Source organism: Nonomuraea turcica, from assembly GCF_030718205.1.
Classification (GTDB): domain Bacteria; phylum Actinomycetota; class Actinomycetes; order Streptosporangiales; family Streptosporangiaceae; genus Nonomuraea.
The window spans coordinates 57,672-114,400 of record NZ_JAUZQF010000016.1 but is presented as its reverse complement, the minus strand read 5'-3'; the positions used below and the strand labels follow the sequence as shown (position 1 = coordinate 114,400).

Genomic DNA, 56,729 nt, shown 5'->3' with positions numbered 1-56,729 from the left:
CGACCGAAAATCTACGTGACGTCACTAAATGATGCCTGGCTTGGGGCTTGCCATTCGGACGGACGTGTTGCACTGTCAAGCAAAGGACCTTTATCCGCGGAGGTGCCCATGTCCTTGAACCACTCACCGGAGATGCAGACGAAGCTCATCGCCAGAGTCCCGACCATCACGGGACGCGAACTCCCAGAGTGGTTTCAAGCACTTGACAACGGCCCGAGCTTCCTACGGTGCGACGAGCGGGCCAACTGGCTCGCCGACGAGCACGGGCTGACCCACGGCTACGCCGCCGCGATCGTCCTCGAACACGAGCGGCAGCGCCGTAACCGCATGGGCTTCATCTAAGCCCATCCATCCCCGCGCCCGCGTCCCAAGCGCGGGCGCGTCATCATGAGGGGATGGATCTCGACAAGGCTCTCGCCTTTCTTCGCGCCAACCACAACGCCGTCCTGCTCACCCGGCATCACGATGGGCGCCCGCAGATGTCGCCGGTGACGGCCGGGGTTGAAGACGGCCGCATCGTCATCAGCACCAGGGAGACGGCGGTCAAGGTCCGCAACGCCCGCCGCGACCCGCACGTGTCGCTGTGCGTCTTCACGAACGCCTTCTACGGCGACTGGATCCAAGTGGACGGCACGGCCGACATCATCCCGCTCCCCGAGGCCATGGACCACCTGGTTTCCTACTATCGCAACATCTCCGGCGAGCACCCGGACTGGGACGACTACCGCGCCGCCATGATCCGTGACCGCCGGGTCATCCTCCGCGTCACCCCGATCCACGCCGGCCCGGACCACCACGGGTAACGCGCCTTCCCGGTGGGCGCCGACACGCCGGCGCCCACCGATGCCGGACCCGGGCCGCGCCCTGCCGGACCCGGGCCGCGCCCTGCCGGACGCGGGCCGCGCCCCCGGTGCCGGAGGCCCGCTGCCGGGGGCGCGCGCAACCTAAGAGAGACGCTCGAGGAGCATCGCCATCCCCTGGCCGCCACCGACGCACATCGTCTCGAGCCCGATGCTCTTGTCGTGGTGCTGGAGGCTGTTGACCAGTGTGGACGTGATGCGCGCCCCGGTCATCCCGAACGGATGCCCCACGGCGATCGCCCCTCCGTTCACATTGAGCCGATCCAGGTCGATCCCCAGCTCCCGATACGACGGGATCACCTGAGCGGCGAAGGCCTCGTTGATCTCGACCAGGTCGACGTCCTCGATGGCCATCCCCGCCCGCGACAGCGCCTGCCGGCTGGCCTCCACCGGTCCCAGTCCCATGATCTCGGGCGACAGCGCGGACACCCCGGTGGACACGATCCGGGCGAGCGGCGTGATCCCCAGCTCGGCGGCCTTGACGTCGCTCATCACGATCACGGCGGCCGCCCCGTCGTTGAGCGGGCAGCAGTTGCCGGCCGTGACGGTGCCGTCAGGCCGGAAGACCGGCTGCAGGGTGGCGACCTTCTCGTAGGTGGTGCCGGCCCGCGGCCCGTCGTCCTTGCTCACCACGGTCCCGTCGGGCATGGTCGCGGGTGTGATGTCCTTGGCCCAGAACCCGTCGGCCAGCGCCTTCTCGGCCAGGTTCTGGGACCGTACCCCGAACTCGTCCTGCTCCTGACGGCTGACGCCCTTGAGCTGCGCGAGGTTCTCGGCGGTCTGCCCCATCGCTATGTAGATATCCGGGATGGTCCCGTCCTCGCGCGGGTCATGCCAGGTCTGCCCGCCTTCGCCGAACTTCTTGGTACGGGCCAGCGCGTCCAGGAAGATCGGGTTGTGGGTGTCGGGCAGCGAGTCGGAATTGCCCTTGGTGAAGCGCGAGACGGTCTCCACCCCGGCGGACACGAACACGTCGCCCTCGCCCGCCTTGATCGCGTGGAAGGCCATCCGCGTGGTCTGCAGCGACGAGGAGCAGTAGCGCGTCACGGTGGTGCCGGGCACGTCGTCCAGGCCGAGCATGACGGACACCACCCGCGCCATGTTGAAGCCCTGTTCGCCGCCCGGCAGGCCGCACCCCAGCATGATGTCGTCGATCGTGTGGGGGTCGAGCTGGGGCACCTTGGCCAGCGCCGCCTTGATCATCTGCACGGTCAGATCGTCGGGCCTGATCTCCTTCAGCGATCCCTTGAAGGCTCGTCCGATGGGGGAACGCGCGGTTGCGACGATGACTGCCTCGGGCATGGCCCCTCCTTTGTCGGCGCTAATAGTAGAACTATATTCCAGTCCTACGGAAAAGCACTGTCAGGTGGTCAGCCGTACATGCCCGGCGCGGGCGCCGTCTGGTCGTTCACGGCATGCAGTGCCCCCTTCTCGTCCCGCCACAGCCGCCACCCGTCCTGACTGCCGGTGAACCACGGCGGCGGCGCGCTCGCGGGGGAGATCCGCTTGCCGGTGCCGAGGTCGTACTCGCAGATGGCCGCGGTCGAGTAGAAGCCCGGAGGCTGACCGCGCAGCGCCAGCGGCTTGGGGTCGGTGACGCAGAAGGACCAGCCGTGCTCCTTCTCGGCTGGCACGGCCTTGCCGGAGACCAGGTCGAAGGCCGTCCCCTTGGTGTTGTGCTGGAGGAAGCCCAGCTTGTCCATCCGGTCGGGGAAGGCCAGCCACCAGCCCGAGCCCGGCACGTCGGAGGCCGTGATCTGCCCGAGCACCCGGCCGGACCCGGAGTCGAGGCGGGCGAAGCCGCCGTAGGCGCCCTGCTGGTCGACGGGGCGCACGACCGGGGCGTAGCCGGGGTTGCCGCTGGGATAGACGCGGACGACCGAGGGCCGGATCCAGTTGATCGCCCCGTCGGCGATCTTGACGGAGAACAACCCGAAAGTGGAGATCTTCTTTGTCTGCGGGTTGGTGTAGGGGGCGACGTAGCCGACCAGGTTGTCACCCGCCGCGCCGAACGCCCAGCCTCCCGACAGGTCGACGCCGGGCCCGAGGGCCTGCTCGATCGGCTGCTGCCACCGCAGCTTGCCGGTCTTGAGCTCGTACGACTCGATCACGGGGTTGGCGGACAGCCTGAGCAGCAGCACCCGGGCCGGGTCGGACCATTCGACCTCGGAGATCCCGGGCAGCTTCCACAGCTGTTTCCCCGTGGCCGGGTCGAGCACCACCATGCGGGCCTTGGCCAGGGCCGTGTGCTCGGACAGGCAGATGTAGGGGCCGCAGCGCTGCGGCCCGAACGTCGAATGCACCGGCCTGGTCCACTTCTGCACCCCGGAGTGAGCGTCGCGGGCGATGAGGGTGGCGTTCCAAGGGGACTTCTTGCCTGGGTCGAGCGCGACGATCACGCCCTCGTCCGCGGCCGTCTCCACGATGGCGGGGGCGGAGACGCCCATGCCGGGCAGGCGGCCCGCCATCGTGGCCGGGTAGGCCCACAGACGTCTGCCGTCGCGCAGGCCGATCGCGACGGTCTCCAGTGTGCCGTCGGACTTTATGGAGGTCGTGGCGACGACCCCGCCGGCCACCGCCATGCGGCTGACCGCGTTGACTTGGGTGTTGTGCCAGGTCGGGAACGTGTCGGTGGTGGCCGCGTCGCTGCCGGAGCAGGCGGCGGCGGCCAGGGTTCCGGCGAGGGCGATGGACGGTTTCCAGAGGGGCCGGAGCACGGGCAATTCCCTCCAAAGGGACGTATAGCGACGACCCGGGCGCGGAGGGTGACCGTGGCCGGGCGTCGTCGACCGCTCGCCAAGCCTGAGCCGAGGTCGGGCCCGCCGAATCCTCTTGGGGGTCAGGACTCGTTGAGCCGCTCGCCTGGCCGTCGGCGGAACAACGACGCCCACTTCCCGTGCAGGCCCGTCGTCCGCCCGTCGACCTGGGTCGCGATGACCTCGGTGCCGGGCTCCTCCGCGGCCGTAGCCGCCGCAAGGTAGATCGGTTGCAGTGCCTCGCCGCGCGCGGGGCGCGGCTCAGGCCACAGCCCCAACGCAGCGCACACTGAAGGTAGCACCGCGTAAGCGGCCTGCGCGTAACCTCGGGCAGATGGATGGAAACGATCCGGTCCGAACATTTCTGTCGGATTTGTCGCGAACTCCGGGCCCAGGACGTCGGCGAACGCCACCGTACGCCCGCCCGCGTCCACCACCGCCACCGTCTGCGCCGCCGCCAGCTGGCGGCTCCAGCGCCGCGCCACCCAACGCAGCGGCTGCGAGATCGGCCGTACCGTCCCGAGGTCCGGGCAGGTGCCCACGACCACCTCGACCCCCGCGTCCCGAAGCCGCCGCACGGCCTTGGTCAGATGTCGTACGGCGATCGCGGGCGGCGTCTGCGTGATGATGTCGTTGGCCCCCACGAAGATCACCGCCACGTCGGGCTCCATGGCCAGGGCCTGGTCCACCTGATCGCCCAGCTCGGCCGACGGCGTGCCCGACTTGGCGGCGACGAGCAGGCGCACCGGGCGCTCGGAGACCTCGGCCAGGCCGCCCGCGAGCAACACGCCGGGGGTGTCGGCCGGGTCGGTCATGCCGAGGCCGACGGCCGTGGAGTCGCCGAGCATGGCCAGCTTGAGCGGCTCTCCGGGAAAGTCGCCGTACTCGCCGTCCGACGGCGGGCCGTCCAGCCCGTGCGGCTGACCGATGGCCTTGCGTGCGAGCAATCCTTCGGCGATCAGCAGCGCGTACGCCGTGGCGCCGAGCGCCGTCAGCCCGCCTCCTCCGAGCGCCGCCGCAGTAGCGATCTTGCGTGCCGCGCGAGCCATCCCAGCTGGCCAGACCACCTGCGTGCCCTCCCCGGTCGAACTCAGCGGTAGCGTTTGCTTGAAAACTAGCCGAGGGCCTGCCACCCCCACTGGATCTCGGCCACAGGCAAGCTGATCAAGCTTTGGCAAAGAAGGTGAACACCTCGGTGCGCGTTTACGATTCCCTGGTCGATCTCATGGGCAACACCCCGCTGGTTCGGCTGCACAAGGTTTCCGCGGGACTGCCCGCCCAGGTGCTCGCTAAGGTCGAGTACTTCAATCCGGGGGGCTCGGTCAAGGACCGCATCGCCCTCCGCATGATCGAGGCCGCCGAGAAGTCGGGCGAGCTGCGCCCCGGCGGCGTCATCGTCGAGCCGACGTCCGGCAACACCGGCGTGGGCCTGGCCATCGTGGCCCAGCAGAGGGGTTACCGGTGCCTGTTCGTGGTGCCGGACAAGGTGGCCCAGGACAAGATCGCGGTGCTGCGTGCGTACGGGGCGGAGGTCGTGGTGTGCCCGACCGCCGTCTCGCCCGACCACCCTGACTCCTACTACTCGGTCTCCGACCGGCTGGCCCGCGAGGTGCCCAACGCCTGGAAGCCCAACCAATACACCAATGTCAACAACCCCGATTCCCACTACCACTCGACGGGTCCCGAGGTCTGGCAGGACACCGAGGGCCGGGTCACGCACTTCGTGGCGGGCATCGGCACCGGCGGCACGATCAGCGGCGCGGGCCGTTACCTCAAGGACGTCTCCGACGGCCGGGTGAAGATCATCGGCGCGGACCCCGTGGGCTCGGTCTACTCCGGCGGCTCGGGGCGGCCCTACCTGGTCGAGGGCGTCGGCGAGGACATCTGGCCGGACACATACGACACCACGATCTGCGACGAGATCATCGCGGTGTCCGACAAGGACTCCTTCAACATGACCCGCCGGCTCGCCCGCGAGGAGGGGCTGCTGGTCGGCGGCTCGTGCGGGATGGCGGTCGTGGCGGCGCTGCAGGTGGCGGCCAAGGCGGGCAAGGACGACGTGGTCGTCGTGCTGCTGCCGGACGGCGGCCGCGGCTACCTGTCGAAGATCTTCAACGACGACTGGATGGCCGACTACGGCTTCCTGATCGAATCCTCCGAGGAGGGTCTGGTCGGTGACGTGCTGGCGCGTAAGGGGCGGACGATGCCCGAGTTCGTGCACGCGCACCCACACGAGTCGGTGAGCACGGCCATCGCGATCATGCGTGAATACTCCGTGTCCCAGCTGCCGGTGATGAAGGAGGAGCCGCCGGTCATGGCGGCCGAGGTCGTCGGCTCCATCGTCGAGCGCGACCTGCTCGAGGCGCTCTACCACGGCAGGCTCTCCTCCGACGACCCGATCGCCGATCACATGTCCGCACCGCTCCCCACGATCGGCAGCGGCGAGCCTGTGTCCCGTGCGGTCGAAGCGCTGGAGAAGGCCGATGCGGCCGTCGTGCTGGAAGAGGGCAAGCCCGCTGGCCTGATCACCAGGCAGGACCTGCTCGCCTTCCTGGCCAATCACTAGGGTTTGGGCTGCGAGGGCCCGGCTTGGGGGAGTGGGAACTCGGCGACCACCTCCCAAGCGCCCTCCGAGGACGGGCCGGCGTAGAGCCGGCCGCCCAGCGCCTCCACGCGCTCGGCCATGCCGACGAGACCGAACCCGCCACCAAGGCGGGCAACCCGGGGATCTGACGCGGAGGACCCGAAGTTCCGCACCCGCAGCACCACGACCTTCTCATGCCTCCGTAAATCCGCCTCCACCCAGGCGGAGCGAGAGGCGTGCTTGCGGACGTTCGTGAGCGACTCCTGCAGCACCCGGTGCAGGGTGGTCATGACCTCGGGCGGCAGCGTGCGATCGTCCAGTCCCTGCCCGATCTCGAAGGCCACCTTGGGCCCGTCGGCCGAGAACCGGTCGGTCAGGAGACGTAGATCGGCCAGCGTGGTGCCGGGCTTGCGGGCCGCGTCGTCCTCGGTACGCAGCACCGCCACCATGCGCCGCATCGAGGTCAGCGCCTCGGACCCGGCCGTGGCGATCGCGTCGAGCGCGGGCGCCACCGCGTCCGGCCGGGTCTCGGCCACCGTACGCGCGGCCTGGGCCTGGACCACGATGCCGGTGATGTAGTGGGCGACCAGGTCGTGCAGCTCCCTGGCCAGTTCCAGCCGCTCCGCCCGCCGTACCGAATGCACCGCCTCCATGCGGCGCTCCTGCTGGAAGCGGAGGTAGCCGCCGATGCCCGCGGCCATCGACCACCCCGCGAACAACACGAACGACAGCGCCAGCCCCGCGCTCTGGTAGTCGCGCGCGATCCCCTCGGTCATCAGGACGACCAGCCCGACGCAGGCCAGCACGGCCGCCCGCCGTACCGGCTCCACGTGCCGCAGCACGCCGATGGTCAGGACGAGCAGCGACCCGGTCTCCGCCATGCCGGGCGAGCCGTCGAAGCCGCCGCCGCCGATCGTGAGGGAGACGCCGAACGACAGCGCCAGCATGATGCCGAACCCGTTCAGGCGATGCTTGCGCCGAAGCACCACCGCCGCGATGCCGCACGCGCCGCAGATCGGGACGAGCCACTGGAAGCCCCCGATGACGGCGGCCAGCACGAGATCGAGCATGAGCATCATGCCCAGCCAGCCGAGCATCGCGATCTCGCTCAGCCTCCGGATCCAGTAAACGAGCCGCTTGGAATCACCCACGGCCCGAGCCTAGGCCGCAAGTCGGACACGTCGAATCAACCGTTCGGCCGAGTCGGCCGTCCGCAGACCCACCCTTCAGCGGAGGCGGTGGCCAGGGAGATCGCGGATGCTAGATATGTCGGAAAGGGGACAGAGATGGTTGCCATGGGGTTAGCACTGCTGGGAGTCGGACTGGTCGTCGGGGTGCTGCTCGCGCTGGCCGACCCGGTGCTGCTCTCCCGCATCAACGGGGAGCCCGCGGAGGGCGGCCGCGGTCGGTTCGTCAAGGCCGATCCATATGAGTCGCTCGTACGGCTGGCGCCCAGGTCGAGCGGGGAAGAGCGGCACGAGCCCAAGGCCGCCTGAGGATCCGGCTCGCGCGGGCATGGTGCGCGAGCCTCGCGGGCGGCCGTTGGGGGACGGCGCCCGCATCGGCGGCCCGTGGTCCGTTGGGGAGCGGACCGCGGGCCGTACGGTGGGGACCGGAGCCCGGGTGGTCTTCCGTTAACGTTGCCTCTATGAGCAACGGTTTTGAGACCCTGGCCATCCACGCAGGTCAAGAGCCCGACCCGCTGACCGGTGCGGTCGTGCCGCCGATCTACGCCACGTCCACCTACAAGCAGGACGGCGTGGGCGGCCTGCGTTCGGGATATGAGTACAGTCGCTCGGCCAACCCCACCAGGACCGCGCTCGAGCAGGCGCTGGCCGCTGTGGAGGGGGGAGCGCGCGGGCTCGCGTTCGCCTCGGGGCTGGCCGCCGAGGACACCTTCCTGCGTACGGTGTGCAAGCCGCAGGACCACGTGATCATCCCGAACGACGCGTACGGCGGGACGTACCGGCTGTTCGCCAAGGTCCACGAGCGGTGGGACCTCCACTACGACCCGGTCCCGCTGCACAACCTCGACGCCGTGGCCACGGCCATGACGCAGAAGACCAAGGTGGTCTGGGTCGAGACCCCCACCAACCCGCTGCTCGGCATCGCCGACATCGCGGCGCTCGCCCAGATGGCCCACGACAACGGGGCGTTGCTGGTGGTGGACAACACGTTCGCCTCGCCGTATCTGCAGCAGCCCCTCGCGTTGGGGGCGGACGTCGTGGTGCACTCCACGACCAAATACGTGGGCGGGCACTCCGACGTGGTCGGCGGTGCGCTGATCGCGGCCGACGCCGGGCTCGGCGAGGAGCTGGCCTACCACCAGAACGCGATGGGCGCGGTGGCCGGGCCGTTCGACGCCTGGCTGACGCTGCGCGGGCTCAAGACCCTGGGCGTGCGCATGGACCGCCACTGCGACAACGCCGAACGCGTCGTCGACCTGCTGCTGGCGCACCCGCGCGTGATCGAGGTGCTCTATCCGGGGCTGGCCGAGCACCCGGGGCACGAGGTGGCGGCCAAGCAGATGAAGCGGTTCGGGGGCATGGTGTCGTTCCGCGTCGCCGGTGGTGAGGCGGCGGCCGTGGAGGTGTGCAACCGGGCGAAGCTGTTCACGCTGGGCGAGTCGCTCGGCGGTGTCGAGTCGCTCATCGAGCACCCCGGCAGGATGACCCACGCGTCGGCGGCGGGGTCGCCGCTGGAGGTGCCGGCCGACCTGGTGCGGCTGTCGGTCGGCATCGAGACCGTCGACGACCTGCTCGCCGACCTCACCCAGGCGCTGGCCTGAGGACGCTGGTCGCCGGCCCCGTCATCCGGTGGGGCCGGGCACCAGCATCAGGAACAGGATCACCAGCCAGATCACGGACAGCAGTCCGCTGATGGCGGCGATCCGCCCGTTCTGGACCTTGGCGTCGTCAGCGGTGTCCTCGCTGCCCAGCACCCGTACGGCGGTGCGCAGGTCGCGGTCGATGATGACGAGCATCACGGCGGCCACGATGAACAACGTCATCGAGGCCGTCATGTACCACCGGCCCAGGACTCCGTTGCCGAGGACCGCGCCGAGCGCCAGCCCGAACACGAACACGCCGATCGAGCCGAGGCTGTAAACCCTCGTCATGCGCTGGATGGTCTGCAGCGCGGGCACGTTCTTGTTGCGGATGACGCGGGGCGCGGCCATCGTCGCGGCGGTCACCGGGCCGATGGTGAAGATGGCGAAGGCGATGTGGAGCCACAGAAGCAGGGACGACATGCCGGAGAGACTAGTCCCCGACGATCTCGGCCGGGGGCTCGACACTCTCTTTACGCTCGGCGGAGCACAGCATGCAGAGCTCCGTGGCCGCCACCGCGACGACCATCAGCACGATGAGGAGAATCGTGGCAATCATGGGCTCCCCTCCTTCCCCGTGCCGGACGTAAATATCGTCCTGAATGACTAGACGCCTGTGCAACGGAATAAGTTCGGTGCCGGTATGGTTGGTCACCGTCTCGTTTTTCTTACTGTTAGGGCACAAGGGGGTGCCGTCCGTGGCCATCAGGCACGTCGAGCCATATACCGACGAGTGGCTGCAGCAGCCGATCAGCTACGTGCGCCAGGTCGTCGACCAGCTCGGAGCCGAGGTCGCGGACTGGTGGGAAGGCCCCTGCGACCCGCGTCACGCCACGCTCAAGCTGGCTGACGGGAGCGCGCTGGTGTGGGACGAGGAGAGCGGCTGGCGCCTGGGCGGATTCGTCTCGGGCGGCCGCGGCGACCACACCGAGCTGACCGGCGTCCGCTACCTGGGCCATGGCCTGCTCCCGAAACCGGAGCGCGTACCGTCGGCGCTGACGGACGCCCGCGCCGGGATCGGCGCCAGCTCGGCCTGGCGTCCCTGCTACCGCTCCCACCGCAACTGCCGCGACGGCTTCGACGTGGCCCTCACCTTCTACACCCGCCTCATCGGCGCCTAACCTGGAGCGCTCACCGCTCTGCGGCGTGCGGCCACACCCGATGACAGTCGCAACAATCCGCTCTCTCACCTCAGCAACGTCTTCGGGAATCGGTTGCGACTCGGGCGGGTCGCCAACGTACTGCTCGGCCAGCAGCCCTTGACGGTGCAGCCGCTGCACAACAGCGGCCTTGACCAACCGACGCGCGAGATGTCCGGGCACGGCGAACGACGCGTCCGGTCCACGGCGCCACGGTTCGTCGCAGGCCAACCTCGTCGCTGGTGAGCCAGTCCTCTGGCATATCACTAACTATGAGGGTGGGTTGATAGTTGCTGCTATGGAGTGGGCTCGTGCAGGACGAGCAGGATGTGTTCGTCCTCGCCGTGCAAGACCGTTCCGGAGCGTTCGAAGCCGTGCCGCTCCAGGAGCCGGACCGACGCGGTGTTGCCGTGGAAGGGGTCGGCGTAGAGGGGGCGGGTCTTCTCGGCGTGGAGGAAGAGGCCCAGGGCTCGGGTGCCGATGCCGCGGCCCCAGAACTCACGCCCCATCCAGTAGCCGATGAAGCGCCGCTCCTCTTCCCACCAGGCCACGAGGTTGCCGGCCACCTCGTCGCCCACCAGGATCGTCTGCACGAAGTTGGTGGGGTCGCCGAGGACCCGGGTCCGCCAGTGGGTCAGGAACCGCTCCCGCGGGCGCGCCGGGAACCTCGATCTCCGGACGGCTTCCGGGTCGTGCTCCTGCGCCAGGAACACCTCCAGGTCCGTCTCGACCACGTCTCGCAACCGTACGTCCTCGTCGCTCATGCCGAGTGAGTCTGGCAGGTCCCACCGACAATTCAGCGGGCGCGGCGCAGCCGGAGGAAGTCGCTGACGACGTACTCGCCCAGGCGTTCGGCGCTCGGGGAGAACACGCGGCCGCCGTTCCTGCGGGCCACCTCGTCCACGAACTCCTTCAGCCGGTCGTCCGCCGCCAGCATGAAGACGTTGATCGTGGCGCGCCGCCGGGTCATCTTGTCCACCTCGGCCAGCGTCAGCTCCAGCGTCTCGTGCGACGGCGGCCACTCGAACGCCGACCGGCCGCTGCGCATGAGGTGGGCGGTGGGCTCGCCGTCCGTGACCACCAGCACCACCGGCTCGAAGTCGGGGTGGCGGTCCAGGTGGCGGCCGGCGATCAGGAGGGCGTGGTGCAGGTTGGTGCCCTGGACCATGTCCCAGTCGAGGCCGGCCAGCTCGTCCGGCTGCAGGACTCTGGCGTAGTTGGAGAAGCCGATGATCTGCACCGCGTCCTGCGGGAACTTGGAGGCCACCAGGGCCTGCAGGGCCAGGGCCGTCTGCTTGGCGGCGGCCCAGGTGCCGCGCAAAGCCATCGAGTACGACAGGTCGACCAGCAGGCAGACGGCCGCGGCGCTGCGGCGCTCGGTCTCGGCGACCTCGAAGTCGTCGACGGAGAGTCGCACGGCCGCTCCGTTTCCGGTGCGCTGTCCGGTCTGGGTGCCGCCTCCAGGCCGCACGCCGCCCCGGCGCACGCCGTTGACCAGGGTGCGGACCACGTCGATCGGCTGCTCGTCGCCGAAGCGCCATGCCCGCGACGAGCCGGTGAGCTCGCCGGCCGCACCGGCGTCGTGCTGGTCGTGGTCGCCGCGCCGGCCCGCGTCCAGGGAGGAGAACACCCGGCGCAACGCCGTCTCGCCGAGGCGCCGCACCGCCTTGGGGGTCAGCTCCAGCTTGCCGCGGCGGCGCAGCAGGTAGCCCTGCTCCTCCAGCTCCCGCTCGATGCGCTTGAGCGCCTCCAGGTCGTCGACCGCGGAGCGGCCGAGCGCGCGGCGTACGGCGGCCTCGTCGACGTCGTCCAGCCTGGCGCCCGGGTAGTCCTGGCGGAGGGCGGTCTCCAGCTGGGTGAGGTCGGCCAGCTCCTCCAGGGCGGTGACCGCGTCGCCCATGCCCAGGGGTTCCTCGCCGGTGAGGCGTTCGGGGGCGTTCCAGGCCAGGTCGGGGCGGCGGGCGTAGAGCGCCTCGCCGAGTCTGCGCATCTGGTCGGAGAGCCCCGCCTGGTCGAGGGTCTGGTTGATGAGGTTGCTGAGCTCCTCGCGCTGGCGTGGGGTCATCGAGGCCAGCATGCGCTGCGTGGCGGCGGCGCGGCGGGCCAGGATGTCGACGAGCTCCTCCAGGTTGCGCGGCTTCTCGGGAAACAGGTCGCCGTATTTCTCCATGAAGGCGTCGAAGTCCGCCTGAGTGTGCTGGCCGCGGGCGTCCTTGTCCAGCATGTCGTTCAAATCCGACATCATCTGGCGGACGCGTTCCATGGCCTCTGGGTCGGGGTTCGCGAGCGCGTCGCGCAGGCCCCTGAACTGGCTGTCGAGGACCTCCCGGCGCAGCAGGTCGCGTAGCTCTTCGAAGGTCTGGCGGGCCGCGGCCGAGCGCCAGTCGTACGAGCTCAGCTCCTGGATGGCGCTGGCGGTGTCGTCGGGGAGCGCGTCGAGCGTGGTCTCCCGGAACCTCGCGTCGTCGGAGGGGTCGGGGAACAGCTCCGCCCGTTCCTGGCCGATGGCCTTGTCGAGCAGCGCCCGGGCCTTCTCCAGCGTGCCGTCGAGCCGGCCGCGTTCGCGCAGGTCACGGCGGCGCCGGCGGACCTCCCTGAGCATGTCGTCGAGGCCGCGGCGATCCTGAGCGCCGGGGAGACCGCGCTTGAGGAGGTCGCGCAGGGCGTGGACCGGCGTCGAGCCCGACAGGATCGCATCGCCCATCTCGTCCAGCGCCGCCCGTACGTCGTAGGGCGGGGCCAGGGGGTCGGGGCCGTCGTGGTACTCGCCATAGCGGAAGGCCATCACGAGACCACGCTAACCCGGAATGTCCCCATGCGCGCCCCAGGCGAAGAGCTCAGGGCTCGACCAGCCGTTCCGCCTGACCGAGGCAGGCGTTCGGCCGCGCTAGGCGTCCCCGTAGATCTCCCAGACCTCATCGATGCCGCCAACCTCGGGCGAGTAGCGCAGCTGCACCAGCACGGGGTGCTTCTGGGACTTCAGCACCCTGGTCAGGTCCGCGGTGCTGCAGGACTTCTTGCCGAGGCCGTTCCTGTCGGCGTTGACCGGATTGCCGGTCAGCCACCCGTCCCGGCAGCGGGCCGTGACCCGGTATAAGGCCGTGCTGTACGAGTAACCCAGCTTGAGGGTCCTTCCGCCGGTCGCGAACAGGACAGTGCTGTCGTTGACCCGCTTGATCGTCCCACGGCCGGTCCGAGCGTTCGGCCAGTCGCTGACCAGGAACTCATTGATCTTGACGGCCTTGCCGCTCCGATACTCGATCCGCAGCGGCTTGACCCCACGCTGCAATTCGGCGGCCAGATGCCCGGGCTTGCAGGCCGTCCGCCCCAGCCCTTTCCCGTCCACGGCGATCCGCCCCTCGGTCTCCTTGAGATCGCACGCGACCGTGACCCGCCCGAACGGCGCCTTGGTGTAGTCGATCCGCACCTCTTTGGCGCCGGAGACGGATGTGAGCCGGTAGCCCACGAAGCCGCCCTGTCCCTTCACGTACGTGGCCGACTTGGGCACGGTCCGCAGGAGGCCCTTGCCGTCGGCCCACGCGTAGCCGTACACGACCTTGGTAGCGGTGGCCTCCGCGGGCAGGGCCACAGAGCCTAGGGCAAGAATGACGGCACCGGCCAGCAGGCGCATGGATGGTCTCCCCCATCAAAGTGATCGGCTAATCACTATGACGCGGAAGGAAACCCCAGAGTTCACGTGCGGTAGACGGTCACTCCGTCAAGGTCTTCCTTGGACAGGCGCCGCATGAGGTAAAGCCCCTCCAGCGCGAACTCCAAGGCCGCCGCGGCGTGGCCGGGCGACTCCTCGCCCGCGCCCATGCCCAGCCTGGACATGATCTTCGCCAGGCCGGGCACGGGACCCATCCGATGCAGCAGCTCCCCGGCCGGGATCAGCTCGCCGGACTCCACCTGGTTGCCCTCGGCGAACTTGTCGGTCACCGCGGACAGGTCCATGCCGCCCAACCGGTTCCTGAACGTCTCCGCCGTGGCCCGGCGCAGCAGGTGGGCCAGGATCTCGGTCTCCCTGCCCTCCTCGCTGACCTCGAACTCCACCTTGCCCCGCAGGCTGTGCACCACGGAGGCCAGGTCCACGACCCGCGTGACCGCCTGCTCCTCGCCCGCGAGGGCGGCCCGCCGCACGGCGGAGGCCGAGGCGGTCTCGGCGGCCGCGATCGAGAACCGGGCGGACACGCCGGACCGGGCGTCCACGGCGGTGGACTCGCGGACCAGCCGGGTGAACCGGGCGATCACCTCGACCAGGTGCTCGGGGAGGTCGGCGCCGATGTCCGGCATGGACTCCTGGCGGATGAGCGTGAGCTCGTCCTCGACCGTCTGCGGGTAGTGGGTGCGGATCTCGGCGCCGAAGCGGTCCTTCAGCGGCGTGATGATCCTGCCTCTGTTGGTGTAGTCCTCGGGGTTGGCGCTGGCGATGAGCAGGATGTCGAGGGGCAGGCGCAGGTTGTAGCCCCGCACCTGGATGTCGCGCTCCTCCAGGACGTTGAGCAGGGACACCTGGATGCGCTCGGCCAGGTCGGGCAGCTCGTTGACGGAGAAGACGCCCCGGTTGGTGCGCGGCACCAGCCCGTAGTGGACGGTCTCGGGGTCGCCGAGCGTGCGCCCCTCCGCGATCTTGATCGGGTCGACGTCGCCGATCAGGTCTCCGACGGAGGTGTCGGGCGTGGCGAGCTTCTCGCCGTAGCGCTCGTCGCGGTGCTTCCACGCGACCGGGAGCTCGTCGCCCAGCTCGCGCGCCAGCGCCTGGCAGCGCGTGCAGGCCGGCGCGTACGGATGGTCGTTGATCTCGCAGCCCTCGACCACCGGCGTCCACTCGTCCAGCAACCCGGTGACGGTGCGGATGAGCCGGGTCTTGCCCTGGCCGCGCTCGCCGAGGAGGACCAGGTCATGCCCGGCGAGGAGAGCCCGCTCCAGATGCGGCAGGACCGTGTCGTCGAACCCGACGATGCCGGGGAATCTCGGCTCTCCCGCCCGCAACTTGGCCAGCAGGTTTTCCCTGACCTCGGCCTTGACGGTGCGGTGGACGTGGCCGCTGTCTCGCAGCTCGCGGAGAATTCGTGGCTGTGGCTGATGCACGGGATCGAGACTACGTCCCCTGCGTGGAATGTGGCAGAGAGTTTCGCATCTGGCGGAGATTTCGGATCTTGACTATTGCGTGATGGTTCGTGCGCGTGCTTGTCCCTTTAGTGGGGAGAATCGGGCCTAGGGACGTTCGACATGTCGAGGGGAGGCGAGACGCGTGGCCTTGATGACAAGCCGCTTCGCCGACGGCCTCGCCGTGGGTTCCGACCTGGTGGAGGCCGCGCGGAACGCCGTGGGCCAGGCCCTGTCGAGGCTCAGCGGCCAAGCCGACCTGGTCTGCTTCTTCATCTGCGGTGACGATCCCGACGACGTCGCGAGGGCCGGGCAGGCCGCGATGGAGCTCGCGCCCGGAGCACACGTGATCGGATGCAGCGCCACAGGGGTGATCGGCGACGGGCAGGGTGTGGAGCTGACGCCCGCCGTGAGCGCCTGGGCGGGCACGTTGGACGGGGCGAGGCTGACCACGTTCGCGCTGGAGACGCTCGCGGCCGAGGACAAGTTCGTCGTGGTCGGACTGCCGGAGCGCAGCCAGGACGACCATGTGGCGATCCTGCTCGCGGACCCGTACACCTTCCCGACCGACGCCTTCGTCGAGCGCTCGGTCGATGTGCTCGGCGAGCTGCCGCTGATCGGCGGGCTGGCCAACGGGCTGCAGGGACGGGGTTCTGTACGGCTCTTCGCCGACGGCCGGATCTATAACGAGGGCGCGATCGGCGTGCTGCTCAGCGGTCCGCTGCAGGTCAGCACCGTGGTCAGCCAGGGTTGCCGGCCGATCGGCCCGAGCATGGTGGTGACGGCGTCGGAGGACAATCTGCTGCTGGAGCTGGCCGGCCAACCGGCGCTGGCCAGGCTGGAGGACATCGTCAGCGAGCTGGACGAGGATGACCGCGAGCTGGTCGCCGCCGGGCTGCAGATTGGCGTGGCCATGGACGAGTACGCCGAGCGCCACGAACGCGGCGACTTCCTCATCCGCGGCGTCATCGGCATCGACCCCGAACGCGAGGCCGTCGCCATCGGGGACATCGTGGAGATCGGCAGGACCGTGCGCTTCCAGGTGCGTGACGCGGCCACCGCCGACGAGGACCTGTACGACCTGCTCGACGCCCACCGCGAGCAGTTCGGGAAGGTGGACGGGGCGCTGCTGTTCTCGTGCAACGGACGGGGCTCGGCCATGTTCGGCACGGCGGACCACGACCCGATCGCGTTGCGCGACACGCTGGGGCCGATCGGCGTGGCGGGCTTCTTCGCCGCCGGCGAGGTCGGTCCCGTGGCCGGGCACAATCACGTGCACGGCTTCACCGCTTCCGTGCTCGTTTTCTCCAGCGCGGCAAGTGCTCCATGAGGCGCCCGTGATCCTCGCGATCGACGTCGGCGGCACCAAGATGGCCGCCGGCCTGGTGGCCGGTGACGGGACGGTGACGCTGTCCGCGCGGGTGCCCACGCCGCAGGGCGCGGACGCCTCGACCCTGTGGAAGACGCTTGCCGAGCTGATCGAGCCCTTCTCGGCGGGCGTCGAGGGCGTCGGGGTGGGCTGCGGCGGGCCCATGACCTGGCCGGACGGGGAGGTCTCGCCGCTGAACATGCCAGGATGGCGCGGCTTTCCCCTGCGTGCCCGGCTGGCCGAGCGTTTCCCCGGTCTACCGGTACGCCTCCACAACGACGCCATCTGCCTGGCCGTGGCCGAGCACTGGAAGGGCGCGGGGCAGGGCAGCGCGGACATGCTGGGCATGGTGGTGTCCACAGGCGTGGGCGGCGGGCTGATCCTGAACGGGCACCTGATCAACGGCGGCACCGGCAACGCCGGGCACATCGGGCACGTGGTGGTCGAGCCGGAGGGCGGGCCCCGGTGCGGCTGCGGCGGGCACGGCTGCCTGGAGGCCGTCGCCCGTGGCCCGGCCCTGACCGCCTGGGCTCAGGAGCAGGGCTGGGCGCCGCGGAGCCCCGAATCCGGGGCGTACGACGAGGACCGGGCGGTCACGGCGCGGGCGCTGGCCGCCGACGCGCGGGTCGGCGACCCGGTCGCGGTGCGGGCCATGCGCAGGGCCGGGCGGGCGCTCGGCATCGCGATCGCCTCCGCCACGCACCTGTGCGACCTGGACCTGGTCACGATCGGCGGTGGGTTGTCGCAGGCGGGGGAGCCGCTGTTCGGGCCGCTGGAGGAGGCGCTGCGTGAGCATGCCAGGGTGGAGTTCGCCCGCCGGGTCAAGGTCATGCCCGCCTCCCTGGGCCAGGAGGCCGGCCTGATCGGCGCCGCCGCCCTGCTCCTGGCGGGCGACAGTTACTGGGTGGAACGACGGTAAGGCCCGGCGGCCCCGCTGCTCGGGAGGGCCGCCGGGCCTGGCTCGGACGGGGTGCTATTCGGTTTCCTGGTTCAGGGCGGGACCTGCGTCCTTCCCCCCGGTCTCGACGTCGATGCCGGGCCCGCCATCGTTCTTCGTGTCCACCTTGACGCCGCCTTCGCCCTCGGCGCCGGCGGGCGGGACGGGCATCGAGGTCGGCTCGCAGTCCGAGACGGCGCCCTTCACCACGGTCAGCGACATGCCCATCGGCGGCTTGTCGTCGCCGTCCTCGCTCTTGGACACCGCCAGGACAAGTGTCTCGCCCGCGGGCACCTTCCCCTTCTCGATCTTGAAGGAGACCCCGGCGCCGTCGGAGCCCATGCTCACCGAGAACGGCCCGCTGACGCTGCCCTGCTGCCCGCGGGGCTCCTTACAGGTCTGTCCCGCGGGCAGGTAGTCGACAACCGACTTGACGCCGGCCTCGGCCAGCTCGGCCTCCAGCCCCTCGGGGTCGGTCAACGAGCTGATGTGCACGTCGACAGAGCCGTCCGTGCCCTTGGTGACCGCGTACGCCGGGCTGCTTGCGATTCCCGTCATGACCACCACCGCGGTGGTGGCCGCAGCGACCCCCGCCACCGCGGCGGCCAGCCCCGCGAAGCGCCGCCGCGAGCCGCGCTGAACCGGTGTCACCGTCGTCGTCATCCTGTCCTCCGCCGTTCTCGTCGTGATCTCTTCCTTGAGTGCACTGAGAAGGCGCTCTTCGAAATTGCTCATGCCTGTCCCTCCACGTACACAGGTGCTGGCGAAGCGACGTGTTCCAGGGCTTTCCTGGCCCGGTGTAACCGGACTCGCACGGTCACCTGCCTGATGCCCAGGGCATTGGCGACCTCGGCGACGGTGAGCTGATCGACCGCCACGAGCTCCAGCACGGCACGCTCACCCTCCGGCAGCTTGGCCATGGCCTCCAGAGCGCTGCGCATCTGGCGCTCGGCGTCGATCCGTTCCTCCATCCTGACGAGATCGTCGTCGTCCATCAGCCGGCGACCCGCGACCCGGCCGGTGGCCCGTGCCTCCCTGGCCGCTTGGCGATGCTGGGCCGACACGACGTTGCGCGCGACGCCGTACAGCCATGCGATCTCGCTGCCCCGGCCGGGCACGTAGCTGTGAGCCGAGTCCAGGGCCGCCAGGAAGATGTCCGCCGTCAGGTCCGCGGCGAGATGAGGATCACTCACCCTCCGGGCCACGAACCTCAGCACGGCATCCACGTGACGGCGATAAAAGGCCTCAAAGGCCGCAGGGTCTTCGTTGAGGCGCATCGCCTGAAATCCCTTTCGTCGTTCGCCTTACATCCGGTACTTGGACCGAGCGACGAAAAGCGTTTCGGGGGTCAGGCGGGTCGGCGTGGCTGGAAGAGCCAGGCGTCGAAGAGGGGGCTGAGCTCCTTGCCCGACATCTGCTCCGCGAGCCCGATGAACTGGTCCGTCGTGACAGAACCGTAGCGGTGGTCGGCGGCCCACCTCTTCAGCAGCGCGAAGAACGTCTGGTCGCCGACGGCCCTGCGCAGGGCGTGCAGCGTCATCGCGCCCCGTGAATAGACCGCCTGGTTGAACAGGTCGTCGGGCCTGGCCCGCCCCGGCGGGTATTTCCAGATCGGATCGCCGGCCCGGCGGCGGTGGAACTCCGTGAACGTGGCCTCAGCGGTCTTGGTGCCCTTGTGCTCGGCCCACAGCCATTCCGCGTAGGTGGCGAAGCCCTCGTTGAGCCAGAGGTCCCTCCACCGCTTGATGCTCACGCTGTTGCCGAACCACTGGTGCGCCAGCTCGTGCGCGATGATGGTCTCGTCCGGGTGGAAGCCGCCGTAGAGCGGCTTGGTCTGGCTTTCCAGCGCGTAGCCGGCGGCATAGTCGTCGACCACGCCACCGGTCGAGCCGAACGGGTAGGGCCCGAAGACCGTGGCCCAGTAGTCGGTGATCGTGGCGGAGGTCGTGTAGAGGCGGTCGATCGAGGTCGTGAACCTCGGGTCAGCGGCCGCCAGGTTGGGGATGCCGCCGGGCGTGCTGCCCTGGCGCAGCTCGAACTTGCCGAGCGTGGCCGTGGCGAGGTAGGTCACCATCGGGTGCCGCTCCCGCCAGCGGTAGGTGGTCCTGCCGCCCGCGGTCGTGGGTTGCCCGACCATCTCGCCGTTGGCCAGGGCCGTCACCCCGGCCGGCACGGTGATCGAGAAGTCGAAGGGGGCCTTGTCGGCGGGGTGGTCGTTGGCGGGGAACCAGGTCTTGGCGCCGTTGGGCTCGGCGGCCACGAACGCGCCGTCCGGCGTCGGCATGAAGCCGTACGTGCCCAGGTTGGAGCCGTCCCCGGCCGGCTTTGGGACCCCCGCGTAGGACACCTTCACGGTGAACGTGGCGTGGTTGTCGATCGGGCGGCCCGGCCGCACGGTCAGCTCGTCACCCTGGCGGCTGAAGGTGGCCGGTGCGTCGTTCACGGTGACACTTCGCACGGTGAACCCGCTCAAGTCCAGGTTGAAGCTGGACAGGCCGTGCGTCGCGCCGGCCGTGATGGTGGTCACGCCGACCAGCTGCTTGCTCGCGGGTGTGTAGTCGATGGCGATGGCGTAGTGGGTGACGTCGTAGCCGCCGTTGCCGTCCTTGGGAAAGTCCGTGTCGCCGATGCCGGGCGCGCCCGGCAGGTGGTCGTTCGCCGATGAGGGCTCGTCGGCGGGAGCACAGGCCAGCGCGCTGACCAGCGCCGCCACCACTGCCATCCCGCGCCGGTTGACATGCATAGACGAACGAGCCCCCTTCGTCACGTGACGTGAATGTTACTCTGCGTCAGGCATTGACGACGACCGTCCTGGCGGCCTTGTCGTGCAGCGCCTGCTTGCGGGGGTCGAAGAGGATCCAGGAGAGGTCGACCAGGAGGCCGACGCAGCACAACCATTCGAGCGCCGTCATCACGCCCTGCCTGACCGCCACCTGTCCCACGCCCAGCTTGCCGCCGGTGTCCGGGACCACTCTGATGGCGAACACCCTCTTGCCCAGCGTCTGGCCGTGCCAGAACGAATGCAGCAGCCAGAAGTACAGGAAGGCGACGAGCCCGGCCAGGAAGGTGTGTTCCACGGGATAGCGATCCCAGACGCCTCTCGCGCCGTCCCAGACGTAGCTCCAGCTGGTCCAGCTGAAAGGGGCCGAGATGATGTTGACGATGAGCCAGTCGAGGACGCCGGCGAACAACCGTCGCCAGCGTCCCGCCAGCCCCGGTGGCGATCCCATGATGTCCTGATCGCCCCCACTAAGTCGGGACAAACTAAAGGTTGCCCCTGCGTTCCTGTTCGCGCTCAATGGCCTCGAACAGCGCCTTGAAGTTGCCCTTGCCGAACCCGAGTGAGCCGTGCCGCTCGATCAGCTCGAAGAAGACCGTGGGCCGGTCCTGCACCGGCTTGGTGAAGATCTGCAGCAGATAGCCGTCCTCGTCCCGGTCGACGAGGATCTTCCGCTTCTTCAGCTCCTCGATCGGCGCCCGCACCTGCCCGATCCGCGCGCGCAGCTCGGGGTCGTCGTAGTACGAGTCCGGCGTGTCCAGGAACTGCACCCCCGCCGCCCGCATGTGGTCGACCGTGGTCAGGATGTCGTTGGTGGCCAGCGCGATGTGCTGCACACCCGGGCCCCGGTAGAACTCGAGGTATTCGTCGATCTGCGACTTCCGCTTGCTGAGGGCCGGCTCGTTGAGCGGGAACTTGACCTTGCGCGTGCCGTCGGCCACGACCTTGGACATGAGCGCCGAATACTCCGTCGCGATGTCGTCGCCGATGAACTCGGCCATGTTGGTGAAGCCCATCACGTTGCGGTAGAACTCCACCCACTCGTCCATCTTGCCCAGCTCGACGTTGCCGACGCAGTGGTCGATGGCCTGGAACAGCCGGCCGTTCTTGGTGGCGGGCGGCGCGACCAGCGGCTCGGCGGCGACGTACCCGGGCAGGTAGGGGCCGCCATAGTTGGCCCTGTCGACCAGCGTGTGGCGGGTCTCGCCGTACGTGGCGATGGCCGCGAGCTGCACCTTGCCGTGCTCGTCCTCCATCGTGTACGGCTCCGCCAGCCCCTTCGCCCCGTGGGCGACCGCGTGCGCGTACGCCCCCTCCACGTCGGGCACCTGGATCGCCAGGTCGATCACCCCATCACCGTGCTCGGCGACATGCCGCGCCACCTCCGTGCCGGGCCGGATCGAGGCCCGGAACTCGAACGTGGCGCTGCCCGACGTCAGCACGTACGCGGCCAGGTCGCGGCTGCCCGTCTCGGGCCCTCGATAGGCCACCAGCCTCATGCCGAACGCGGTCGAGTAGTAGTGGGCCGCCTGCTTGGCGTTGCCCACGGCGAACACGACGGCATCCATCCCGTTAACCGGAAAGACATCACTCATACCACCAACTCTCGATTTTCGTGGACGAGTTGCGCAAGGGTTACTTCAAAGAGTGGACAATCTGCCTAGCCATCCCACGAAATATCGGGTAGTTCTGTGCAGTATGACGATCGACGATCTCGACGCCCGGCTGCTCGCCCTGCTGACCGCCGAGCCGCGCCTGGGCGTGCTGGAATGCTCGCGGCGGCTCGGTGTGGCGCGCGGCACCGTCCAGGCCAGGCTCGACCGGCTGACCGCCCGAGGGGTGATCACGGGATTCGGTCCCGAGGTGTCGCCCGCGGCGCTCGGTTACGACGTCACCGCGTTCGTCAGCATGGAGATCAGGCAGGTCGCCGGCCACGACCCGGTCGCCCATCAGCTGGCCCGCATTCCCGAGGTGCTGGAGGTGCACACGATCACCGGCGACAGCGACCTGCTCTGCCGCGTGGTCGCCCGGACCAATGCCGATTTACAGCGGGTCATCGACCAGATCGTCGAAGTTCGGGGCGTGCTCAGGACTAATTCGATCATTGCGCTCGACACCCCGGTTCCCTACCGAGTTATGCCTTTGGTCGCCGATGTTCCGCGTCGGGAACGGCGATCGCCGTAGTATCGCTAGGGGACGGGCACCATCTTCGATCGTTTACCCTTGACATTCGCCCAGCTTGCGGGGGTGGGGCGAGGCTTGACGAGGGGGTCGAGGGTGCGAGGCGGTGGAGGAAACGGAATGCGAAAGCGGCGGATTCTCCGACTTCTACTGATCATATTCGGCACCGGAATCCTCCTCCTGCTCGGCCTTTTCGCGGTCGCGTGGGCCATGACTCCGATTCCCGACACCACGCAAAAGCAGGCCACCGCGCAGGGGTCGGTGATCTATTACCGCGACGGCAAGACCGTGCTGGCCCGGCAGGGCATCGACCGCAAGGTGGTCGAGCTCGCCAAGGTGCCCCCGCACGTGCGTCAGGCCGTCATCGCGGCCGAGAACCGCTCGTTCTACGAGGACGCGGGCGTCTCGATCAAGGGCACAGGGCGGGCCATCTGGTCCACGGTCACGGGGCAGCAGCTCCAGGGCGGCTCGACGATCACCCAGCAGCTCGTCCGCAACTACTACAGCGGCCTCAGCCAGGAGCGCTCCGTCACCCGCAAGTTCAAAGAGGTCCTCATCGCGATGAAGGTCGACCAGTCCAAGTCGAAGGACTGGGTGCTGGAGCAATACCTCAACACGATCTACTTCGGCCGCGGCGCCAACGGCGTCCAGTCGGCCGCCCGCGCCTACTTCGGCAAGGACGTCAGCCAGCTGACCGTGTCCGAAGGGGCCTACCTGGCGGCGGTGATTCAGCAGCCGAGCCGCTTCGCCGATCCCCAGGGCGCCGACCTGGCCGCGGCCGAAGCGCGCTGGCGGTCGGTGATCAACGCCATGGGACAGACGGGGGCGTTGACGCCACAGCAGGTGGCCGCGGAGAAGTTCCCGGCGCTGGCGGCGCCGAAGAAGCCGTTCCAGCTCAAGGGCCAGACCCGATACATGCTGAAGCAGGTGACCGACGAGCTCAACCGGCGTGGCTACAGCGACGAGGACATCAACGGCGGCGGGCTGAAGATCGTCAGCACGTTCGACAAGAAGCTCATGGCAGCGGCCGAGCGGGCGGTCAAGGACGTGCTGCCGGACAACACGCCGAAGAAGGTGCGCACCGGGCTCGCGGCCGTCGATCCCAAGACCGGCGAGGTGGTGGCCTTCTACGGCGGCGACCCCAAACGCTACGACTACGACAACGCCTTCTCCGCCGAGGTGATGGCCGGATCGACGTTCAAGCCGTACACACTGGCCGCCGCACTGAACAACGGCTTCGACCTGTCCACCAGGGTCAACGGCAACTCGCCGCTCCGCGTGGCCTCCGCGGACAAGCCGATCCCGAACGACAGCGGTCGCTCGTACGGCCAGATCGACCTCGTGCGGGCCACCCAGAACTCCGTCAACACGGCGTTCGTGGACCTCGGCCAGAAGGTCGGGCTGGACAAGGTGGCCGAGACCGCGGAGGCGGCGGGCATCCCCGCCGACCAGCTCGAGCAGCAGAAGGCGGCCGCCTCGTTCCCGCTCGGCGTGTCCTCCGTCAGCGCCGTTCAGAATGCCTCCGGCTTCTCCACCTTCGCCAACAAGGGCGTGCACATGGAGGCGCACGTGCTCAAGTCGGTCACCGACGGCACGGGGCACAAGGTGGTCGTCAATCCGGTCTCGAAGCAGGTGGTCAGCGAGCAGGCCGCGGCGGACACGACGTACGCGATGCAGCAGGTCGTCAAGTACGGCACCGGCACCGCCGCCCGGCTCTACGACCACCCGGTGGCCGGCAAGACGGGCACCACGGACGATTCGAAGTCGGTGTGGTTCAACGGGTTCACGCCTCAACTGGCGGTGGCGGTCGACATGTTCCGCGACGACAACGAGACCGTGACGATCCCCGGCTACGGCACGCAGTTCGGCGGGTCGCTGCCCGCGCAGATCTGGCGGGCGTTCATGACCGAGGCCATGGCGGGCAAGCCGGTGGAGGAGTTCCCCGAGCCGTCCGACTACGGCTACTCCTACGACTACTCGGTTCCCGACCGGGACGTGCCCCAGCAGGAGTCCACGCCGCCGGTGAACCCCGACGAGTCGAACCCGCCGGAGCCCGAGTTCAGCGAGGCGCCGGTGACCGACCCGCCGACGACCGAGGTCCCGGACGACCGGCAGGACAACCAGCCGGAACAGACCGCCCCACCGGTCACACAGCAACCCGAGCAGCCTTCCACGGACGCCGACACCGGCACGGCCGACAACGGATCACGCCCGACGGGCTGACCCTCATTCGGCGGTGAGCTCCGCCCGGAGGGCGTCGACCGTCGTCACCGGCATCCGGCAGGTGAACCCCCTGCACACGTAGGCCGCGGGGGCGCCGCCGACCGTTCCGCGGCCTTCGAGTAGCGCAGGGAACACCTCGTCACCGTGGACGAGCGGATCGCCCGAAGCGCCCCTGGTGGCGGCGTCGCCGGCGCCGAGCGCGACCACCAGGCCCGGCACGTCCGCCAGCAGCGCCTCGCGATGCAGCGCCGCCGTGCGCGGGTCGTCCGGCGCGCCGACGACGGCCACCTCGACCGGCCCGTCCAGCGCCGCCAGCGCCACGGCCAGCCCCCAGCCCGCGAACCTGGCGTGCGCTCTGGCCAGCACGGACACGGTGCCGAGCGCGCTGTGGGCGGCCTCGCGGTGGCGGGCCGAGCCGGTCAGCGCGCCGTAGGAGAGCAGGGCGCCCGCGGCGGCGTACTGACCTGAGGGGGTGGCGTTGTCGGTGGGGTCCTGCGGCCGCTGGAACAGCCGCTCGGCGTCGTCCGCCGTGTCGTAGAAGCCGCCCGCCCCGTCGGCGAACCTGTCGAGCACGACGTCGAGCAGCGATCCCGCCAGCCGCAGCCATCTGGCCTCGCCGCTCACGCCGTACAGCGCGATCAGACCCTCCGCCAGGTTGGCGTAGTCCTCCAGCACGCCGGCGTTCGGGCCCGGCCGGCCGTCCCGTGACGTGCGCAGCAGCCTGCCGTCCACCAGGTGCGTGCCCGCCAGCAGCTCCGCCGCCGCCGAGGCCGCCGCCACGAGGTCGGGCCGCTCGAACACCGCGCCGGTCTCGGCCAGGGCCGCGATGGCCAGGCCGGTCCACGAGGCCACGACCTTGTCGTCGCGCCCGGGACGCACGCGCCGCTCCCTGGCCGCGAGCAGCCGCTCACGGACGCTCGCGTAGCGCTCGGGGTCCTCCGGGTCGCGCGGCAGCTGCAGCACGGACGTTCCGTGCTCGAACGTGCCGGTGACGTCGAACAGCCCAGCCGCCCATCGGCCGTCGTCCTCGCCGAGGACCTCGCGCAGCTGCTCGGGCGTCCAGACGTAGAACTTGCCCTCCACGCCCTCGCTGTCGGCGTCCAGCGCCGAGGCGAACCCGCCCTCAGGGGTGCGCATCTCGCGCAGCAGCCAGTCGGCAGTCTCCAGCGCCACCCGCCGCGCCAGCGCGCCGCCGCCCGCCTTCCACCAGTGGGTGTAGACCCGCAGCAGAAGCGCGTTGTCGTACAGCATCTTCTCGAAGTGCGGCACGACCCATTCCGCGTCCACGCTGTAGCGGGCGAAGCCGCCGCCGAGCTGGTCGTACATGCCGCCGCGGGCCATCGACTCGAGCGTCTTGCCGCTCATCTCGCGCTCGCCGGAGCGCAGCAGGAACTCCAGCACCATGGACGGCGGGAACTTGGGTGCGCGGCCGAATCCGCCGTTCACCGGATCGTACGACTCCCGCAGGTCCCGGGCCGCCAGCGCCAGCGTCTCCTCGCCCGGCACCACCCCGCTGGGCAGCGTGGTGTTCGTGTTGAGCGCCTCCACCACCTTCGCGCCCTGCGTCAAGACCGACTCCCTGTCGCCCCTCCACACGTTGTGGACCTCGGTGAGCAGGCGCTGGAAATGGGGGCGCGGGAAGTAGGTGCCGCAGTAGAACGGATGGCCCTCCGGCGTCGCGAACACCGTCATCGGCCAGCCGCCCTGCTGCGTCATGGCCTGCGTGGCGCCCATGTAGACGGCGTCCACGTCAGGGCGTTCCTCGCGGTCGACCTTGATGTTGACGAAGTGCTCGTTCATGAGGCGCGCGGTGTCGGTGTCCTCGAAGCTCTCATGGGCCATGACGTGGCACCAGTGGCAGGCAGAGTAGCCCACGCTGATGAGCAGCGGCACGTCACGGCGCCGGGCCTCCGCGAACGCCTCCTCGCCCCAGGGGTGCCAGTCCACCGGGTTGTCCGCGTGCTGCAGCAGGTAAGGGCTGGTGGCGTCTTTCAAGCGGTTCATCATGACCTCCTCGCCTCACCCTAAACTGCCCATCCATCCCGACTCCTGACCAGCGCCCTGTCCCTGGCCCCGCACCCCCTCCCGGCATCGCCGGAGATCCCGAACGTCTGAAGGCGAGGAAGGCGGCTGACTAGTCAGGGGGGAACGGCGTAGGTTACGGGGCGTGGATATGGACTTCGTGTGCGCCCACGCCGGCCGCCCGGCGACCGCCCTCACGCGCAGGGACGTCGCCAGGGCGCTGCTCGCCGTGCCCTCGGGCGTCGCACTGGTGGCGATGCCGGACCTGCGGCGCGCGATGATGTCGGCGGGCAACCCGCTCTCGCTCGCGTTCTGGGACTCGGCCAAGGCGACGCTCAGCTCCATCGAATCGGGCATCGCCACGGTCGGCGACGTGCAGCGCTGGATCGAGTCCACCGGCACCGAGCCGATCCTCATGACCCCCAGCTACTTCGTCTGGCCGGAGGAGGACGAGCGCGGGCCGGTGGCCGCGGAGATGTACGCCAAGCTCGTCGCGTACCTGGAGGAACGGGTCGAGTCGGGGGAGATCGACCCGGACGCGCTGGCGGCCGGCGATCCGGGGGCCCGCAGGGCGTACGAGGAGCTGCAGGAGCACTGGCTCAGCACACCGCTGCCCGACGGACGGGTGCCCGGCCACGCGGTCAGCGACGAGCAGGACGAGGAACTGTTCGCGGCGTGGGACGAGGAGGAGGCGTTCGCACTGTCCGAGCTGCGGCGGATCGTCGGTGAGCTGCCCAAGAAGCCCGAGTTGCCCGCCGCCGACCTGGATACGGCAGCGGCCCGGTTGCGCGCGCTGCTGGTGTTGCCCGGCTACCCCGGCAGCGTGCTGCGGGCCTGCGCCGGGTTCGACGAGCGGCCGATGCCGGACGATGACAAGGCATTGTGGCTGGCGGTGGCGGCAGGCATCGCGGGGCCGATCTCCGATCTGTCGGAGAACGGGAACGTGCTGGAGGAGTTCGCCGATCTCGACGGGGAGCTCAGCGACGAGGACGCGGCGCTGGCCAACCTGTGCGCGATCCAGCACGCCGACTGGCTGGCCGGGGTGGCCGCGCTGGCCAGGATGGGGCCCGGGGTGCTGGCCTCGCCTGAGCGGATCGCGCGGCTCATCGCCGAGTCCGAGGACATCGACATCGACATCCAGGACGACGACGATCTCGATGCCACGGAGGGGTTGTTCGAGTCGGTGGTGACGCTGTGGGGCTATCTCGGCATCGTGGACGAGGACGAGGTGCTCACGCCCTTGGGCTGGTGGGGTCTGCCGAAGGCGCTGGAGCTGGCCTGGTCGCCCACCCCCGACTGATCAGGCGCCGGCATCCACGAGGTCCTGGAACTCCGCGTGGCGTTCGATGTATTTGCGCACGTAGGGGCAGAGCGGCACGACGCGCAGGCCGGTGTCGGCGCTCGTCTGGAGCGCATGCCCGACGAGCTTGCCCGCCAGCCCCTGACCCTCGTAGTCGGGCAGGACTTCGGTGTGCGTAAAGATGATCTTAGTGGGCAGCAGCCGATATTCGGCGAACCCGGCGACCTTGCCGTCCACGAGAACCTCGAAGCGGCTCTCCGTCGAGTTGTCGACTATTTCGATCGGCATCTACTCGGCTTTCTTGTCGTCCGCGTCGCCCTCATGCGGCACCTGGATCTTCGACATCTGCTTGTTCATCGACTTGATCAACATATACAGGGCCAGCCCAATGAGGGCAACGACGACGAAGCCAAGCAAACCCGGGCTCACATCATCAGCTGCTAGAACGGTCACAGTTCCAGTGTGCCACCGGGAGGCGGTGGTCCCGCCTGCGCATCCCGTCAGTGGCAGGCGGGGGCGGCGTCCTCGGCGTGGATGCCCGCGAACAGGTCGTCCTCGGGCGGCTCGGTGTCCACCAGCGAGCGCGCCAGGTGGTAGTCCTCGGTCGGCCAGATCTCCTGCTGCAGCTCACGCGGGCACACGAACCACCAGCTGTCGGGATCGACCTGGGTGGCGTGCGCCTTCAGCGCCTCGTCGCGGATCTCGAAGTAGTCGCCGCACGGCACCCGCGTGGTCACCGGCCACTTGGCCGGTCGGTCCTCCCAGCGCGAGATCCAGTCCGCGTAGGGGGAGCCGAGGCCGCGCTCGGTCATGGCCTCGTGCAGCGCCTCGAAACGCTCCTTGGTGAAGCCCATCTGGTAGTAGAGCTTCAGCGGCTGCCACGGGTCGCCGGTGCCCGGGTAGCGGTCGGGGTCGCCGGCCGCCTCGAACGCCTCGACGGACACCCGGTTGGTCATGATGTGGTCGGGGTGCGGGTAGCCGCCGTCGTCGTCGTACGTGATGATGACGTGCGGCCGGAACTCGCGCACGGCCGCCACCAGGGGCCGGGAGGCGTCTTCCAGCTTCTGCAGGGCGAAGCAGCCCTCGGGCAGCTCCTCCTCCTCGCTCTCCGGCAGCCCGGAGTCGATGAAGCCCATGAAACGCTGCTCGACCCCGAGGATCTCGCGCGCCCGGTCCATCTCGGCCTTCCGCACCTCTGCGATGTTGGCCACAATCTCCGGCCGGTCCATCTTCGGGTTCAGCACGGAGCCGCGCTCGCCGCCCGTAAGCGTACAGACCAGGACCTCCACGCCTTCGCGCACATAACGCGCCATCGTGGCGGCACCCTTGCTCGACTCGTCGTCGGGGTGGGCGTGGACGGCCATCAGCCTCAGCGGTGCACTCACGGGCGGGATGTCTCCTCAGTCGGACCGATCACTTAGCTTGTCTGGGGGGCGGTTGTGAGGGTCAGGTCTTGTACCGGGCCCCCCGCGGGCGACAATTGTCTCGGATAACGCTGAGGGAGTGCAGGGAGATTCCGCCATGGTCACCAGAGATGTCGGGGACGGGCCCGTTCTCGGCACGCCCGACGACTTGCCCGATCGTCCCAGGCGTAGCGGCAGGCTCGTCGTCCACGTCGTGATCGGCGTGCTGGTGGCCATCATCGCCGGCGGCTGGGGCTGGGTGATGTGGTCGATGACGGCGGGTGGTTCTGAGGCGCCGGCGCAGGTGGTGACGTTCAGCGTCGAGAGCCCGACACGGGCGGAGATCACCTTTGAGGTGTACAAGCCAGACGATAGGGTGGCCGTCTGCCGCATCAGGGCTCTGGACGTCAATCACGCGGAAGTGGGCAGCAAGGAAGTAAGAATCCCGGCTGGTGAGGGTAGTAAGCAGCTCAAGGAAAGCCTCGACACCAGTGGTCAGGCCACGTCCGTCCACGTCCAGTACTGCAATCTCGTATAGTGAGACATTTGGGGAAGCGTTCGAGCGGTTAAGTTGTTAGCCTTTCGCAATTCAACCGTTGGAAACCTCAACTGATCTCAGGGCCCCCTAGGCAAGCAAGGAGAACCCGTGGCCGACTCTCGCGATGAGAACGTCACATGGCTGACGCAGGAGGCGTACGACCGCCTGAAGGCGGAGTACGAATATCTCTCTGGCCCCGGGCGCGTCGACATCGCCAAGAAGATCGAGGCCGCCCGTGAAGAGGGCGACCTTAAGGAGAACGGCGGATACCACGCCGCCAAGGACGAGCAGGGCAAGATGGAAGCCCGGATCTTCCACCTCCGGCAGATCCTCGACAACGCCCAGGTGGGAGAGGCCCCCAAGACCGAGGGCGTGGTGGGCCCCGGAATGACCGTGACCATCCGGTTCGTCGGCGACGACGACGAGGTCACCTTCCTGCTCGCCTCCCGTGAGGAGAGCGGAGCGCCGATCGACGTCTACTCGCCCAAGTCCCCCCTCGGGGCGGCGATCAACGGCAAAAAGATCGGGGAGAAGGCGACCTACTCCCTTCCCAACGGTCGCCAGAACACCGTCGAGATCCTCGAGGCAGTGCCGTACATCGGCAACTGAACCCCCCGGAGACCAACCGCCGGGCCCACGCCGGCCCGGCGGATTTTACGCATGGCTCCGGAATACGGCAGGATCTCGGCTTTCTGGTCAAATCGGGTACGCCGCGCAACACGTACAAACTTGTGCCGTTCATTGTGGTGGCGCTGGTCGCGGTGCTGACCGCGGACGTGCTGCTGCTCACCCAGCCGGGTGAGCGGACCGAGCCGGTGGCCGAGCGCCAGCAGCCCGTGGCGAAGCAGCCGAAGCAGACGCTGATGGCCGAGGGAAGGCCGCAGCAGCCGGCCGCCCAGGCCGCGCAGCCCGTGGCGCCGCTGAAAAAGCTGCACAAGCCCAACCTGTTCGTGCTCACGCGCAAGCCGTTCACCAACGAGCTGTTACGCAAGGTGGCCAAGCTGCGTGGCGTGCGGGCGATGGAGCTGGCCGACGCGGCGTCGATCAGGCTCGACGACAAACGGGTGCAGACGCTCGGGGTCGACCCGTCCACGTTCCGCGCCTACACGCCCAAGGTGACCGCCTCGTCCGACGCGCTGTGGCAGAACGTGGCGGCAGGCGACGTGGCGGTCTCGTTCGTGCTGGGCAACGATGGTGGGCTCTCGCTGCACCGTCAGGTGGCGGGGCCGGGCGGGCCGCTGCGGATCGGCGCGTACGCCACCACCGGCTTCGGCGCGGTGGACGCCGTGGTGTCCAAGGAGGTCGGGCGGAAGCTCGGCCTGCCACATGACAACGCGCTCATCGTCAGCGCCCCCGATGTGAACTCGGCCACGCTCCGCACCAAGATCCTCAAAGAGCTGCCCAAGGGCACGCAGGTCGCGATGGTCAACCCGGTCCTGCCCCAGCCCCAGACCATCAAGCAAAACTGGCCCGCCGGCTCGTTCATGAGCGGCGACCAGATCACCGTCGCGCTGAAGGCGGCCGCCTCCAAGCTGGGCCGGCCGTACGTGTGGGGGGCCGAAGGGCCCGAGACCTTCGACTGCTCCGGGCTGGTCCAGTGGGCCTTCGCACAGGCCGGGGTGCGGATGCCGCGGGTGACGCACCAGCAGTGGGTGACCGGGCCGCAGGTTCCCCTGTCACAGGCGCAGCCGGGCGACCTCATCTTCTGGCGCCTCGACCCGACGAATCCGGGCTACATCTCGCATGTGGCGATTTATTGGGGTGACGGGAAGATGATCCAGGCCCCGCGTACCGGAGACGTGGTCAAGATCTCTCCCGTGCACACGCGCGGCTTCGCCGGCGTCGTCAGAGTCAGCCCCGTCGCCGCCTCCAGGGTTCGCTGACCTATTCCTTGACGCGACATCCTCCTTCCCTTCGGGTCCCTGTGCGTCGCAACGATGTAATGTTGATTACATGGCAACAGATGATGTGACGGCGCAGGTCCGCGGCTGGTTCACCGGGCGGCTCCCTGAGGGCTGGTTCACCGGTGCTCCCGAGATCGTCAGGGACCGTGAGGAGATCGCGGTGCTGGGCACGCTGCCCGACCCGCCTGAGGACGTGCCCGAGGCCGAACGATCCGCCCTGATCGAAGGGCTGGCCAGAAGGTTCAGGGAGGAGACGCGCGAGCGGCGCATCGAGATCGCCAGGGAGGCCGAGCGCAAGTTCCGGCAGAAGGTCTCGTGGGGCGTAGTCTGCGGGGGCGAGACCGTGATGTTCACCACACTCTCCGTGCCCGTGATGACCCGGCTGCGCCAGTCGGAGCGGCAGGTACTGGACACGCTCGTGGCCGCCGGCGTGGCCAGGAGCCGCAGTGACGCCCTCGCCTGGTGCGTGCGCCTGGTCGGCAAGCACACCGACACGTGGCTCGCCGAGCTGCGCGACGCGCTCCAGCATGTCGACAGAGTTCGCTCCGCCGGGCCGGACATCAATTCCTGAGACCGTGCAGCGGAAACGGTCCGCGCAATGGACTAAACCACTCGGCAAATTGGTTTAGACCAGCGGAATTGGACTGGACCACTGTGAGTTAATTCTCTTTTAAATCTGCTCCGGTTGGGTAGGCTCCCCCAATCGTCAGGGCCGCTGCCTGCGACGACGCCCAAGCCAATAGGTCTATGCCAATTGGCTTTCCGGCCGCTTCGTCGTTAATGATGACTGGGCCCTGAGAGAGTGGAGGAGTCACCGTCGTGTCCGTTTCCGTGGAAGTGCCCGCACCGACGAGCAATAGAGAATTGGCCGCCTGGGTCAAGGAGATCGCCGCCCTTACCCAGCCAGACCGGATCGAGTGGTGCGACGGGTCCGAGGAGGAGTGGACGCGCCTGACCAACCTCCTCGTCGAGCAGGGGACGTTCACGCGGCTGGCCGCCCGTCCCAACAGCTTCTACGCCAAGTCCGACCCCAGCGACGTGGCCCGGGTCGAGGACCGCACCTACATCTGCTCCGAGCGCGAGGAGGACGCGGGGCCGACGAACAACTGGATCCACCCGGCGGAGATGCGCCGGACGTTCGGGCAGCTGTTCAAGGGCTCCATGCGCGGCCGGACCATGTACGTCGTGCCGTTCTGCATGGGCCCGCTGGGCGGCGAGATCTCCCAGCTCGGCGTCGAGATCACCGACTCGCCGTACGTCGCCGTCTCGATGCGGATCATGACCCGCATGGGGGAGCGGGCGCTGCGCCTCATCGAAGAGCGCGGAGACTTCGTCCGCTGCGTGCACTCCGTGGGCGCCCCGCTGGAGCACGGCCAGGTGGACGTGCCATGGCCGTGCAGCTCCACCAAGTACATCAGCCACTTCCCCGAGACCCGCGAGATCTGGTCCTACGGCTCCGGGTACGGCGGCAACGCGCTGCTCGGCAAGAAGTGCTACGCGCTGCGCATCGCCAGCGTCATGGCCCGCGATGAGGGCTGGCTGGCCGAGCACATGCTGATTCTCAAGCTCACCCCGCCCACCGGCGAGACCCGCTACGTCGCCGCCGCCTTCCCGAGCGCCTGCGGCAAGACCAACCTCGCCATGCTCCAGCCCACGATTCCCGGCTGGAAGGTCGAGACGATCGGCGACGACATCGCCTGGATGCGCTTCGGCGAGGACGGCCGCCTCCACGCGATCAACCCGGAGGCCGGCTTCTTCGGCGTCGCGCCGGGCACCGGCCAGGTGACCAACGCCAACGCGATCAGGACGCTCTGGGGCAACAGCATCTTCACCAACGTCGCGCTCACCGACGACGGCGACGTGTGGTGGGAGGGCCTGACCGACGAGCCGCCTGCGCACCTGACCGACTGGAAGGGCCGTTCCTGGACGCCGGACAGCGACGAGCAGGCCGCCCACCCGAACGCCCGCTTCACCACCCCCGCCTCCCAGTGCCCCACCATCGCACCCGAATGGCAGGACCCCAAGGGTGTCCCCATCTCAGCCATCTTGTTCGGCGGTCGCCGCGCCACCGCCGTGCCTCTGGTAACAGAGTCGCTGAGCTGGGAGCACGGCGTCTTTCTCGGAGCCAACGTCGCCTCCGAGAAGACCGCCGCGGCCGAGGGCAAGGTCGGCGAGCTGCGCCACGACCCCTTCGCCATGTTGCCGTTCTGCGGCTACAACATGGGCGACTACTTCGGCCACTGGCTGAAGATCGGCCGTCGCGAGGGCGCCGTGCTCCCTCGGATCTACTACGTCAACTGGTTCCGCAAGAACGCCGACGGCCAGTTCATCTGGCCCGGCTACGGCGAGAACAGCCGTGTGCTCAAGTGGATCGTGGACCGGCTCAACGGCGAGGCCAAGGCCGTGCCGACCCCGATCGGGCTGCTGCCCGCCGAGCTCGACACCGAGGGCCTGGAGCTGTCCGACGATGATCTGCACACGCTGCTGTCGGTCGACCGCGACGTCTGGCGCGAGGAGGCCGCGCTGATCCCGGCCCACTTCGAGAAGTTCGGCGACCACCTGCCGAAGGAGCTGTGGGACGAGTACAACGCGCTCCTCGACCGCCTCGGAGCGGCGCGATAGGCCGGAGAGAGCGAGGGACGAGGCCAACGGAGGCCGCAGCAAGCGCGACCATGAACACGGGCGGCGCGATAGGCCGGAGAGAGCGAGGGACGAGGCCAACGGAGGCCGCAGCAAGCGCGACCATGAACACGGGCGGCGCGATAGGCCGGAGAGAGTAGCCCCTCTTGTGCGGTACGGCGGCTTGGTCTTTAACTGATCGAGCCGCCGTAGCGCGAGAGAGGGGACCACTGTGGAGTTCGTGCTGCTCATGGCCGCGATCGGTGTGGCGTTACTGGTCAACGCCGCCGTGAAACGCGTCGAGAAGGAGCGGCGGCGGGTCAGCGAGGCCATGCCCAGCGGTGCCGGGCACGCCCTGTCCCACTACGAGCTGGCGTACCTGTCCGGCGGACCCCGCAGAGCCATCAACACGGCGCTGGCCGTCCTCGCGACGGCCGGCGCCGTCCGCGTGTCACGGGGATCGCAGGTCACCCCCGTCTACGGCGCACCGCCCTCGCTCGAGCCGATCGAACAGGCCGTGCTCGCCACGCTGGCGGCCAGGCCGGGCGGCTACCGGGCGAGCGAGTTACGGCAGGCGCTGGCGGCTCATCCGGCGCTGGCCGAGCTGGCGGCCGGGCTCGAACGGCGCGGGCTGATCGTGCCGGAGCAGGCGTTCGCCAGGGCGTGGCGGCGCAGAGACCACCTGCAGATCGTCATGATCGGAGCGGCCGGCTTCGCGGTGGGCGCGCTCGTGGTGTCCGCCTTCATCGACATGAGCCCGCTGACCTTCGTGATCTTGCTGATCTTCATCGGGATCGCGCTCTCCACCGGGGCCGCCGGGCTCGCCAGGCAGGGCCGCGGCCTGCGGAACGTCGTCACCCGGGCGGGCAGGGAGGTCCTGCGCTCAGCCCGCGACCACCACCCGCGCGGCGTACGCGACCAGAGCTCGCTGGCCTTGGCGGTGGGGGTGCCCGTCGCCCTGTACGGCCTGGCCGACGCCGGCGACCAGAGGCTCTGCGACGAGTTGTCGGCCGGCGCCCCTGGCGGCGACTGCGCGGGCTCCTGCGGCACCCACAGCGGCGGCGACGGGGCCACCTTCGGCAGCGACTCCTACGGCGGCATGGACTTCGGCGGCTCGTCGAGTTGCGGTAGTGGCTCGTCCAGCTGTGGCAGCTCGTCCGGCGGCGGGTCGAGCTGTGGGGGAGGCGGCGGCGGTGGCGGATGCGGCGGCGGTGGCAGCTGATTGAGCGGGCCCAGAACTGTATCCGCGCAGACGGAACCTTTACCTCGGCTTTATACGTCTTCCCGTTACCCAGCCCGTCGGGCTGCACGGAGGGGAGGCCTGAATGGACCTGATCCTGCTGATCGTCTCGGTGGCGCTGGCGGCGCTCACCCTCACCATCGCCTCCACCATCAAACGTGAGCATGCCGCCGCCCGTGAGGCCGACACGGGCCTCCGCCTCCGCGAGCTCGGCCACTACGAGCTCGCCTACCTGGCGGGAGGCGTGTACCGGGTGGCGGACACCGCCGTCGCGCTGCTGGCGGAGGTGGGTGACCTGCGCGTGTCGCGCGGGGGCCGCGTCCACCAGGTGCACTCCAGCGTCGTCTCGCGCGAGCCCATCGAGGAAGCGGTGCTGGGCGTGGTCGCCTCCCGCTCGGGGCTGCCCGTGAGCGCGCTGCGGATCGAGACCACACGGACGCTGGCCATGGACGCGCTCGATCGCCACCTCGAGGGACTGGGGCTGATCCTGGCCGACGACGCCCTCGCCCGGGCCGGCCGGCTGAGCGTCCGGTTACAGGCCCTGTCGGGGGCGGCGTTCGCCGGCTTCGTGGTCGGCGCGGTGCTGATCCTGATCCAGGGCGCGAGCCTGCTGTCGTCGCTCGCGCTGACCCTCCTGGTCGTCACGGGGGTGATGGCGGCGATCGACGTCTGGAGGCACCGGCGGATCACGCGGGTCACGCTGACGCCGTCAGGACAGGAGACGCTCGACGCGGCCAGGCGGGACAACCCCCGGGGCACCGCCGAGGGGGCCCTCGCGATCGCGCTGTACGGCCTCGGTGAGGTGCGCGATCCCGACCTTCAGGTGGAGCTCGCCACGAGCACGGGCCGGCGGCATCGCAGGGGCGGCGGCGCCTACGTGGCCGGGGGTGGGGCTTCATGGGGTGGAAGTGGCGGCGACAGCTCACCGTCGAGCGGGTCGAGCTGCGGAAGCGGATCGTCCGGCTGCGGAAGCGGATCGTCCGGCTGCGGCGGTTGCGGCGGGGGCTGATGACGACTGGGAAAGGGGACGAGTTGACTACCAAGGGGACTGATATGACCGGGGCTGGTACGCGGGACGAAGGGGCTGTGATGTCGGGGGCTGGAGCGCGCGGAGAGGGGGCCGGGATGGTGGAGCTGGGTGTGGGGATCGGCTGGCGGGCGGAGCTGGACCTGACGATCGAGCGTATGGACGGCGTCGACTTCGTCGAGGTGATCGCCGAGAACCTCAAACCCGCCCATCTGCCCGAGTCGCTGCTCGTGCTGCGGGCAAAGGACGTGCCGGTGATCCCGCACGGGGTGTCGCTCGGCATCGGCGCGGCCGAGCCGCCGTCTCCGGCCAGGCTTGCCCACCTGGCCGCCTGTGCGGAGGCGCTGGACGCGCCGCTGGTCAGTGAGCACCTGGCCTTCGTACGGGGCGGTGGTCTGGAGGCAGGCCATCTGCTGCCCGTGCCGCGTACCCGCGAGTCGCTGCGGGTCATCACGGAGAACGTGCGCCGGGCCCAGGACGCGTTGCCCGTCCCGCTGGCCCTGGAGAACGTCGCGGCGATCTTCGGGTGGCCCGACGACGAGCTGACCGAGGGCCAGTTCCTCGCCGAGTTAGTGGAACGCACCGGCGTCGGGCTGCTGATCGACGTGGCCAATCTCTACACCAACCAGTTCAACCTGGGCCTGTCGGCGGTGGACGCGCTCGACGCGCTCCCCCTGGAGCACCTCGCCTACGTCCACGTGGCCGGCGGGTACGAGCACCTGGGTATCTGGCACGACACGCACACCACCACCGCGCCCCAGCCGGTGCTCGACATCCTCACCGAGCTGTGTGCCCGGGCCACCCCGCCGGGCGTGCTGCTGGAGTGGGACGACGACTTCCCGAGCGATGCGGCACTGGGGGACGAGCTGTCCAAGATCAGGACCGCGATGTCCCTGGCGGGGGAGGCCAGGTGACGCCCGAGCCGGTCGAGACGCCGCCGAGCACGGCCGCGGCGCCCACGAGCACGGCAGAGGCGTCGGCGGGCGCGACTGAGACGCCGCCGAGCACGGCGGAGGCTCAGGCGCGGCTGGCGGAGGCGCAGGCGCGGGTGGTCGCGGCCCTGGTCGCCGGGGGTGCCATTCCTGAGGGCTTCGACCGGGAGCGGATACGGGCGCAGGCGGCGAGCCTGATCGCCAAGCGGCGCGGCATCGTGGCCAGGATCCGCCCCGACACCGCCATAGCCGCGGGGCCCGACCTGGCGGCGGAGTTCGCCGCCTATGCGCGCTCCCGAACCGCGCCGCCGCCCAACTACCGCACCGACGCCGACGACTTCGCCGCCTGGCTGCGCGAGCGCGGCCGGATGCCGGAACCACCCCGTCGCAAGCCCCGTTGGTGGTCCCGCCTCCTGCCCTAGGCGCGATGTCCAACGGGGGGCGCCGCGTCCGGGTTTAGGTGACTTTTGGGGGGAAATCCTGGGGAGATGGGGGGACTGCGCTGCGTCGATGGATCTTATCTGAGCGTCACGCCCGTGGCATGCACGGACACTGTGGGGACGCCGTATGAGGTCACCCTGGAGCTGCACCGCGACGGCACTCCGTACGGTCGCGTGGGCGAGCGCTGCGGCTGGCTGCTCGCCCGTCTGGCGCGCGGCGTCGACGAGGCCCGCAGGGGCCGGGGCAAGGCCACGCGGTGGGCCGACCCCGACGACAGGTTCCCCGGCGAGGAGCCGGACGGCGAGCTCTTCTCCTTCCGCTACCGCAGCAGAACGAGCCTGGTCGGCGGCGGGGAGCTCAGCTGCCGGCTCCGCACGATCCCCCTCTGGGTGCCGAAGCAGGGCAGGCGCGGTGAGTGGCGGCTGACCAGAAGGGCGTACGTGGAGGCGTGGGGCAGCACAGGCGTGGGCATGCGGGCGGTGCTGACGTCGGCCGAGCTGTCGGAGTTCGTCCGCGGCCTCGTCGAAGAGGCCGAAGGGTGTCTGGAAGGAAGAGATCTGGTAAGGAATCCAGTACGAGGACCGGGCACGGGCGAAACGCGGTGATAATTGCCTGTTAGGTCAATGGACCGAAGGCACTGCATCGCCAGGGAGGCACTTCGTGGGCCTGCGTGACCTGGTCTACCGGCTGTACGAGCGCCGGCTGGAGGCCAAGCTGTCGAAGGACAGCATCCCCCGGCACGTCGGGGTCATCATCGACGGCAACCGCCGCTGGGCGCGCGCCATGGGTATGCGGGACGTGGCCACCGGCCACCGCAAGGGCGCGGACAAGATATCCGAGCTGCTCAGCTGGTGCCGGGAGACCGGCGTCGAGGTCGTCACCGTCTGGATGCTCTCCAACGACAACCTCAACCGGCCGCGGGAGGAGCTGGAGCCGCTCCTGGGCATCATCGAGGACGTCACGCAGGAGCTCGTGGACGAGGGCTGGCGGATCATCCCGGTCGGCGCGCTCGACTTGCTCCCCGATCGAACGGCGAATGTCCTAAAAAATGCAAAGGAAGTGTCATCACACCGTCCAGGCCTGATTGTGAACGTTGCAGTTGGGTATGGAGGAAGACGTGAGATTGCCGATGCGGTGCGCTCACTGCTCCAGGAGCAAGCGAGCAGGGGAGCGAGCATCGAGGACCTCGTCGAGGTACTCGATGTCGAGCACATCGCGGAGCATCTTTACACTCGCGGCCAGCCCGACCCGGACCTCCTCATCCGGACGTCGGGCGAGCAGCGCTTGTCCGGCTTCATGTTGTGGCAGAGCGCTCATTCCGAGTTCTACTTCCACGAGGCCTACTGGCCGGACTTCCGCAGGGTCGATTTCCTGCGGGCGCTGCGCGACTACGCTGCGAGACACCGACGTTACGGTTCTTAGCACGACAATCGGGCATCAAGGACGTAACGTTAGAAGTGTCCGACCACAGGCCGGACACTCCGGAGAGGGCCCGCCTTTGCACCAACACTTGCCGAGGGGGCCGGAACCCGGCACCGACGGCATTTCGCGGTCGGGGGAGCGGGTCCGGTCCGATTCCCGCCTCGTCTGCAGGGTGCCCGCACGTATGGGCGCCCGGGGGAGAACGTGTGGCAGTGTCCTCGAGCAACCCTTCGACCAAGCCGACCAAGCGCACGTACGTGCTGGACACCTCGGTCCTGCTGGCCGACCCGGCGGCGATGACCCGCTTCGCCGAGCACGACGTCGTCCTTCCTATCGTGGTCATCACGGAGCTGGAAGGTAAGCGGCACCACCCCGAGCTCGGCTATTTCGCGAGGAAGGCTCTTCGCTACCTCGACGATCTGCGTGTGCAGTACGGCAGGCTCGACGAGCCGATGCCCACGGGGGACGGCACGATCAGGGTCGAGCTCAATCACAGCGATCCGTCCATCCTGCCCGTGGGGTTCCGCCTGGGCGACAACGACACCCGCATCCTGACCGTGGCGCGCTCGCTGGCCGCCGAGGGTTGCGACGTCGTCCTGGTCTCCAAGGACCTGCCCATGCGGGTCAAGGCGGCCTCGATCGGCATGGTGGCCGAGGAGTACCGGGCCGAGCTCGTACACGAGTCAGGCTGGACCGGGATGTCCGAGCTGCAGGTGACCACCGAGGACGTCGAGGCGCTCTTCGAGCACGGCACGGCGGACCTGGAGGAGGCCAGGGATCTGCCGACGCACACCGGGCTGCGGCTGCTGTCCGCCAAGGGCTCGGCCCTGGGCCGGGTGCTGCCGGACAAGTCGGTGCGCCTGGTCCGCGGCGACCGCGAGGTGTTCGGTCTGCACGGCCGCTCCGCCGAGCAGCGCATCGCGCTGGACCTGCTGATGGACCCCGAGATCGGCATCGTCTCGCTCGGCGGCCGGGCCGGCACGGGCAAGTCGGCGCTGGCGCTCTGCGCGGGCCTGGAGGCGGTCCTGGAGCGCCGTCAGCACCGCAAGGTCGTCGTCTTCCGCCCGCTGTACGCCGTGGGCGGCCAGGAGCTCGGCTACCTGCCCGGCACCGAGGGCGAGAAGATGGGCCCGTGGGCGCAGGCCGTCTACGACACGCTGGGCGCGGTCACCGCGCCCGAGGTGATCGAGGAGGTGCTCGACAGGGGCATGCTGGAGGTGCTCCCGCTGACGCACATCCGCGGCCGGTCGCTGCACGACGCGTTCGTGATCGTGGACGAGGCCCAGTCGCTCGAGCGCGGGGTGCTGCTGACCGTGCTGAGCCGGATCGGCGCCAACTCGCGGGTCGTGCTCACCCACGACATCGCCCAGCGCGACAACCTGCGGGTCGGCAGGCACGACGGCGTGGTCGCGGTGGTGGAGAAGCTGAAGGGGCATCCGCTGTTCGCGCACGTCACGCTGACCAGGTCCGAGCGCTCCCCGATCGCGGCGCTGGTGACGGAGATGCTCGAGGACATCACCATGTGATCATTTCAGATCGGGACACGTGTGCCGCCCCTCGTCCTGCGGGGGGCGGTTCTCGTTGTCCCGGATGATCCTGACCTCCTCGAAGGCCGCGTCCTGCTGTGCCGTGCAGACGATCTGCGCCATGCCGAGCCTGCTCAGCTTGCCCTCGCCCCGGATGTAGACGGTCAGGGTCGACGTGCGCGGGAGGATCACCTCGTCGCGCCGTACGGGGTTGAGCGAGTCGTTGACCCTCAGGTACGTGAACCCGCGCAGCTCGGTGTCCCGGTCGCCCAGCGGCTGCGAGGAGGCCGCGAACAGCGCGCCGAGCAGGCTCTCGACGGTGTCGTTCGCCACGTCGGCCGGCTCCAGTGTGAGCTTGCCGTCCCTGATCAGGTAGATCGTCTTGGACGGCGGCGGGATCCGGGTGGTGGGCGCGTTGTCCCGGTCCAGGACGTCGGTGGGCGAGATGCCGCACGCGGCCACGACCATGAATGCCATGGCCGCTAACAGAGCACGGACGTTCTTCATGCGTGCGGGAGCCAGACCGTGAAGAGGGTGCCGGGGTTCTGGGTGCGTACCGAGATCGTGCCGCCGTGCAGATGCACATTGGCCCTGGCGATGGCCAGGCCCAGGCCGCTGCCCTGGCTGCGGGAGCGGCCGGCGCCTGCCTTGAAGAAACGATCGAAGACGTGGGGCAGCGCCTCCAGCGGGATGCCCTTGCCGTGGTCGCGCACCTTCACCTCCAGACCGTTCTCGGTGCTCCTGGCGTTGACCACCACCGGGGGCAGGCCGTGCTTGAGCGCGTTGCCGACGAGGTTGGCCACGATGACGTCGAACCTCCTCGGATCGAGGTTGTCGGTCAACCCCTGGGAGGCGTTCACTTTCACCTGGTCGGTCCACCCGCGCGTCTCCAGGCAGTCGGCGATGGCGTCGGCCACATTGACGGGCTCGAGGTTGAGCGTGGCCGTGCCCGCGTCGAAGCGGCTGATCTCGATGAGGTGCTCGACCAGCTCGCGCAGGCGCTCGATCTCTCTGAGCACCAGTCGTACGGCCTGCGCCGGCGCCTCGGGGAGCCGGCCGGCCTCCTCCGAGAGCACGTCGGCCACGGCCGTCATGGCGGTCAGCGGCGTGCGCAGCTCGTGCGAGACGTCCGCCACGAACCGGCGTGACATGGCCTCGAGCGAGCGCAGCTCCGACACGCTGAGCTCCAATGCCGCCGCCGCGTCGTTGAACCTGGCGGTCAGCCCGGCCAGCTCGTCCTGGCCGTGCACGGGCAGCCGCGTGTCCAGCTTGCCCTCGCCGAGTGCCTGCGCGGCCGCGCTCAGCCGCCGGACGGGGAGCAGTACCTGCCGGGCGGACAGCAGCGACACGGCCACGGCGATCAGCACGATGGCGATGCCGCCCTGGAACAGCCTGGCCCTGAGCGCGTTCAGCTGGTTGACGTCGGCGGTCATGGGGAAGAACACGAACGCCCGCAGGTCGGTGGCCTCGGGGCGGCCGAAGTTGTCCCTGGCCACCCCGGCGCCGACGATGAACCACAACTCGTTGCGGATCACCCTCCGCTGGGTGACGACGCTCTGCTTGGCCCGCCCGTACAGCTCGTTGGGCACGTCGCTCAGGGCCATAGGGCCGTTGACGGAGACCAGGTCGCCATACTCGATGATGACGCCGCGGCCGGGCGCGCTCAGCGTCTGGGCCAGGCGGTCGAGCTCCTTGTTCGTCGGCGCGGCCTCGCCCGGCCGTAGTTTGCCCACGGCGAAGTCGATGCTGCTCAGCTCCCTGATCACCAGGTCGAGCGAGGTGGTCTCGGTCCTGTTGACCAGCGCCGTCTTGGCCAGCTCGAAGCCGATCGTGGCGACCAGCGTGGAGGCGGTGACGGCGACGAGCGTGAACGTGATGACCAAGCGCGCTCGCAAGCCGGTCGGCAACGGGATCACGGGGGGCTGAACCGATAGCCGAACCCGCGCACCGTGTGGATGAACACGGGCTCGGCGGGCGTCGGCTCGATCTTCGCGCGGACGCGCTGCACGCAGGCGTCGACCAGCCGCGAGTCGGCGATGTGCGTGTGGTCCCAGACGGCCCGCAGCAGATAGCGGCGGTTGAGGACCTGGCCGGGGTGGCGGACGAGCTCCAGCAGCAGCCGCAGCTCGGTGGGCGTCAGGTGGATCTCCTTGCCGGCCAGCATGACCTTGAGCGCGCCGCGGTCGATCACGAGGTCGCCGAACGTGATGCGATCCGAGGCGGCCGACTCGGCCCTGCGCAGGATGGCGCGGATCCGCGCGTCGAGCACCCGCGGCTCGACCGGCTTGACCACGTAGTCGTCGGCGCCGGCCTCCAGGCCGACCACGATGTCGAGGTCGTCGCCCCTGGCCGTGAGCAGGATGACGGGCAGTTGGTCCAGCTTGCGCACCCGGCGGCACACTTCGATCCCGTCGATACCCGGGAGCATGACGTCCAGGATCGCGATCTCGGGGCGACGGGCCCTGATGTGGTCGAGAGCCTCCTCGCCGGTCGCGTAGGACGTCACGGAGTGCCCCTGCCGGGTCAACGCCAGCTCGAGAGCCGTACGGACGGAGGGGTCGTCTTCAACCAGGAGGATGCCAGCCACGCGCACATTATTATTCCATGTCCCTAATGCCCGAACTAAGTCACCAAACTGTGACATGTCGACTACGGGATCCCGATGAACGAGGGAAATCATGGATGCGAGCTTCCCTTCGGTTCACGGGGGCACGAAGGGGAGCCGATTTGCTGTGACGAAAATCACAGTAGTCCGAAATGCCACGCTAACGTGCTGCTTAGCCAAGGTAGCCCCAAGCGATTCCCGCGTTTCGGTTGCGGAGTACCCCCTAGGACAGGGCAAGCTCATGGATCGTGAGCCCCGGTCCGCGTTTGAGCGAGCGCCCCCCGAGAGAAGACGTTCCCTCGGCGCGGCGGCCTTCGCGCTTCACGCCGAAGCGCGTCGCCGTCACCGTCCTGGCCATCGCGATCGTCGGCGGCGGCGGTGGGTTCGTCGCCTACCGCGCCATCGAGAACGCCAACGCGCCGGCGACCGAGGGCTTCACCCTCGAGGACATGGGCAAGCTGGCCAGTGGCGACCTGTCCGCGCCCGACCCGGAGACCGACGCGCTCAAGGCCGCGGCCGAGCAGGCGTTCCGGGCGGACAAGCTGGAGAAGGGCCGGTCCGGGGCCGGCGACAACCCCGACGACATCGACTGGGTCGTGCCGAAGCAGGCGCCCCCCGGCGACGGGTTCCCCGCCGTGAACTTCCCGCCGGGCAGCGACCCCTCACCGGGCAGCAACAAGGCCACCGCCAAGGCCATGCTCGGCGAGTTCGGCTTCGGCGAGGATCAGTGGGGCTGCCTGGAGCGGCTGTGGCACAAGGAGAGCGGCTGGAACGAGCGGGCGATGAACCGCTACTCCGGCGCGTACGGCATTCCGCAGTCCCTGCCCGGCAGCAAGATGGCCAGCGCGGGCGCCGACTGGCAGACCAACGCCGCCACCCAGATCAAGTGGGGCCTGGGCTACATCAAGGGCCGCTACGGCACGCCGTGCGCCGCCTGGGGGCACTCGCAGCGGGTCGGCTGGTACTAGCCCTAGAGGAGCACAGCCAGAGGTCAACTTTCCTTCTGTAATCGGCAAGCCACCGCGCCCGAATCGTGGAGGCGGGCGGAGGCTGACCGCATGGGTGTGAAGGTCAGTGTGATCGTCAATGTCCACAATCCGGGTGACACCGCCGACGCGTGCCTCCGCTCCGCGCTGGAGCAGACAATGCCCGCGGCCGACTACGAAGTGATCCTCCTGGACGATGGGTCCACGGACGGGATCGCGGAGCGGCTGGACGCCATCGCGGCGGCCCGCGACAACGTACGCACGTTCCACCTGCCGTACACGGGCTCGCCGATGCGCGGCCGCAACGTCGGCCTGGCAGCCGCGACCGGCGACTACGTCTACTTCCTCGATCAGGGCGACCGGCTGGAACGTGACGCCATCGCCCGCATGCACGAGCGTGCCGTGGAGACCGACGCGGACGTGCTGATCGGCCGCCTGGTGCGCGACCACGGCTCACCGCTGATCGCCTTCGCGCGGAGCACCGCCCGCGCCGACATCCTGCGCGACCGCCTGCTCTGCCTGCTCGGCCCTCAGCAGCTCTACCGGCGCGCCTTCCTGGAGGAGAACGAGCTCGGCTTCAGCGTGCCCGGCGGGCGGCTGGCCGAGCAGGCGTTCGTGATGCGGGCGTACCTGCAGGCCAAGGTCATCGCCGTGCTGGCCGAGCAGGTCTGCTGCCACCTCGGCGAGCGCCCCAAGGCCGAGGAGGATCCGCGGGCGATGGTCAAGGAGCTCAGGGCGCTGCTGAACGACGTCGACACCTACGTCGGCGAGGGGCGGCAGCGTGACCGCATCTACGGCTACTGGTTCCGCTACGCCGTCCTCCGCCCGCTGCTGACCAGCCGGTTCGCCGACTCCTCCGTCGACAGGGGTATGCACTTCCGCCTCGTCCAGGAGCTCATGTCCGAGCGCTTTCCCGAGCGGCTCGACCGCTACCTGCCTTGCCAGCTGCGCGCCGTCGCCGCGTTCGTCAGAGAAGGCCGTCTCGACCAGATCGTGTTGCTCGCCGGCTCCTCCAAGCGGTCCGGGCTCCACACCGAGCTCACCGAGGTGCGCTGGGACGCCCACGTCCTGGTGCTCGAGCTCAGCGTGGAGGTCAAGGGCGGCGACGGCCGGCTCGACCGATACCGTACGGACGGCGCGCGCATGCACTGGATCCCGCCGCGCGCCATCGACGCCAAGCTGCTCGGCGAGAGCGTCACCGACGTGAGCGAGGCCGTCGAGCGGGCCAGGATCGAGGTCTACGTGCGGCACGCCGAGACCGGCGTCGTGCACTTCCTGCCGCTGGCCCAGCGGGTGGAGGTGATCGAGGACGGCCGCCGCCGGGTCCGGGTGCAGATCAAGGGCGAGACCAGGATCGACGTGACCACGGCCGCATTCGGGGAGCCGCTCAGCCCTGGTCACTGGGAGGTGCACGTCCGCATGTTCGGCGGCGCCAACCAGGCCAGGAGCCGGGTGAGCCGCCCCGACGGCCCGCTCAACTGCCTGGGCGTGCTGGCCCAGCGGCCCAGGACGCGGCTGGTGGTGCCGTGCTGGACCGATCGGGGCGAGCTGGGCCTGGCCATCGAGCCGCGCTCGTTCTCCGAGTCGATCGCGCTGGTGTCGCCCGCGGTGGAGGTCAAGCAGGTGGACGGGCACGCCTACGTGGTGCTGCCGGTGCCGTACGTGCCGCCGAGCGGCGGGCCGCCGCTGGAGCTGGTGCTGCGCAGAACCGGGCGCGGTGAACGCGAGGTGTGCGCCCCCGCGCTGGTCGAGGCCGGGGTGCCGGGCAAGATCGCCGGGCAGCTCGTGGCCAAGCTGCCGGTCAGCCGCCTGCCGAGCGCCGACCGCCTGGGCCCAGGCGGCTGGCTGACGTCGCTGCGCTCGCCGGACGATGAGGTCGGACTGCGCTTCGCGCTGGAGGTGCGCAGGGGCAGGGTCGAGGCACGTCCCGCCACCGCCATCGACCCCGAGCGCCGCTCACCCATGGGCAGGGGCACCCTGCTGCACCGGATCTGCCGGCGGCTGCCCGGCGCGCGGCACATCATGCGCCTGGCGCGCGCGGGCGGGCACCGCTACCTCAGGTGACCCAGCCCTCGAGCTCCTCGAAGGCGTTCCTGAAGACCGGCAACATCGGCTTCAGCCGGTCGGGATAGACGTCCACCAGGCTGTCCAGATGGTTGCCGCCCTCGACCCGGTAGTACTTGAACGGCCGGTGCGGTCCGACCATCTCGGCGTAGACGTCGGAGTCGCGGGAGATCGGCAGCAGCGTGTCGAGCGTCCCGTGAATCGTGATCAGCGGCTTGGTGATCCGGCCGGTCAGCCCGATCTTCGCCACGGCGGCGTAGGGCTTGCGCGCGTCATAGTCGTAGTCGGCCGCCGCGCCCTGGTAGGACGGATCCAGCTCCTTCTGGTAGAGCTGCTGGGTGAGCTCCCAGTAATACTGCCGGTGGAACGGCCAGAGGAACTCCGAGCCCGCCGCGAACCCGGCCGCCCGCACCCCGGCCTCGTCTGGATACGCCTTCAACGCCGGCGGCAGGAAGTTCAGCAGGTTGTCGCCCTGGACGCGCCACAGCGTGCCTTCCCAGTCCACGCCGCCGTCGTAGAGCCAGCCGCGGTTCTCCAGCTGCCACCTGACGAGGTAGCCGCCATTGGAGATGCCCGCGACGAACGTGCGCGCGGGCTGCTTGCCGTACCGCTGCCTGACCACGGCCTTGGCGGCCACGGCGAGCTGGGTGACGCGGTGGTTCCACTCGGCGATGGCGTCGCCGGGCCGGCGGCCGTCCTCGTGGAAGTTCACGCCGACGTTGCCCTTGTCGGTGGCGGCGAAGGCGTAGCCCTTGGACAGGACCCAGTCGGAGATCGTGTAGTCGTTGGCGTACTGCTCCCTGTTGCCGGGGGTGCCGCTGACGACCAGACCGCCGTTCCAGTGGTCGGGAAGCCTGATCACGAACTGGGAGTCGTGGTTCCAGCCGTGCGTGGCGTTGGTGGTGGAGGTGTCGGGGAAGTAGCCGTCGATCTGCGTGCCGGGCACGCCTGTCGGGTTGACCGTGGCGGCCGAGTGCAGCCCGGCCCAGTCGGCGGGGTCGGTGTGGCCGGTCTTCGCGGTGCCGGCCGTGGTCAGGTCGCCGAGCGTGGCGACGACCGCGCGTTCCGCACCGGGCACCGTGAGCTGCTGGGGCGCCGTTAACAGGCTCGCGACCAGGGTGAGCGCGACGATCATCTATGCCTCTCTCAGGTGGGCGGCCAGCAGGCGCCGGAACTCTCCGGGGTGCTCCAGGTGCGGGCTGTGGCCGCAGTCCTGGAGCACGGCCTCGCGGTACGGGCCGTACCGCTCCAGGACCTCCCTGGTCTGGGCCAGCATCGGCTGGGCGGACGTGCCGGGGGAGCCGGGCACCACGCCGAGCGCGCCCAGGTGGGCCAGGTCGAACAGGGACGTGTCGGAGACGATCATGTCGTCGGCGCCTCTGATCCACAGGATGGGCGGCTTGGGGTCGATCTCGTGGAGGTCGTCCAGGCGGAAGTGGGTGGGGGCGATGGCGTTGAGCACGCCGTGTTTGCCCGGCGCCACCCCCGGCCACGCGGCCGACGTGGCCCCGTCACCCGGGTAGTGCGTCTCGCCCACCCGGGTGGTGAGCATCGAGCGCAGGTAGAAGTCCTCGTCGGGGACCTCGCGGTTGTTGACGTACGCGGAACGGAAGACGTTGCGCGGGGACGTGGGCGCCTCATCCGACAGGTCGCCCGCCTTCAGCCGGGCCACGAAGTCCGGATTCGCGGCCCCCGCTCCCGAGCCCGCGCCGTCGGTGTGGGTCAGCCGGCCGTCGGCGCCTTCCGTGCCGCCGAAGCCGTACGGGGAGATGGGGTTGACCAGGGTGACGCTCCTGACGGCGCCTGGGCGGTCCCGCAGGGCCTGCAGGACGACGCCGCCGCCCATGCTCCAGCCCACGAGGTGCACCCCGTCCAGGCCGAGCTCCTCGATCAGCTCCAGGACGTCGTCGGAGTAGTCGCGAAGGCCTCGCGTGGCGTCCACCGGCTCGGGATCGCTCTCGCCGAAGCCGCGCAGATCGACCGCGAGCGGTCGGTAGCCCTCCGGCAGCGCCGCCATGCTGTCGCGCCAGAACGCGGCCGAGGAGACGTTGCCGTGCACGAACAACACCGGCTCGCCGGACTCCCTGCCCGCGACGGTGAGGACGTTCTGCGTGAGCCGCGGCGTGGTGACCTTCATTGCGCGTGGATCCTTTCGGCCAGGTCGCGGCCCTGGGTCTCGCGGGCGGTGTAGACCGCGATCAGGGTGAGCACCGCCGCCAGACCAAGGTAGAGCGAAATGGGCACGCTGCTCGAGTAGGTCTTCAGCAGCGCCACCGCGATGATCGGGGCCAGCGCGCCCGCCACGATCGCCGACAGTTGCGCGCCGATCGACACGCCGGTGTAGCGCATCCTGGTGCCGAACAGCTCGGAGAAGAACGCCGCCTGCGGGCCGTACATCATGCCATGGAAGAGCAAGCCGACGGCGACGGCGAGGGTGATCGCGAAGAAGTTGCCCGTGTCGATGAGCGGGAAGAACGCGAAGATCCACACCCCGATGCCGGCGGCGCCGGCCAGGTAGATCGGGCGGCGGCCGACGCGGTCGGACAGCGCGCCCCACATCGGGATCGTGACGAAGTGAATGGCCGAGGCGATCAGCACCGCGTTCAGCACGGTCGAGTTGGGGATGTTGTTGGACTTGGCGTAGGTGATGACGAAGACGGTCAGCAGGTAGAAGGAGATGTTCTCGGCCAGGCGGGCGCCGATGGCGGTGAGCACGTCCTTCCAGTGGTAGCGCAGCACGCCGACGATCGGCGCCCGCTCCTCGGGCGGGGCCTGCTGGAAGACCGGCGACTCGCTGATCGACAACCTGATCCACAGGCCGATCAGCACCAGCACGCCGGACAGCAGGAACGGCACCCGCCAGCCCCACGACAGGAACGCCTCGTCCGGCTGCCAGGCGGCCAGCGCCGCCAGGACGCCGGTGGCCAGCAGGTTGCCGCCGGGCGCACCGGCCTGCGGCCAGGAGGCCCAGAAGCCGCGCCGTGCGTTGTCGCCGTGCTCGGAGACGATGAGAACCGCGCCGCCCCACTCGCCGCCGAGCGCGAAGCCCTGCACGAGCCTGAGGGCCGTCAGCAGCAGCGCCGCGGACGGGCCGAGGGTCTCGTACGTCGGCAGGCAGCCGATAAGGAACGTCGCGACGCCCATCATCAGCAGGCTGACGACCAGCAGCGTCTTGCGGCCCACCCGGTCGCCGAAGTGACCGAAGACCAGGCCGCCGAGCGGGCGGGCGACGAACCCGACGGCGTAGGTGAGGAACGACAGCAGCGTGCCGGTCAGCGGGTCGGACCCGGGGAAGAAGAGGGTGTTGAAGACGAGAGCGGCTGCCGAGCCGTACAGGAAGAAGTCGTACCACTCGATGGTGGTGCCGATCAGGCTCGCGGCGACGATCTTCTTGATGGAAGTGGCCATGCCGGTCACGGTAAAGAGTGACCGGCATCACTCATATGGAGTCCAGGCCCACAGTCTGTGGTGTGGATGTGTGGCCGAGCCGGTGCAAGCGCAGCGCCAGCTGAATCTCCAGCGCCCGCTCCGGCTCCAGCCAGCCGTCGCCGAGCAGCTTTCCGATCCGGTCGAGCCGCTGCGTGACGGTGTTGACGTGAATGTGCATGGCCTCGGCCGTACGGGACGGCGAGCCGCCCGTGCCGAAGTACGCGCTCAGCGTGTCGGCCAGCGCGGTGCCCCGGCGCGTGTCGTAGTCGATCACGGCGCCGAGCACCCGGTCCACGAACCCGTGCACGTCGCGCCCGTCGCCGACGAGCAGCCCGACGAAGCCCAGCTCGGCCGCGCTCGCCCCGTCCCCGGCCCGGCCCAGCGCGATCAGCGCCTCGGCGCACCGCCGTGCCTCCAGGTATGCCGCGGCCACGTCCCCGGTGCCGCCCCGCAGGTCCGCTGTGCTCCCACGCAGCTGCCCGGCGCCGCCACGCACGCCGCAGGCGCCTGCCGTGGCCGGGCTGTGCAGCGACGCACTCAGCTCGGCGGCCACCCGCTGTGCGACGGCGCCCGCGTGATCGCCGGGGACCAGCAGCACCACCTCGTCCCCGCGCCCGGCGGCCAGCCCGTGCCGCAGCGTGGCCTGCGACGACGCCCAGAACGCGGCCCGTTCCCGCTGCCCGCCGTGCTTGACCACCACCACGACGTGCGGTGCCCCCAGATCGACCCCGAGCCTGCGTGCCCGGTCGGCCAGGCCAGGGGAGTCGGGCCGCGCGATCAGGTCGTCCAGCAGCTCGCCCCTGACCCGTCCCTCGGCCTCGGCCACGCTTCTCCTGAACAGCAGCAGCAGCGCGCACACCAGCGCCGCCCGCTCCAGGATGCGCTCATCGGCGTCGTCGCTGCGCAGGATGAGCGTGCACAACGGCTCCCCGCCGACGTCCACGGACGCGATCAGCAGATCGCCTCTGCGCACGGTGCGCCCCAGCGCCCTGGACGCCTGCGCCGCCTCGAACACCCCGGAGTCGAGCTCCCCGACGTCACCCGTGATCGCCCGCCCCAGGTCGTCCAGCACGGCGAGAGAGCCGCCGAGCACGTCGGTCACCACGGCGGCCACGTCCTCGATCCCGCCGCCGCGCAGCACCAGCGAGGTCATCCGGTCATGGGCCAGCGCCGCCCGCTCCACCGCCTCGCCGTGCTCCCTGGCCGTCCGGTGCGCCTGGGACAGCTCCTCCAGCGCGTTCCTGGTCTCCTGCAGCAGCCTGGCGTTGTCGATCGCGACGGCGGCGTGCGCGGCCAGGCTGGCCAGCAGCGACACCTCCTCCTGGTGGAACGGCCTGGCGCTGCGGTTGGCCGCCATCAGCACGCCGATCACCCGCTTGCCCAGCCGCAGCGGCACGCCCAGGATCGCGACCAGGCCCTCCTCCTTGACGGCCTCGTCGATGTGGTCCTTGTGCCGGAAGCGGGCGTCGGCGAAATAGTCGGCCGTCGAGTACGGTGTCGCCGTCTGCGCCACCAGCCCGCCCAGCCCCGCCCCCATGGCCAGCCGCAACGCACGGAACTTGGCCGAGATCGACCCGTCCGTGACCCGCATGTACGTGTCGCCCTGCTCGGGGTCGTGCAGCGTCATGTAAGCGATATCCGTGGCCAGCAGCTGCCTGGCCCGGTGCACGATGGCCTCCAGCACGGCGTCCAGGTCACGCAGCGCCGCCAGGTCGCCGGCCGTGTCGTACAGGGCCGACAGCTCCGCCTCGCGCCTGGCCCGCCGCTTGAGCAGCGCCCGCACCTTCAACGCGGCGACCTTGGCCTGCTCCAGCTCCTCGATCTCGGCCGGGTCCGCACCTCGCGCCCTGGCCTCGATGATCGGCCCCTCGAACTCGACCGCCGACGCCTCCCTGGCCAGGAGCTCGAGAAACCGGGTGCTCACTACCGCGCCGTCCAACCACCGTCCACCGGCAGCGACACGCCGGTGATGAACGCGCCGCTCGGCCCGCACAGATAGGCGACCAGCTCGGCCACCTCCTCCGGCTCGATCAGCCGCTTGATCGCGGCGGGCTGCAGCATGATGTCCTCGACGACCTCGTCAGGCTCGATGCCGTGCACCCTGGCCTGGTCGGCGATCTGTGCCTCGACCAGCCCGGTCCGCACGTACGCGGGGCACACGCAGGTCGAGGTCACCCCATGGGGCGCCCCCTCGAGTGCCACGACCTTGGAAAACCCCTCCAGCGCGTGTTTGGCCGTCGTGTACGCCGACTTGAACGGCGAGGCCCGCAACCCGTGCACCGACGAGATGTTCACGAACCTCCCCCAGCCTCTGGCGTACATGCCGGGCAACACCCGTCGCGCGATCAGGAACGGCGCCTCCACCATGACACGCAGCATCGTGGCGAACACCTCGGGCGGGAACTCCTCGATCGGCGCGACGTGCTGGAACCCGGCGTTGTTCACCACGATATCGATGGGCTCGTCCGGCAGCGCGGCCACGAACCCCGAATCGCTCAGATCGGCCACCACGGCCGTGCCGCCCACCTCGGCGGCCACCTTCTCGGCGGGCTCGGCCCGCAGGTCGAGGACCAGCACCCTGGCCCCGGCCGCGGCCAGCCGGCGGGCGCAGGCCGCCCCGATACCGCTCCCCGCCCCCGTCACCAGCGCGGTCCGCCCAGTCAGCTCCTTCGCCATACCCCGCACCCTAGGCGCTCGCCGCGCCGGGACGCATGGGTGCCGACGACATAGATCGGTGCCCTGCTATGTGGATCAACGGGTCTGCTATCTTTGGACACATGATCGCTTATGCGCAGCAGTGGTGGCCCGCCTCCTAGGCGGACCTCGCAGCGCATACGCACACGGCCGCCTCGACGAGGCGGCCGTCGGCATCTCCACACGCGCCCCCGTCGAGCTCTGAAGAAAGGGGCGCTCCTCGTGACCAGCACCACCACTCCCACCACCACCTGGCCCGAACTGTTCGCCTTGCTCCTCGACGGCACGTCCCTCACCGCGCGCCAGGCCGCCTGGGCCATGGAGCAGATCATCTCGGGGGAGGCCACGAACGCCCAGATCGCCGCGTTCGTCATCGCCCTGCGTGCCAAGGGCGAGAGCGTGGAGGAGGTGTCCGGGCTGGCCGACGGCCTGCTATCCAGGTCGGCGGCGATCCGGATCCCCGGTGACCCCGTCGACCTCGTCGGCACCGGCGGCGACCGCGCCAACACTGTGAACATCTCCACCATGGCCGCCATCGTGGCCGCCGCCGCGGGCGTGAAAGTGGCCAAGCACGGCGGCCGGGCGGCCTCGTCCAAAGCCGGCGCCGCCGACGTGCTGGAGGAACTGGGCGTGGTCATCGATCTGCCGCCCGCCGCGGTGGTCGAGGTCGCCGACAAGATCGGCATCACGTTCTGCTTCGCGCCCGCGTTCAACCCGGCGATGCGGCGCACCGCGGTGCCGCGCCGCGAGCTGGGCGTCCCCACCGTCTTCAACTTCCTGGCCCCGCTCACCAACCCCGCACTCCCGCCGGCGCAGGCGGTCGGCGTCTACCACCCGGCGATGGCTCCCGTCATCGCCGGCGTCCTGGCCCAGCGTGGCGGCTCCTCACTCGTCTTCCGCGGCGACGACGGGCTCGACGAGCTGACCACCTGCGGACCCTCGACGATCTGGCTGGTACGCCGCGGCACCGTGACGCGCATCGCCTTCGACCCCGCCGACCTGTCCATCCCGCGGGCCCACCCCGACGACCTGCGCGGCGACGACGCCAAGCACAACGCCACCGTGGCGCGGGCCGTCCTGATGGGCGAGCGGGGTCCGGTGCGGGACGTGGTCCTGCTGAACGCGGCCGCCGCCGTCGTGGCCGCCGAGGGCACGCCACCCGCGGACGAGCTCACGCCCGCCCTGGCCGGCGCCTACAAGCGGGCCGCCGACGCCGTGGACTCCGGAGCCGCCCTGTCCCTGCTCACCCGCTGGGGGCACGCCACGCGGGCGCTCGCGTCAGCGTCTGATCATTAGGTTCGGATCCTTAAGGCCTGGTCATCGACAGGACGTCGAGCGCGGCGTCGAGCTGGTCCTCGGTCAAGGTGCCGTCGGCCACGTGGCCGCGCTCGATGACGACCTCGCGGATGGTCTTGCGTTCCGCGAGCGCCTGCTTGGCGATCCTGGCGGCCTCCTCGTAGCCGACGTACTTGTTCAGCGGTGTGACGATCGAGGGGGACGACTCGGCGTACTCGCGCAGGCGGTGCGTGTTCGCCGTGATGCCCGTGACGCAGCGGTCGGCGAGCAGGCGCGAGACGTTGGCCAGCAGCCTGATCGACTCCAGGATGTTGCGCGCGATGACCGGCAACTGCACGTTCAGCTCGAAGTTGCCGGATGCGCCGGCGAACGTGATCGCCGCGTCGTTGCCGATCACCTGGGCCGCGACCATGGTCGTGGCCTCGGGGATCACCGGGTTGACCTTGCCGGGCATGATCGAGGAGCCGGGCTGCAGGTCGGGCAGGTTGATCTCGCCCAGCCCCGCTCGCGGCCCCGAGCCCATCCAGCGGAGGTCGTTGGCGATCTTGGTGAGCGACACCGCCACCACCTTGAGCTGCCCCGACAACTCCACAATGGAGTCCTGCGCGCTCTGGGCCTCGAAATGGTCCCTGGCCTCGATGAACGGAATGCTGGTCGCCTCACGCAATTTGGCGATGGCCGCCTGGGCGAATCCGGGCGGGGTGTTGATGCCGGTGCCCACGGCGGTGCCGCCCAGAGGCAGCTCCAGCACGCGCTCAAGGGCGGCGGACACCCGTGCGACGCCGTGGTCGATCTGTGTGGCGTAACCGCCGAACTCCTGGCCCAGCGTCACCGGGGTCGCGTCCATCAGGTGGGTGCGCCCTGACTTCACCACTCCGTCGAACTCAATCGCCTTCTGCCGCAGCGCTGTCGCCAGGTGCTGGAGCGAGGGCAGCAGGTGGTACGTCACCTCAGTCGAGGCCGCCACGTGGATCGAGGTCGGGAAGACGTCGTTGGACGACTGGGAGGCGTTCACATGGTCGTTCGGGTGCACGGGGCGGCCCAGCCGCTCCTCGGCCAACGACGCGATCACCTCGTTGGCGTTCATGTTGGACGAGGTGCCCGAGCCGGTCTGGAAGACGTCGATCGGGAAATGGTCGTCGTGCTCGTTCTCGGCGACGTCGGCAGCCGCCTGCGCGATCGCCTCGGCCAAGTCCTTGTCGATCACGCCCAGCTCGCCGTTGACCTCGGCGGCGACCGCCTTGATCAGGCCCAGCGCGGCGATGTGGGACGGCTCCAGGGGGCGTCCGGAAATCGGGAAATTCTCCACTGCACGCTGGGTCTGGGCGCGCCACCTCGCACCTGCGGGCACGCGAACCTCGCCCATCGAGTCATGCTCGATCCTGAACTCGCTCATGCCTCCCAGTCTTACCCACGGCCCCCGACGGCTGCGGGGGTGCCGTGCTCAGGCGGAGAAGAGCGCGACGATGAGCACGGCGATCACCACGGCGGCCGCGGCGGCCACCGCCATGAGCACCAGCATGCCGTTACGGTTGCCCGCGGGCTGCTGCTCCTCCTGCCCGGCGATCGCGAACAGGTCCGTCCCCAGGCCCTTGCCCTGATGCGGTCCCTGCGGGCCCTGCTGGGGCGCCGCCTGCTGCGGGTTCTGCGGCCTCGCGGGCTGCTGGGGCCCTTGTTGCTGCTGCCCCGCCGGGGGCGCGGGCAGTGGGTAGACCTGCTGGCCAGGCGAACCGCTGTGCGGTGTCTGGATGCGCATGGTGGAGATGGAGCCCTCGTCGCCGGGCGGCTTCGGCGGCTGCCCCTGCTGCGGCGCCGTCGGGAACGTGCCCTTGGGACGCGCGATGCTCACCGTCCGCTCGGGATCGTACGCCGTCTCGGGGGACGCCGCCTGAGGCCCACTGCCCGCCGCCCCGGCCCCACGCGCCTCCGCGCCGCCGGCCTCCGCCCCCGGCCCGCCGGTCTGTGCCCCTGGGCCGCCGGTCTGTGCCCTTGGCCCACCGGCCTGCGAGCCGGGACCCTGCGCTGCCGGCTGCTGGCCGTGTGGGTGGCCGGTGCTCTGCGGCACGGTGGGCGCGTTCTGGCCGCGCATCGGCCCCTGGGGTCCCGACGCCGGCCCCCGCCCGCCCCCGGGCCCCTGAGCCCCGGACACAGGCTGCGGCCCCGGCCCGCCAGGCCCACCGCCCACCGATCCAACGCCGCCCAGGCGACCCGCGCCGGGCCCACCAGCACCAGGGCCACCCGGGTCACCCGCGCCGAGCCCACCCGCGCCGAGCCCACCCGCGCCGAGGCCACCCGGGCCGGGCCGACCCGGGCCACCCGCGCCGGGTCCGCCTGCGCCGGGTCCTCCCGCGCCGGGTGCGCCTGTGCCGGGTCCGCCCGCTCCGGGTCCGCCCGCGTCGGCGCCGCCTGCACCGCGTCCACCCGCACCGGGTCCGGCGGCGTGCGGCAGTCCGGGCCCGCCTGCGCCTGGCCCGCTCGGGCCTCCGCGGCCGGCGGGGCCGTGGCCGGGAGCGCCTG

Annotated in this window: 55 protein-coding genes (1 of these 55 only partly in view); 26 read left to right on the top strand and 29 right to left on the bottom strand. The window is 69.8% G+C overall.

What is annotated here, in order from left to right; translation table 11 throughout:
* Positions 1-108: 108 nt before the first annotated feature.
* Together Q9G87_RS35995 and Q9G87_RS35990 are read left to right on the top strand one after the other, a co-directional pair.
* Positions 109-342 carry a DUF4287 domain-containing protein gene (locus tag Q9G87_RS35995; RefSeq protein ID WP_305921033.1) on the top strand — a complete coding sequence of 78 codons (234 nt, stop codon included), beginning with the start codon at positions 109-111 and terminating at the stop codon, positions 340-342.
* Positions 343-395: 53 nt separating this feature from the next.
* Positions 396-803: a PPOX class F420-dependent oxidoreductase gene (locus Q9G87_RS35990; RefSeq protein WP_305921032.1), complete on the top strand. Its 408-nt coding sequence runs from the start codon at positions 396-398 to the stop codon at positions 801-803.
* A gap of 141 nt (positions 804-944) precedes the next feature.
* Here the strand turns inward: Q9G87_RS35990 and Q9G87_RS35985 are convergent, their stop codons facing one another.
* The 3 genes from Q9G87_RS35985 to Q9G87_RS35975 all read right to left on the bottom strand — a co-directional run bounded on the left by Q9G87_RS35985 (position 945) and on the right by Q9G87_RS35975 (position 4,683).
* Positions 945-2,162: an acetyl-CoA C-acetyltransferase gene (locus Q9G87_RS35985; RefSeq protein ID WP_305921031.1), complete on the bottom strand. Its 1,218-nt coding sequence runs from the start codon at positions 2,160-2,162 to the stop codon at positions 945-947.
* 68 nt (positions 2,163-2,230) lie between these two features.
* On the bottom strand, positions 2,231-3,577 hold the full coding sequence (locus Q9G87_RS35980; protein WP_305921030.1) for a PQQ-binding-like beta-propeller repeat protein: 1,347 nt from the start codon (positions 3,575-3,577) through the stop codon (positions 2,231-2,233).
* Positions 3,578-3,699: 122 nt separating this feature from the next.
* Positions 3,700-4,683, bottom strand: a complete 984-nt coding sequence (locus Q9G87_RS35975; RefSeq protein ID WP_305921029.1) for an SGNH/GDSL hydrolase family protein — start codon at positions 4,681-4,683, stop codon at positions 3,700-3,702.
* 128 nt (positions 4,684-4,811) lie between these two features.
* On the opposite strand from Q9G87_RS35975, the gene Q9G87_RS35970 reads away from it, so the two are divergent.
* The gene (locus Q9G87_RS35970; protein WP_305921028.1) at positions 4,812-6,182 is read left to right on the top strand and encodes a cystathionine beta-synthase; all 1,371 of its coding nucleotides are present in this window, start codon (positions 4,812-4,814) and stop codon (positions 6,180-6,182) included.
* On the opposite strand, the gene Q9G87_RS35965 is transcribed toward Q9G87_RS35970, so the two are convergent.
* Positions 6,179-7,351, bottom strand: coding sequence for a sensor histidine kinase (locus Q9G87_RS35965; protein ID WP_305921027.1), 1,173 nt, complete (start codon positions 7,349-7,351; stop codon positions 6,179-6,181). The two genes, Q9G87_RS35970 and Q9G87_RS35965, sit on opposite strands and share 4 nt — an antisense overlap.
* Positions 7,352-7,495: 144 nt before the next feature.
* Here Q9G87_RS35965 and Q9G87_RS35960 point away from each other — a divergent pair, with 144 nt between their 5' ends.
* Together Q9G87_RS35960 and Q9G87_RS35955 are read left to right on the top strand one after the other, a co-directional pair.
* Positions 7,496-7,696 (top strand): hypothetical protein, encoded by a 201-nt coding sequence (locus Q9G87_RS35960; RefSeq protein ID WP_305921026.1) that lies wholly within the window; start codon positions 7,496-7,498, stop codon positions 7,694-7,696.
* 152 nt (positions 7,697-7,848) lie between these two features.
* Entirely contained in the window at positions 7,849-8,988 is a 1,140-nt protein-coding gene (locus Q9G87_RS35955) for a cystathionine gamma-synthase (RefSeq protein ID WP_305921025.1), read from the top strand.
* A 21-nt stretch (positions 8,989-9,009) separates the two neighbouring features.
* Here the strand turns inward: Q9G87_RS35955 and Q9G87_RS35950 are convergent, their stop codons facing one another.
* Together Q9G87_RS35950 and Q9G87_RS35945 are read right to left on the bottom strand one after the other, a co-directional pair.
* Complete coding sequence (locus Q9G87_RS35950; RefSeq protein ID WP_305921024.1) at positions 9,010-9,450, bottom strand: hypothetical protein; 441 nt, start codon at positions 9,448-9,450, stop codon at positions 9,010-9,012.
* A gap of 10 nt (positions 9,451-9,460) precedes the next feature.
* Positions 9,461-9,586 (bottom strand): hypothetical protein, encoded by a 126-nt coding sequence (locus Q9G87_RS35945; protein ID WP_305921023.1) that lies wholly within the window; start codon positions 9,584-9,586, stop codon positions 9,461-9,463.
* 139 nt (positions 9,587-9,725) lie between these two features.
* Here Q9G87_RS35945 and Q9G87_RS35940 point away from each other — a divergent pair, with 139 nt between their 5' ends.
* Positions 9,726-10,148 (top strand): DUF6292 family protein, encoded by a 423-nt coding sequence (locus tag Q9G87_RS35940; protein WP_305921022.1) that lies wholly within the window; start codon positions 9,726-9,728, stop codon positions 10,146-10,148.
* A gap of 314 nt (positions 10,149-10,462) precedes the next feature.
* On the opposite strand, the gene Q9G87_RS35935 is transcribed toward Q9G87_RS35940, so the two are convergent.
* The 4 genes from Q9G87_RS35935 to Q9G87_RS35920 form a co-directional block, all read right to left on the bottom strand.
* On the bottom strand, positions 10,463-10,930 hold the full coding sequence (locus tag Q9G87_RS35935; RefSeq protein WP_305921021.1) for a GNAT family N-acetyltransferase: 468 nt from the start codon (positions 10,928-10,930) through the stop codon (positions 10,463-10,465).
* Positions 10,931-10,962: 32 nt separating this feature from the next.
* Entirely contained in the window at positions 10,963-12,951 is a 1,989-nt protein-coding gene (locus Q9G87_RS35930; protein WP_305921231.1) for a vWA domain-containing protein, read from the bottom strand.
* 102 nt (positions 12,952-13,053) lie between these two features.
* A complete protein-coding gene (locus tag Q9G87_RS35925) occupies positions 13,054-13,797 on the bottom strand; it encodes a hypothetical protein (RefSeq protein WP_305921020.1) in 744 nt (247 codons plus the stop codon).
* A gap of 62 nt (positions 13,798-13,859) precedes the next feature.
* On the bottom strand, positions 13,860-15,257 hold the full coding sequence (locus Q9G87_RS35920) for a sigma 54-interacting transcriptional regulator (RefSeq protein WP_305921019.1): 1,398 nt from the start codon (positions 15,255-15,257) through the stop codon (positions 13,860-13,862).
* Between the two features lie 172 nt (positions 15,258-15,429).
* Here Q9G87_RS35920 and Q9G87_RS35915 point away from each other — a divergent pair, with 172 nt between their 5' ends.
* Both Q9G87_RS35915 and Q9G87_RS35910 read left to right on the top strand, forming a co-directional pair.
* Positions 15,430-16,605, top strand: coding sequence for an FIST signal transduction protein (locus Q9G87_RS35915; RefSeq protein WP_305921230.1), 1,176 nt, complete (start codon positions 15,430-15,432; stop codon positions 16,603-16,605).
* Between the two features lie 7 nt (positions 16,606-16,612).
* On the top strand, positions 16,613-17,563 hold the full coding sequence (locus Q9G87_RS35910) for an ROK family protein (protein ID WP_305921018.1): 951 nt from the start codon (positions 16,613-16,615) through the stop codon (positions 17,561-17,563).
* Between the two features lie 54 nt (positions 17,564-17,617).
* Here the strand turns inward: Q9G87_RS35910 and Q9G87_RS35905 are convergent, their stop codons facing one another.
* The 5 genes from Q9G87_RS35905 to hppD form a co-directional block, all read right to left on the bottom strand.
* Positions 17,618-18,316: a hypothetical protein gene (locus tag Q9G87_RS35905; protein ID WP_305921017.1), complete on the bottom strand. Its 699-nt coding sequence runs from the start codon at positions 18,314-18,316 to the stop codon at positions 17,618-17,620.
* Positions 18,313-18,858, bottom strand: a complete 546-nt coding sequence (locus Q9G87_RS35900; protein WP_305921016.1) for an RNA polymerase sigma factor — start codon at positions 18,856-18,858, stop codon at positions 18,313-18,315. Before Q9G87_RS35900 ends, Q9G87_RS35905 begins: the two co-directional genes overlap by 4 nt.
* A gap of 71 nt (positions 18,859-18,929) precedes the next feature.
* A complete protein-coding gene (locus tag Q9G87_RS35895) occupies positions 18,930-20,324 on the bottom strand; it encodes a M1 family metallopeptidase (RefSeq protein ID WP_305921015.1) in 1,395 nt (464 codons plus the stop codon).
* 46 nt (positions 20,325-20,370) lie between these two features.
* The gene (locus tag Q9G87_RS35890) at positions 20,371-20,811 is read right to left on the bottom strand and encodes an RDD family protein (RefSeq protein WP_305921014.1); all 441 of its coding nucleotides are present in this window, start codon (positions 20,809-20,811) and stop codon (positions 20,371-20,373) included.
* 34 nt (positions 20,812-20,845) lie between these two features.
* On the bottom strand, positions 20,846-21,955 hold the full coding sequence (gene hppD / locus Q9G87_RS35885) for a 4-hydroxyphenylpyruvate dioxygenase (RefSeq protein ID WP_305921013.1): 1,110 nt from the start codon (positions 21,953-21,955) through the stop codon (positions 20,846-20,848).
* Positions 21,956-22,058: 103 nt separating this feature from the next.
* Here hppD and Q9G87_RS35880 point away from each other — a divergent pair, with 103 nt between their 5' ends.
* Positions 22,059-22,544, top strand: a complete 486-nt coding sequence (locus Q9G87_RS35880; protein ID WP_305921012.1) for an Lrp/AsnC family transcriptional regulator — start codon at positions 22,059-22,061, stop codon at positions 22,542-22,544.
* 207 nt (positions 22,545-22,751) lie between these two features.
* Positions 22,752-24,764 (top strand): transglycosylase domain-containing protein, encoded by a 2,013-nt coding sequence (locus Q9G87_RS35875; protein WP_305921011.1) that lies wholly within the window; start codon positions 22,752-22,754, stop codon positions 24,762-24,764.
* 3 nt (positions 24,765-24,767) lie between these two features.
* Here Q9G87_RS35875 and Q9G87_RS35870 read toward each other — a convergent pair whose 3' ends face one another.
* Positions 24,768-26,771 carry a thioredoxin domain-containing protein gene (locus tag Q9G87_RS35870; RefSeq protein WP_305921010.1) on the bottom strand — a complete coding sequence of 668 codons (2,004 nt, stop codon included), beginning with the start codon at positions 26,769-26,771 and terminating at the stop codon, positions 24,768-24,770.
* A gap of 166 nt (positions 26,772-26,937) precedes the next feature.
* On the opposite strand from Q9G87_RS35870, the gene Q9G87_RS35865 reads away from it, so the two are divergent.
* On the top strand, positions 26,938-28,086 hold the full coding sequence (locus Q9G87_RS35865) for a hypothetical protein (protein ID WP_305921229.1): 1,149 nt from the start codon (positions 26,938-26,940) through the stop codon (positions 28,084-28,086).
* Here the strand turns inward: Q9G87_RS35865 and Q9G87_RS35860 are convergent, their stop codons facing one another.
* The 3 genes from Q9G87_RS35860 to mca are packed head-to-tail and all read right to left on the bottom strand — an operon-like array spanning position 28,087 to position 29,471.
* Positions 28,087-28,374, bottom strand: a complete 288-nt coding sequence (locus Q9G87_RS35860) for a GNAT family N-acetyltransferase (protein ID WP_305921009.1) — start codon at positions 28,372-28,374, stop codon at positions 28,087-28,089.
* The gene (locus Q9G87_RS35855; RefSeq protein ID WP_305921008.1) at positions 28,375-28,539 is read right to left on the bottom strand and encodes a hypothetical protein; all 165 of its coding nucleotides are present in this window, start codon (positions 28,537-28,539) and stop codon (positions 28,375-28,377) included.
* Between the two features lie 47 nt (positions 28,540-28,586).
* Complete coding sequence (gene mca / locus Q9G87_RS35850; RefSeq protein WP_305921007.1) at positions 28,587-29,471, bottom strand: mycothiol conjugate amidase Mca; 885 nt, start codon at positions 29,469-29,471, stop codon at positions 28,587-28,589.
* 136 nt (positions 29,472-29,607) lie between these two features.
* Here mca and Q9G87_RS35845 point away from each other — a divergent pair, with 136 nt between their 5' ends.
* From Q9G87_RS35845 to Q9G87_RS35790, 12 genes are all read left to right on the top strand, one after another.
* Positions 29,608-30,027 (top strand): DUF4307 domain-containing protein, encoded by a 420-nt coding sequence (locus tag Q9G87_RS35845; RefSeq protein ID WP_305921006.1) that lies wholly within the window; start codon positions 29,608-29,610, stop codon positions 30,025-30,027.
* 108 nt (positions 30,028-30,135) lie between these two features.
* The gene (gene greA / locus Q9G87_RS35840) at positions 30,136-30,636 is read left to right on the top strand and encodes a transcription elongation factor GreA (protein WP_305921005.1); all 501 of its coding nucleotides are present in this window, start codon (positions 30,136-30,138) and stop codon (positions 30,634-30,636) included.
* A 122-nt stretch (positions 30,637-30,758) separates the two neighbouring features.
* Positions 30,759-31,910, top strand: a complete 1,152-nt coding sequence (locus Q9G87_RS35835; protein WP_305921004.1) for a C40 family peptidase — start codon at positions 30,759-30,761, stop codon at positions 31,908-31,910.
* A gap of 70 nt (positions 31,911-31,980) precedes the next feature.
* Positions 31,981-32,502, top strand: coding sequence for a hypothetical protein (locus Q9G87_RS35830; RefSeq protein WP_305921003.1), 522 nt, complete (start codon positions 31,981-31,983; stop codon positions 32,500-32,502).
* Between the two features lie 248 nt (positions 32,503-32,750).
* Positions 32,751-34,553, top strand: coding sequence for a phosphoenolpyruvate carboxykinase (GTP) (locus tag Q9G87_RS35825; protein ID WP_305921002.1), 1,803 nt, complete (start codon positions 32,751-32,753; stop codon positions 34,551-34,553).
* 229 nt (positions 34,554-34,782) lie between these two features.
* The gene (locus Q9G87_RS35820; RefSeq protein ID WP_305921001.1) at positions 34,783-35,772 is read left to right on the top strand and encodes a TIGR04222 domain-containing membrane protein; all 990 of its coding nucleotides are present in this window, start codon (positions 34,783-34,785) and stop codon (positions 35,770-35,772) included.
* A 103-nt stretch (positions 35,773-35,875) separates the two neighbouring features.
* The gene (locus Q9G87_RS35815; RefSeq protein WP_305921000.1) at positions 35,876-36,799 is read left to right on the top strand and encodes a TIGR04222 domain-containing membrane protein; all 924 of its coding nucleotides are present in this window, start codon (positions 35,876-35,878) and stop codon (positions 36,797-36,799) included.
* 116 nt (positions 36,800-36,915) lie between these two features.
* Positions 36,916-37,731: a DUF692 domain-containing protein gene (locus Q9G87_RS35810; protein WP_305920999.1), complete on the top strand. Its 816-nt coding sequence runs from the start codon at positions 36,916-36,918 to the stop codon at positions 37,729-37,731.
* Complete coding sequence (locus tag Q9G87_RS35805) at positions 37,728-38,171, top strand: hypothetical protein (protein WP_305920998.1); 444 nt, start codon at positions 37,728-37,730, stop codon at positions 38,169-38,171. The genes Q9G87_RS35810 and Q9G87_RS35805 overlap by 4 nt, the downstream gene beginning before the upstream one ends.
* A 114-nt stretch (positions 38,172-38,285) precedes the next feature.
* The gene (locus Q9G87_RS35800) at positions 38,286-38,795 is read left to right on the top strand and encodes a hypothetical protein (RefSeq protein WP_305920997.1); all 510 of its coding nucleotides are present in this window, start codon (positions 38,286-38,288) and stop codon (positions 38,793-38,795) included.
* A 55-nt stretch (positions 38,796-38,850) separates the two neighbouring features.
* Positions 38,851-39,612 (top strand): isoprenyl transferase, encoded by a 762-nt coding sequence (locus Q9G87_RS35795; protein WP_305920996.1) that lies wholly within the window; start codon positions 38,851-38,853, stop codon positions 39,610-39,612.
* Positions 39,613-39,818: 206 nt separating this feature from the next.
* Complete coding sequence (locus tag Q9G87_RS35790) at positions 39,819-41,138, top strand: PhoH family protein (protein WP_305920995.1); 1,320 nt, start codon at positions 39,819-39,821, stop codon at positions 41,136-41,138.
* Here the strand turns inward: Q9G87_RS35790 and Q9G87_RS35785 are convergent, their stop codons facing one another.
* The 3 genes from Q9G87_RS35785 to Q9G87_RS35775 are packed head-to-tail and all read right to left on the bottom strand — an operon-like array spanning position 41,139 to position 43,725.
* Entirely contained in the window at positions 41,139-41,615 is a 477-nt protein-coding gene (locus tag Q9G87_RS35785) for a hypothetical protein (protein ID WP_305920994.1), read from the bottom strand.
* A 26-nt stretch (positions 41,616-41,641) separates the two neighbouring features.
* Positions 41,642-43,021: a sensor histidine kinase gene (locus Q9G87_RS35780; RefSeq protein ID WP_305920993.1), complete on the bottom strand. Its 1,380-nt coding sequence runs from the start codon at positions 43,019-43,021 to the stop codon at positions 41,642-41,644.
* Positions 43,022-43,050: 29 nt separating this feature from the next.
* The gene (locus Q9G87_RS35775; RefSeq protein ID WP_305920992.1) at positions 43,051-43,725 is read right to left on the bottom strand and encodes a response regulator transcription factor; all 675 of its coding nucleotides are present in this window, start codon (positions 43,723-43,725) and stop codon (positions 43,051-43,053) included.
* 284 nt (positions 43,726-44,009) lie between these two features.
* Here Q9G87_RS35775 and Q9G87_RS35770 point away from each other — a divergent pair, with 284 nt between their 5' ends.
* Together Q9G87_RS35770 and Q9G87_RS35765 are read left to right on the top strand one after the other, a co-directional pair.
* The gene (locus Q9G87_RS35770) at positions 44,010-44,711 is read left to right on the top strand and encodes an aggregation-promoting factor C-terminal-like domain-containing protein (protein ID WP_305920991.1); all 702 of its coding nucleotides are present in this window, start codon (positions 44,010-44,012) and stop codon (positions 44,709-44,711) included.
* A gap of 90 nt (positions 44,712-44,801) precedes the next feature.
* On the top strand, positions 44,802-46,793 hold the full coding sequence (locus Q9G87_RS35765) for a glycosyltransferase family 2 protein (RefSeq protein WP_305920990.1): 1,992 nt from the start codon (positions 44,802-44,804) through the stop codon (positions 46,791-46,793).
* Here the strand turns inward: Q9G87_RS35765 and Q9G87_RS35760 are convergent.
* From Q9G87_RS35760 to Q9G87_RS35740, 5 genes are read right to left on the bottom strand one after another with little or no spacing between them, the layout of a single operon-like run.
* Positions 46,786-47,928, bottom strand: a complete 1,143-nt coding sequence (locus tag Q9G87_RS35760) for an alpha/beta hydrolase family protein (RefSeq protein ID WP_305920989.1) — start codon at positions 47,926-47,928, stop codon at positions 46,786-46,788. The two genes, Q9G87_RS35765 and Q9G87_RS35760, sit on opposite strands and share 8 nt — an antisense overlap.
* Positions 47,929-48,930, bottom strand: a complete 1,002-nt coding sequence (locus tag Q9G87_RS35755; protein WP_305920988.1) for an alpha/beta fold hydrolase — start codon at positions 48,928-48,930, stop codon at positions 47,929-47,931.
* Positions 48,927-50,201: an MFS transporter gene (locus Q9G87_RS35750; protein WP_305920987.1), complete on the bottom strand. Its 1,275-nt coding sequence runs from the start codon at positions 50,199-50,201 to the stop codon at positions 48,927-48,929. Before Q9G87_RS35750 ends, Q9G87_RS35755 begins: the two co-directional genes overlap by 4 nt.
* Positions 50,202-50,232: 31 nt before the next feature.
* On the bottom strand, positions 50,233-52,146 hold the full coding sequence (locus tag Q9G87_RS35745) for a helix-turn-helix domain-containing protein (protein ID WP_305920986.1): 1,914 nt from the start codon (positions 52,144-52,146) through the stop codon (positions 50,233-50,235).
* A complete protein-coding gene (locus tag Q9G87_RS35740) occupies positions 52,146-52,898 on the bottom strand; it encodes a 3-hydroxybutyrate dehydrogenase (RefSeq protein ID WP_305920985.1) in 753 nt (250 codons plus the stop codon). The genes Q9G87_RS35745 and Q9G87_RS35740 overlap by 1 nt, the downstream gene beginning before the upstream one ends.
* Before the next feature lie 240 nt (positions 52,899-53,138).
* On the opposite strand from Q9G87_RS35740, the gene trpD reads away from it, so the two are divergent.
* Positions 53,139-54,212: an anthranilate phosphoribosyltransferase gene (gene trpD, locus Q9G87_RS35735; RefSeq protein WP_305920984.1), complete on the top strand. Its 1,074-nt coding sequence runs from the start codon at positions 53,139-53,141 to the stop codon at positions 54,210-54,212.
* 10 nt (positions 54,213-54,222) lie between these two features.
* Here trpD and Q9G87_RS35730 read toward each other — a convergent pair whose 3' ends face one another.
* Positions 54,223-55,608 (bottom strand): class II fumarate hydratase, encoded by a 1,386-nt coding sequence (locus Q9G87_RS35730; RefSeq protein ID WP_305920983.1) that lies wholly within the window; start codon positions 55,606-55,608, stop codon positions 54,223-54,225.
* A 48-nt stretch (positions 55,609-55,656) separates the two neighbouring features.
* Positions 55,657-56,729, bottom strand: partial view of a serine/threonine-protein kinase gene (locus tag Q9G87_RS35725; RefSeq protein WP_305920982.1) — the end only. Its footprint extends 1,147 nt past the window's final position; the window shows 1,073 of its 2,220 coding nt (coding positions 1,148-2,220); its start codon lies off the right edge, out of view; the stop codon is at positions 55,657-55,659.

Coding starts and splice junctions, on each gene's coding strand:
- Q9G87_RS35995 (WP_305921033.1), top strand. CDS start 109: ATGTCCTTGAACCACTCACCGGAGATGCAGACGAAGCTCATCGCCAGA.
- Q9G87_RS35990 (WP_305921032.1), top strand. CDS start 396: ATGGATCTCGACAAGGCTCTCGCCTTTCTTCGCGCCAACCACAACGCC.
- Q9G87_RS35985 (WP_305921031.1), bottom strand. CDS start 2,162: ATGCCCGAGGCAGTCATCGTCGCAACCGCGCGTTCCCCCATCGGACGA.
- Q9G87_RS35960 (WP_305921026.1), top strand. CDS start 7,496: ATGGGGTTAGCACTGCTGGGAGTCGGACTGGTCGTCGGGGTGCTGCTC.
- Q9G87_RS35955 (WP_305921025.1), top strand. CDS start 7,849: ATGAGCAACGGTTTTGAGACCCTGGCCATCCACGCAGGTCAAGAGCCC.
- Q9G87_RS35950 (WP_305921024.1), bottom strand. CDS start 9,450: ATGTCGTCCCTGCTTCTGTGGCTCCACATCGCCTTCGCCATCTTCACC.
- Q9G87_RS35945 (WP_305921023.1), bottom strand. CDS start 9,586: ATGATTGCCACGATTCTCCTCATCGTGCTGATGGTCGTCGCGGTGGCG.
- Q9G87_RS35935 (WP_305921021.1), bottom strand. CDS start 10,930: ATGAGCGACGAGGACGTACGGTTGCGAGACGTGGTCGAGACGGACCTG.
- Q9G87_RS35930 (WP_305921231.1), bottom strand. CDS start 12,951: ATGGCCTTCCGCTATGGCGAGTACCACGACGGCCCCGACCCCCTGGCC.
- Q9G87_RS35925 (WP_305921020.1), bottom strand. CDS start 13,797: ATGCGCCTGCTGGCCGGTGCCGTCATTCTTGCCCTAGGCTCTGTGGCC.
- Q9G87_RS35915 (WP_305921230.1), top strand. CDS start 15,430: ATGACAAGCCGCTTCGCCGACGGCCTCGCCGTGGGTTCCGACCTGGTG.
- Q9G87_RS35905 (WP_305921017.1), bottom strand. CDS start 18,316: ATGAGCAATTTCGAAGAGCGCCTTCTCAGTGCACTCAAGGAAGAGATC.
- Q9G87_RS35900 (WP_305921016.1), bottom strand. CDS start 18,858: ATGCGCCTCAACGAAGACCCTGCGGCCTTTGAGGCCTTTTATCGCCGT.
- Q9G87_RS35895 (WP_305921015.1), bottom strand. CDS start 20,324: ATGCATGTCAACCGGCGCGGGATGGCAGTGGTGGCGGCGCTGGTCAGC.
- Q9G87_RS35890 (WP_305921014.1), bottom strand. CDS start 20,811: ATGGGATCGCCACCGGGGCTGGCGGGACGCTGGCGACGGTTGTTCGCC.
- hppD (WP_305921013.1), bottom strand. CDS start 21,955: ATGAGTGATGTCTTTCCGGTTAACGGGATGGATGCCGTCGTGTTCGCC.
- Q9G87_RS35880 (WP_305921012.1), top strand. CDS start 22,059: ATGACGATCGACGATCTCGACGCCCGGCTGCTCGCCCTGCTGACCGCC.
- Q9G87_RS35875 (WP_305921011.1), top strand. CDS start 22,752: ATGACTCCGATTCCCGACACCACGCAAAAGCAGGCCACCGCGCAGGGG.
- Q9G87_RS35870 (WP_305921010.1), bottom strand. CDS start 26,771: ATGATGAACCGCTTGAAAGACGCCACCAGCCCTTACCTGCTGCAGCAC.
- Q9G87_RS35865 (WP_305921229.1), top strand. CDS start 26,938: ATGGACTTCGTGTGCGCCCACGCCGGCCGCCCGGCGACCGCCCTCACG.
- Q9G87_RS35860 (WP_305921009.1), bottom strand. CDS start 28,374: ATGCCGATCGAAATAGTCGACAACTCGACGGAGAGCCGCTTCGAGGTT.
- Q9G87_RS35845 (WP_305921006.1), top strand. CDS start 29,608: ATGGTCACCAGAGATGTCGGGGACGGGCCCGTTCTCGGCACGCCCGAC.
- Q9G87_RS35830 (WP_305921003.1), top strand. CDS start 31,981: ATGGCAACAGATGATGTGACGGCGCAGGTCCGCGGCTGGTTCACCGGG.
- Q9G87_RS35815 (WP_305921000.1), top strand. CDS start 35,876: ATGGACCTGATCCTGCTGATCGTCTCGGTGGCGCTGGCGGCGCTCACC.
- Q9G87_RS35810 (WP_305920999.1), top strand. CDS start 36,916: ATGGTGGAGCTGGGTGTGGGGATCGGCTGGCGGGCGGAGCTGGACCTG.
- Q9G87_RS35785 (WP_305920994.1), bottom strand. CDS start 41,615: ATGGCATTCATGGTCGTGGCCGCGTGCGGCATCTCGCCCACCGACGTC.
- Q9G87_RS35765 (WP_305920990.1), top strand. CDS start 44,802: ATGGGTGTGAAGGTCAGTGTGATCGTCAATGTCCACAATCCGGGTGAC.
- Q9G87_RS35760 (WP_305920989.1), bottom strand. CDS start 47,928: ATGATCGTCGCGCTCACCCTGGTCGCGAGCCTGTTAACGGCGCCCCAG.
- Q9G87_RS35755 (WP_305920988.1), bottom strand. CDS start 48,930: ATGAAGGTCACCACGCCGCGGCTCACGCAGAACGTCCTCACCGTCGCG.
- Q9G87_RS35750 (WP_305920987.1), bottom strand. CDS start 50,201: ATGGCCACTTCCATCAAGAAGATCGTCGCCGCGAGCCTGATCGGCACC.
- Q9G87_RS35740 (WP_305920985.1), bottom strand. CDS start 52,898: ATGGCGAAGGAGCTGACTGGGCGGACCGCGCTGGTGACGGGGGCGGGG.
- Q9G87_RS35730 (WP_305920983.1), bottom strand. CDS start 55,608: ATGAGCGAGTTCAGGATCGAGCATGACTCGATGGGCGAGGTTCGCGTG.